The 54,094-nt window shown below is 59.5% G+C and carries 61 protein-coding genes, 1 tRNA gene and 1 pseudogene (2 of these 63 cut by a window edge); 27 read left to right on the top strand and 36 right to left on the bottom strand.

Annotated features, from left to right (window positions below; translation table 11 throughout):
* From PspS34_RS06555 to rpoE, 4 genes are all read right to left on the bottom strand, one after another.
* Positions 1-505, bottom strand: partial view of a DegQ family serine endoprotease gene (locus PspS34_RS06555; protein ID WP_090453675.1) — the 5' portion only. 920 nt of this gene lie to the left of the window's left edge; 505 of the gene's 1,425 nt are visible here — the first part of the coding sequence; the start codon lies at positions 503-505; the stop codon falls past the left edge of the window.
* Positions 506-683: 178 nt separating this feature from the next.
* On the bottom strand, positions 684-1,643 hold the full coding sequence (locus PspS34_RS06550; protein WP_154861746.1) for a MucB/RseB C-terminal domain-containing protein: 960 nt from the start codon (positions 1,641-1,643) through the stop codon (positions 684-686).
* A gap of 8 nt (positions 1,644-1,651) precedes the next feature.
* The gene (locus PspS34_RS06545) at positions 1,652-2,239 is read right to left on the bottom strand and encodes an RseA family anti-sigma factor (RefSeq protein WP_057716023.1); all 588 of its coding nucleotides are present in this window, start codon (positions 2,237-2,239) and stop codon (positions 1,652-1,654) included.
* Between the two features lie 31 nt (positions 2,240-2,270).
* Complete coding sequence (gene rpoE / locus PspS34_RS06540) at positions 2,271-2,852, bottom strand: RNA polymerase sigma factor RpoE (protein WP_003172477.1); 582 nt, start codon at positions 2,850-2,852, stop codon at positions 2,271-2,273.
* Between the two features lie 552 nt (positions 2,853-3,404).
* Between rpoE and nadB the strand changes: the two genes are divergently transcribed.
* On the top strand, positions 3,405-5,021 hold the full coding sequence (nadB, locus tag PspS34_RS06535; protein WP_154861747.1) for an L-aspartate oxidase: 1,617 nt from the start codon (positions 3,405-3,407) through the stop codon (positions 5,019-5,021).
* On the opposite strand, the gene PspS34_RS06530 is transcribed toward nadB, so the two are convergent.
* Both PspS34_RS06530 and PspS34_RS06525 read right to left on the bottom strand, forming a co-directional pair.
* Entirely contained in the window at positions 4,990-5,442 is a 453-nt protein-coding gene (locus PspS34_RS06530; protein ID WP_154861748.1) for a protein YgfX, read from the bottom strand. The two genes, nadB and PspS34_RS06530, sit on opposite strands and share 32 nt — an antisense overlap.
* Positions 5,426-5,680, bottom strand: a complete 255-nt coding sequence (locus PspS34_RS06525; protein ID WP_057716026.1) for a succinate dehydrogenase assembly factor 2 — start codon at positions 5,678-5,680, stop codon at positions 5,426-5,428. The genes PspS34_RS06530 and PspS34_RS06525 overlap by 17 nt, the downstream gene beginning before the upstream one ends.
* A gap of 149 nt (positions 5,681-5,829) precedes the next feature.
* Here PspS34_RS06525 and PspS34_RS06520 point away from each other — a divergent pair, with 149 nt between their 5' ends.
* Together PspS34_RS06520 and PspS34_RS06515 are read left to right on the top strand one after the other, a co-directional pair.
* Entirely contained in the window at positions 5,830-6,771 is a 942-nt protein-coding gene (locus PspS34_RS06520; protein ID WP_057716027.1) for a folate-binding protein YgfZ, read from the top strand.
* Between the two features lie 34 nt (positions 6,772-6,805).
* On the top strand, positions 6,806-7,627 hold the full coding sequence (locus PspS34_RS06515) for an HDOD domain-containing protein (RefSeq protein ID WP_057716028.1): 822 nt from the start codon (positions 6,806-6,808) through the stop codon (positions 7,625-7,627).
* A gap of 115 nt (positions 7,628-7,742) precedes the next feature.
* Here the strand turns inward: PspS34_RS06515 and PspS34_RS06510 are convergent, their stop codons facing one another.
* Entirely contained in the window at positions 7,743-9,131 is a 1,389-nt protein-coding gene (locus PspS34_RS06510; RefSeq protein WP_150814282.1) for a sensor histidine kinase, read from the bottom strand.
* Positions 9,124-9,795, bottom strand: a complete 672-nt coding sequence (locus PspS34_RS06505; protein WP_007979804.1) for a response regulator — start codon at positions 9,793-9,795, stop codon at positions 9,124-9,126. Before PspS34_RS06505 ends, PspS34_RS06510 begins: the two co-directional genes overlap by 8 nt.
* A 237-nt stretch (positions 9,796-10,032) precedes the next feature.
* Here PspS34_RS06505 and PspS34_RS06500 point away from each other — a divergent pair, with 237 nt between their 5' ends.
* From PspS34_RS06500 to PspS34_RS06480, 5 genes are read left to right on the top strand one after another with little or no spacing between them, the layout of a single operon-like run.
* Complete coding sequence (locus PspS34_RS06500) at positions 10,033-11,322, top strand: OprD family porin (RefSeq protein WP_154861749.1); 1,290 nt, start codon at positions 10,033-10,035, stop codon at positions 11,320-11,322.
* A gap of 39 nt (positions 11,323-11,361) precedes the next feature.
* Positions 11,362-12,339 carry a tripartite tricarboxylate transporter substrate binding protein gene (locus PspS34_RS06495; RefSeq protein WP_090453661.1) on the top strand — a complete coding sequence of 326 codons (978 nt, stop codon included), beginning with the start codon at positions 11,362-11,364 and terminating at the stop codon, positions 12,337-12,339.
* A 58-nt stretch (positions 12,340-12,397) separates the two neighbouring features.
* Positions 12,398-12,856: a tripartite tricarboxylate transporter TctB family protein gene (locus tag PspS34_RS06490; RefSeq protein WP_090453659.1), complete on the top strand. Its 459-nt coding sequence runs from the start codon at positions 12,398-12,400 to the stop codon at positions 12,854-12,856.
* 1 nt (position 12,857) lies between these two features.
* On the top strand, positions 12,858-14,372 hold the full coding sequence (locus PspS34_RS06485) for a tripartite tricarboxylate transporter permease (RefSeq protein WP_057716033.1): 1,515 nt from the start codon (positions 12,858-12,860) through the stop codon (positions 14,370-14,372).
* Positions 14,365-15,405, top strand: coding sequence for an AbrB family transcriptional regulator (locus PspS34_RS06480; RefSeq protein WP_154861750.1), 1,041 nt, complete (start codon positions 14,365-14,367; stop codon positions 15,403-15,405). Before PspS34_RS06485 ends, PspS34_RS06480 begins: the two co-directional genes overlap by 8 nt.
* A gap of 151 nt (positions 15,406-15,556) precedes the next feature.
* Here the strand turns inward: PspS34_RS06480 and ung are convergent, their stop codons facing one another.
* Positions 15,557-16,249, bottom strand: a complete 693-nt coding sequence (gene ung / locus PspS34_RS06475) for a uracil-DNA glycosylase (protein WP_008050720.1) — start codon at positions 16,247-16,249, stop codon at positions 15,557-15,559.
* A 132-nt stretch (positions 16,250-16,381) separates the two neighbouring features.
* Between ung and PspS34_RS06470 the strand changes: the two genes are divergently transcribed.
* On the top strand, positions 16,382-17,494 hold the full coding sequence (locus PspS34_RS06470) for an enoyl-CoA hydratase/isomerase family protein (protein ID WP_150814278.1): 1,113 nt from the start codon (positions 16,382-16,384) through the stop codon (positions 17,492-17,494).
* Positions 17,495-17,653: 159 nt separating this feature from the next.
* Here PspS34_RS06470 and PspS34_RS06465 read toward each other — a convergent pair whose 3' ends face one another.
* Both PspS34_RS06465 and PspS34_RS06460 read right to left on the bottom strand, forming a co-directional pair.
* The gene (locus tag PspS34_RS06465; RefSeq protein ID WP_154861753.1) at positions 17,654-18,106 is read right to left on the bottom strand and encodes a hypothetical protein; all 453 of its coding nucleotides are present in this window, start codon (positions 18,104-18,106) and stop codon (positions 17,654-17,656) included.
* A 167-nt stretch (positions 18,107-18,273) separates the two neighbouring features.
* Complete coding sequence (locus PspS34_RS06460; protein ID WP_079246796.1) at positions 18,274-18,528, bottom strand: hypothetical protein; 255 nt, start codon at positions 18,526-18,528, stop codon at positions 18,274-18,276.
* 287 nt (positions 18,529-18,815) lie between these two features.
* Here PspS34_RS06460 and PspS34_RS06455 point away from each other — a divergent pair, with 287 nt between their 5' ends.
* The 8 genes and pseudogenes from PspS34_RS06455 to PspS34_RS06420 all read left to right on the top strand — a co-directional run.
* Positions 18,816-20,309 carry a sensor domain-containing diguanylate cyclase gene (locus tag PspS34_RS06455; protein ID WP_154861754.1) on the top strand — a complete coding sequence of 498 codons (1,494 nt, stop codon included), beginning with the start codon at positions 18,816-18,818 and terminating at the stop codon, positions 20,307-20,309.
* Positions 20,296-20,514, top strand: coding sequence for a cysteine-rich CWC family protein (locus PspS34_RS06450; RefSeq protein ID WP_008050697.1), 219 nt, complete (start codon positions 20,296-20,298; stop codon positions 20,512-20,514). Before PspS34_RS06455 ends, PspS34_RS06450 begins: the two co-directional genes overlap by 14 nt.
* Positions 20,515-20,548: 34 nt before the next feature.
* Positions 20,549-21,241, top strand: coding sequence for a pseudouridine synthase (locus tag PspS34_RS06445; RefSeq protein ID WP_150814275.1), 693 nt, complete (start codon positions 20,549-20,551; stop codon positions 21,239-21,241).
* A 313-nt stretch (positions 21,242-21,554) separates the two neighbouring features.
* Entirely contained in the window at positions 21,555-22,439 is an 885-nt protein-coding gene (locus PspS34_RS06440; protein ID WP_057716040.1) for an alpha/beta hydrolase, read from the top strand.
* A gap of 181 nt (positions 22,440-22,620) precedes the next feature.
* Positions 22,621-22,694: transfer RNA gene (locus tag PspS34_RS06435), tRNA-Gly, on the top strand.
* Positions 22,695-23,015: 321 nt separating this feature from the next.
* Positions 23,016-24,536, top strand: coding sequence for a Fic family protein (locus tag PspS34_RS06430; RefSeq protein WP_154861756.1), 1,521 nt, complete (start codon positions 23,016-23,018; stop codon positions 24,534-24,536).
* 555 nt (positions 24,537-25,091) lie between these two features.
* Positions 25,092-25,361 carry a hypothetical protein gene (locus PspS34_RS06425; RefSeq protein WP_057716042.1) on the top strand — a complete coding sequence of 90 codons (270 nt, stop codon included), beginning with the start codon at positions 25,092-25,094 and terminating at the stop codon, positions 25,359-25,361.
* A gap of 77 nt (positions 25,362-25,438) precedes the next feature.
* A pseudogene (locus PspS34_RS06420) lies at positions 25,439-25,693 on the top strand (type II toxin-antitoxin system HicB family antitoxin); the annotation flags it as partial.
* Between the two features lie 370 nt (positions 25,694-26,063).
* On the opposite strand, the gene tam reads toward PspS34_RS06420, so the two are convergent.
* Together tam and PspS34_RS06410 are read right to left on the bottom strand one after the other, a co-directional pair.
* Positions 26,064-26,834 carry a trans-aconitate 2-methyltransferase gene (gene tam, locus PspS34_RS06415; protein WP_057716043.1) on the bottom strand — a complete coding sequence of 257 codons (771 nt, stop codon included), beginning with the start codon at positions 26,832-26,834 and terminating at the stop codon, positions 26,064-26,066.
* Positions 26,835-27,096: 262 nt separating this feature from the next.
* Positions 27,097-28,182: a type I restriction endonuclease gene (locus tag PspS34_RS06410; protein ID WP_102672066.1), complete on the bottom strand. Its 1,086-nt coding sequence runs from the start codon at positions 28,180-28,182 to the stop codon at positions 27,097-27,099.
* Between the two features lie 212 nt (positions 28,183-28,394).
* Here PspS34_RS06410 and PspS34_RS06405 point away from each other — a divergent pair, with 212 nt between their 5' ends.
* A complete protein-coding gene (locus tag PspS34_RS06405) occupies positions 28,395-28,805 on the top strand; it encodes a low affinity iron permease family protein (RefSeq protein ID WP_090453624.1) in 411 nt (136 codons plus the stop codon).
* A 55-nt stretch (positions 28,806-28,860) separates the two neighbouring features.
* Here PspS34_RS06405 and PspS34_RS06400 read toward each other — a convergent pair whose 3' ends face one another.
* From PspS34_RS06400 to PspS34_RS06385, 4 genes are all read right to left on the bottom strand, one after another.
* Entirely contained in the window at positions 28,861-29,364 is a 504-nt protein-coding gene (locus PspS34_RS06400) for a DUF4142 domain-containing protein (protein ID WP_154861758.1), read from the bottom strand.
* A 72-nt stretch (positions 29,365-29,436) separates the two neighbouring features.
* The gene (locus tag PspS34_RS06395) at positions 29,437-29,595 is read right to left on the bottom strand and encodes a KGG domain-containing protein (protein ID WP_007976786.1); all 159 of its coding nucleotides are present in this window, start codon (positions 29,593-29,595) and stop codon (positions 29,437-29,439) included.
* A 118-nt stretch (positions 29,596-29,713) separates the two neighbouring features.
* A complete protein-coding gene (locus tag PspS34_RS06390) occupies positions 29,714-31,060 on the bottom strand; it encodes a GGDEF domain-containing protein (protein ID WP_154861760.1) in 1,347 nt (448 codons plus the stop codon).
* 79 nt (positions 31,061-31,139) lie between these two features.
* Positions 31,140-31,778 (bottom strand): LysE family translocator, encoded by a 639-nt coding sequence (locus PspS34_RS06385; protein WP_150814266.1) that lies wholly within the window; start codon positions 31,776-31,778, stop codon positions 31,140-31,142.
* Positions 31,779-31,931: 153 nt separating this feature from the next.
* On the opposite strand from PspS34_RS06385, the gene PspS34_RS06380 reads away from it, so the two are divergent.
* Positions 31,932-32,171 carry a ribbon-helix-helix protein, CopG family gene (locus tag PspS34_RS06380; protein ID WP_154861762.1) on the top strand — a complete coding sequence of 80 codons (240 nt, stop codon included), beginning with the start codon at positions 31,932-31,934 and terminating at the stop codon, positions 32,169-32,171.
* On the top strand, positions 32,161-32,445 hold the full coding sequence (locus PspS34_RS06375) for a type II toxin-antitoxin system RelE/ParE family toxin (RefSeq protein ID WP_154861764.1): 285 nt from the start codon (positions 32,161-32,163) through the stop codon (positions 32,443-32,445). Before PspS34_RS06380 ends, PspS34_RS06375 begins: the two co-directional genes overlap by 11 nt.
* Before the next feature lie 19 nt (positions 32,446-32,464).
* Here the strand turns inward: PspS34_RS06375 and PspS34_RS06370 are convergent, their stop codons facing one another.
* Positions 32,465-33,373, bottom strand: coding sequence for a LysR family transcriptional regulator (locus PspS34_RS06370; protein ID WP_154861766.1), 909 nt, complete (start codon positions 33,371-33,373; stop codon positions 32,465-32,467).
* Positions 33,374-33,450: 77 nt separating this feature from the next.
* Here PspS34_RS06370 and PspS34_RS06365 point away from each other — a divergent pair, with 77 nt between their 5' ends.
* Complete coding sequence (locus tag PspS34_RS06365; RefSeq protein WP_150814264.1) at positions 33,451-33,939, top strand: DMT family transporter; 489 nt, start codon at positions 33,451-33,453, stop codon at positions 33,937-33,939.
* 118 nt (positions 33,940-34,057) lie between these two features.
* Here the strand turns inward: PspS34_RS06365 and PspS34_RS06360 are convergent, their stop codons facing one another.
* From PspS34_RS06360 to PspS34_RS06345, 4 genes are all read right to left on the bottom strand, one after another.
* Positions 34,058-35,389: an MFS transporter gene (locus PspS34_RS06360; protein ID WP_154861768.1), complete on the bottom strand. Its 1,332-nt coding sequence runs from the start codon at positions 35,387-35,389 to the stop codon at positions 34,058-34,060.
* A 173-nt stretch (positions 35,390-35,562) separates the two neighbouring features.
* A complete protein-coding gene (locus PspS34_RS06355; protein ID WP_154861772.1) occupies positions 35,563-36,489 on the bottom strand; it encodes a hydroxymethylglutaryl-CoA lyase in 927 nt (308 codons plus the stop codon).
* Positions 36,486-37,679, bottom strand: coding sequence for a CaiB/BaiF CoA-transferase family protein (locus tag PspS34_RS06350; protein ID WP_154861774.1), 1,194 nt, complete (start codon positions 37,677-37,679; stop codon positions 36,486-36,488). Before PspS34_RS06350 ends, PspS34_RS06355 begins: the two co-directional genes overlap by 4 nt.
* Before the next feature lie 225 nt (positions 37,680-37,904).
* The gene (locus PspS34_RS06345; RefSeq protein ID WP_154861776.1) at positions 37,905-38,813 is read right to left on the bottom strand and encodes a LysR family transcriptional regulator; all 909 of its coding nucleotides are present in this window, start codon (positions 38,811-38,813) and stop codon (positions 37,905-37,907) included.
* A gap of 131 nt (positions 38,814-38,944) precedes the next feature.
* On the opposite strand from PspS34_RS06345, the gene PspS34_RS06340 reads away from it, so the two are divergent.
* Complete coding sequence (locus PspS34_RS06340; protein ID WP_154861777.1) at positions 38,945-39,964, top strand: DUF4917 family protein; 1,020 nt, start codon at positions 38,945-38,947, stop codon at positions 39,962-39,964.
* Positions 39,965-40,081: 117 nt separating this feature from the next.
* Here PspS34_RS06340 and PspS34_RS06335 read toward each other — a convergent pair whose 3' ends face one another.
* On the bottom strand, positions 40,082-40,624 hold the full coding sequence (locus PspS34_RS06335) for an XRE family transcriptional regulator (protein WP_057716658.1): 543 nt from the start codon (positions 40,622-40,624) through the stop codon (positions 40,082-40,084).
* Between the two features lie 159 nt (positions 40,625-40,783).
* Here PspS34_RS06335 and PspS34_RS06330 point away from each other — a divergent pair, with 159 nt between their 5' ends.
* Together PspS34_RS06330 and PspS34_RS06325 are read left to right on the top strand one after the other, a co-directional pair.
* On the top strand, positions 40,784-41,566 hold the full coding sequence (locus PspS34_RS06330) for an aldolase (protein WP_154861779.1): 783 nt from the start codon (positions 40,784-40,786) through the stop codon (positions 41,564-41,566).
* A gap of 26 nt (positions 41,567-41,592) precedes the next feature.
* A complete protein-coding gene (locus PspS34_RS06325) occupies positions 41,593-42,480 on the top strand; it encodes a dihydrodipicolinate synthase family protein (protein WP_154861781.1) in 888 nt (295 codons plus the stop codon).
* A 132-nt stretch (positions 42,481-42,612) separates the two neighbouring features.
* Here the strand turns inward: PspS34_RS06325 and PspS34_RS06320 are convergent, their stop codons facing one another.
* From PspS34_RS06320 to PspS34_RS06310, 3 genes are all read right to left on the bottom strand, one after another.
* Entirely contained in the window at positions 42,613-42,957 is a 345-nt protein-coding gene (locus tag PspS34_RS06320; protein ID WP_150814255.1) for a YegP family protein, read from the bottom strand.
* 172 nt (positions 42,958-43,129) lie between these two features.
* Complete coding sequence (locus tag PspS34_RS06315) at positions 43,130-43,435, bottom strand: ribbon-helix-helix domain-containing protein (RefSeq protein WP_150814253.1); 306 nt, start codon at positions 43,433-43,435, stop codon at positions 43,130-43,132.
* Positions 43,436-43,449: 14 nt separating this feature from the next.
* The gene (locus PspS34_RS06310) at positions 43,450-44,031 is read right to left on the bottom strand and encodes a DJ-1/PfpI family protein (protein ID WP_008051822.1); all 582 of its coding nucleotides are present in this window, start codon (positions 44,029-44,031) and stop codon (positions 43,450-43,452) included.
* A 286-nt stretch (positions 44,032-44,317) separates the two neighbouring features.
* Between PspS34_RS06310 and PspS34_RS06305 the strand changes: the two genes are divergently transcribed.
* Positions 44,318-45,295 carry a DMT family transporter gene (locus PspS34_RS06305; protein WP_102672086.1) on the top strand — a complete coding sequence of 326 codons (978 nt, stop codon included), beginning with the start codon at positions 44,318-44,320 and terminating at the stop codon, positions 45,293-45,295.
* Here PspS34_RS06305 and PspS34_RS06300 read toward each other — a convergent pair.
* From PspS34_RS06300 to PspS34_RS06290, 3 genes are all read right to left on the bottom strand, one after another.
* Positions 45,286-46,500 carry an SAM-dependent methyltransferase gene (locus tag PspS34_RS06300; protein WP_154861782.1) on the bottom strand — a complete coding sequence of 405 codons (1,215 nt, stop codon included), beginning with the start codon at positions 46,498-46,500 and terminating at the stop codon, positions 45,286-45,288. The two genes, PspS34_RS06305 and PspS34_RS06300, sit on opposite strands and share 10 nt — an antisense overlap.
* Before the next feature lie 132 nt (positions 46,501-46,632).
* Complete coding sequence (locus PspS34_RS06295; RefSeq protein WP_057716059.1) at positions 46,633-46,995, bottom strand: hypothetical protein; 363 nt, start codon at positions 46,993-46,995, stop codon at positions 46,633-46,635.
* A gap of 2 nt (positions 46,996-46,997) precedes the next feature.
* Positions 46,998-47,276 carry an ogr/Delta-like zinc finger family protein gene (locus PspS34_RS06290; RefSeq protein WP_090453593.1) on the bottom strand — a complete coding sequence of 93 codons (279 nt, stop codon included), beginning with the start codon at positions 47,274-47,276 and terminating at the stop codon, positions 46,998-47,000.
* A 300-nt stretch (positions 47,277-47,576) separates the two neighbouring features.
* Here PspS34_RS06290 and PspS34_RS06285 point away from each other — a divergent pair, with 300 nt between their 5' ends.
* On the top strand, positions 47,577-48,005 hold the full coding sequence (locus PspS34_RS06285; protein ID WP_102672093.1) for a helix-turn-helix domain-containing protein: 429 nt from the start codon (positions 47,577-47,579) through the stop codon (positions 48,003-48,005).
* 16 nt (positions 48,006-48,021) lie between these two features.
* Here PspS34_RS06285 and PspS34_RS06280 read toward each other — a convergent pair whose 3' ends face one another.
* The 6 genes from PspS34_RS06280 to PspS34_RS06255 form a co-directional block, all read right to left on the bottom strand.
* Positions 48,022-48,303, bottom strand: coding sequence for a phage holin family protein (locus PspS34_RS06280; protein ID WP_154861783.1), 282 nt, complete (start codon positions 48,301-48,303; stop codon positions 48,022-48,024).
* Positions 48,300-48,659, bottom strand: coding sequence for a putative holin (locus PspS34_RS06275; protein ID WP_057716063.1), 360 nt, complete (start codon positions 48,657-48,659; stop codon positions 48,300-48,302). Before PspS34_RS06275 ends, PspS34_RS06280 begins: the two co-directional genes overlap by 4 nt.
* A complete protein-coding gene (locus PspS34_RS06270; protein WP_057716064.1) occupies positions 48,646-48,948 on the bottom strand; it encodes a helix-turn-helix domain-containing protein in 303 nt (100 codons plus the stop codon). Before PspS34_RS06270 ends, PspS34_RS06275 begins: the two co-directional genes overlap by 14 nt.
* 131 nt (positions 48,949-49,079) lie before the next feature.
* Positions 49,080-49,697: a TPM domain-containing protein gene (locus PspS34_RS06265; protein WP_057716065.1), complete on the bottom strand. Its 618-nt coding sequence runs from the start codon at positions 49,695-49,697 to the stop codon at positions 49,080-49,082.
* 28 nt (positions 49,698-49,725) lie between these two features.
* Positions 49,726-50,481, bottom strand: a complete 756-nt coding sequence (locus PspS34_RS06260) for a TPM domain-containing protein (RefSeq protein ID WP_154861784.1) — start codon at positions 50,479-50,481, stop codon at positions 49,726-49,728.
* 37 nt (positions 50,482-50,518) lie between these two features.
* A complete protein-coding gene (locus PspS34_RS06255; protein WP_154861785.1) occupies positions 50,519-51,124 on the bottom strand; it encodes a LemA family protein in 606 nt (201 codons plus the stop codon).
* Between the two features lie 263 nt (positions 51,125-51,387).
* Here PspS34_RS06255 and bglX point away from each other — a divergent pair, with 263 nt between their 5' ends.
* Positions 51,388-53,679 (top strand): beta-glucosidase BglX, encoded by a 2,292-nt coding sequence (gene bglX / locus PspS34_RS06250; RefSeq protein ID WP_057716068.1) that lies wholly within the window; start codon positions 51,388-51,390, stop codon positions 53,677-53,679.
* Between the two features lie 143 nt (positions 53,680-53,822).
* Here the strand turns inward: bglX and PspS34_RS06245 are convergent, their stop codons facing one another.
* On the bottom strand, positions 53,823-54,094 hold the end of the coding sequence (locus PspS34_RS06245) for a phosphatidylserine/phosphatidylglycerophosphate/cardiolipin synthase family protein (RefSeq protein WP_159389531.1). 886 nt of this gene lie beyond the right edge of the window; 272 of the gene's 1,158 nt are visible here — the last part of the coding sequence; its start codon lies beyond the right edge, outside the window; it ends in the stop codon at positions 53,823-53,825.

Raw genomic sequence — 54,094 nt, 5'->3', positions numbered from 1 at the left:
CAGCCTTCAGGTCCTGGGATTTACCGAGCTTGAGCACTGGCAGATCCTTGCCTTCGATTTTCAGCAGCGCCACGTCGGAACGTGGATCGGTACCGATCAGCTTGGCTTTCATTTCGCTGCGATCGGCCAGGCGGACGAGGATTTCGTCAGCATCGGCGATCACGTGATTATTGGTCAGGATATAGCCATCGGAAGAGATGATGAAACCCGAACCCAGGGAGGTTGCCTCGCGCTGACGGTCACGAGGTGAGCGCGATTGTGGCGGCATGCCCCGTTCGAAGAACTCGCGCAGCATCGGTGGCAAGCCTTCGAGGTCGGGCATCTGCTGGTTGACTTTGCGATCCGGCAGCTTTTGCGTGGTACTGATGTTCACGACCGCAGGCGAGGCCTGTTCGACCAGTTGCGTAAAATCAGGCAATTCGACCGCTTGGGCGGTGACCGCCTGACCGAGCACCAGCACGGTGGCAATAATGGAAAGGTAGGACTTCAAGCGTGGTATCGACATACGGCTCCCGTTACGACGAGCATGGTTAAGCGATATGGAGCAAGGAACACCGGGAACAATACGCCGGTATTTTTGTTCCGGGAACAACAAACAAGGCCAGAGCCGAGGGGCTCTGACCTATAAAAAATTTACGGGATTTTTGCAAACTGAAATGCTCACGAAACATTTCAAATTCAGCTCACTGCTTGGTTGCAGCGGCGTCGGTGCGCATTGAAAGCGCTATCCGTTCAGCAGTACCGACCGGTATCTCGCCAACGACAGTCACCATCATGTCGCCCTGTGCCGTGGCCAGGCGCCGGGAAACCGCAACGGTCGGCCCCAACTGAGTACGGGTGTCGGTGACTGTTGCGCCATTCAACGGCTCGAGGAATACCGAAAAACGCGTCAGGCCATCGTCATACATCAGGCTATTGACCTGGGTCTTGGTCTGCGGATCCTTGCGAGCGGTGCTGCTGGTCAGCTCGAAGCCGGGCGGCAACCAGTCGGAACGCCAGACCTGGGCAGCCTTGACGGCAGAGGCCTTGTCACTTTCGAGATTGACCGGCTTGCAATCAGTACTGGCCTGCAGGTCTTTTTCGGAAGGGACGTCAGCGGTATCCATTTGCGTGAACTGGAAGCGCTCCAACAACCGCCCCTTGTCGTCCAGTAGCAAGGACTTCAGAGGCAGGCCGGTCTCCTTGTCCAGATGCAGTTCAAAACCGTAGCGGTGCTGATCACGGGGTGTCAGCGATACGATCACCGCCGAACGCCCGGCGACACGCGACTTGCCGATGACGGCCAGGTCATACCAATTCTTGAGCTTTTGAGGATCGAGTGCACGGGCGGCGGAGTTCGGGGAGTCCCCAAGCCCTGCTATCAGTGTGCCGCTGACGCATTGGGTTTGCCCATCAATGCGAACGACTTCCTGAGCGGAACCGTCAAGCTGGATCAAACGCTCGCGGACCTTTCCATCCTGGACGCGGTGCCAGATGTTATGGGTAGAAAAACTACCGTTACGCTCGTAGACGAAAGTACCCTGAAAGCTTTGCTGTTGCTCTGCCTGGCCCAGGCGGGTCAACCAGTCCTGGGCTTCACCGGCTTGGGCTGGAACGATGAACCAGCCGCTGAGCAGAAGCGAAAGTAGAGGTATGGCGCGCATGATCCTCCTTAACGGTTTTCCAGACTTGCGGCACGAGCGTAAGGCAGAGCGCTCTCAGTGCCTTTCAATGCAGCCTGTTGTGCGTGTTGGCGCAAGTAACCTGGCAGACGCTGATCGTGCCAGCCTGGCTGACCTTGCAGTACGCCGTTGGCCATTGGGCCAGTAGCATCCGAACTCTCATTGTAGCCTGCCAAAACGGCTGGGCCTTTTACTTGTGGAGCAGCCAGTCCGGGTTGAGCGGATTGCTGGGCCAGTTCGACACCGGCGATCTCATCCTGGTTGTACAGACGCACACCGGCCAGCACCGCCAGGGTCACCGAGGCAGCGACCGCCAGACGACCCAGGCTGCGCCATGGACCACGGGAAGCTTTTGCCGGTACGGCTTCGTCAGCCAGGGCAGCAGAAACAGCCGCGGCGATGTCCAGGCGTGGAAGCAGCAGATCCTTGTGCATCACTGCCCGAGCGATCTGATAACGAGCCCAGGTTTCACGGGTTTCTACATCGTCACAGGCATTCAATACCCGACGCAATTCCAATTCGTCCGCTTCGTTATCCATCACTGCGGACAGCGATTCCTGCAGGGCTTCACGACTCATGGCGTTCCTCTCTTGGCTGTCGCCGCTGTCTTTAGTTTTCCTGCAACAACGGCTGCAGGGCTTTGTCGATGGCCTCCCGGGCGCGGAAAATCCGGGAGCGCACGGTGCCTACCGGACATTGCATGACACTCGCAATGTCCTCGTAACTCAGACCATCAAACTCACGTAAAGTTAAAGCCGTACGCAAATCTTCCGGCAGTTGCTGAATGGTTCGATGGACGGTGCCTTCGATCTCATCCCGCAGCAAAGCCCGTTCTGGCGACTCGAGATCCTTGAGGCCATGATCGCCATCGTAGAACTCTGCATCCTCGGAACTGACATCGCTATCCGGCGGCCGACGGCCGCGTGAAACCAGATAGTTTTTCGCCGTGTTGATGGCGATGCGGTAAAGCCACGTATAAAACGCGCTGTCTCCGCGAAAATTTCCAAGTGCACGGTATGCCTTGATAAAGGCTTCTTGTGCCACATCCTGGGCTTCATGGGTGTCGTGCACGAAACGCACGATCAACCCGAGAATTTTGTGCTGGTATTTCAGCACTAGCAGATCGAAAGCACGCTTGTCGCCGCGCTGAACGCGTTCGACCAGTTGCTGATCCTCTTCCTGGGTTAGCATGAACACTCCTCGATGAGCTCGGAGGAGGCTTGCAGAAGTAAACCACCAGACTTGCAAACATAGACTCGGGCTTTTCGCAAAAGTTCTCCCCCTCCAGGCAAGTTTCCTGCGGGCTCTGATTTGGCACGCACGAAAAGCGCAGCACGAGTTGACCCGGCTGCGCGGATAATCTTGTCATCGGATTCTTCAGCAAGGCTCGAACTGCAATCCCGCACTGAAGCCGACACTGTCCCTTGTTTCAGGCAACCGTCTATTGATCTTGGGCCTTTGGCAAAAGTTCCAATTATTTATAGCCGTACCAACCCGACATTGTGCAACCGTGAAGGGAAAAAGACTGTTAAATCGGCGATACAGTCATTCTCGCGCCCAACGGGCAGAAAAACATCCGACGAAGCGACCGATGTTTTGCGTCACGGTAGTTTCACAATGCCATGCTAGCTCGGGTATTGTGCCGCTCCCCCCCTCTATATACTAGTGGGCAGTGCGGCTGCATTGACTGGAAAGTCCAGCTGCGCCACCCCCGACCCGGGTCGCTTTGAGCGGAATCCTGAAATGAGCCAACAGTTTCAACACGATGTTCTGGTAATTGGCAGCGGTGCTGCCGGCTTGAGCCTTGCGCTGACCTTGCCCGGTCATTTGCGCATTGCCGTTCTGAGCAAGGGCAACCTCGCCAATGGCTCGACTTTCTGGGCCCAGGGCGGCGTTGCGGCCGTTCTCGATGACACCGATACCGTTGAGTCCCATGTCGATGACACCCTCAATGCCGGCGGCGGCCTGTGTCATGAGGACGCCGTGCGCTTTACCGTCGAGCACAGCCGGGAAGCGATTCAATGGCTGATCGACCAGGGCGTGCCCTTTACCCGCGATGAACAATCGGGTAACGAAGATGGCGGGTTCGAGTTCCACCTCACCCGCGAGGGCGGTCACAGCCATCGGCGCATCATCCACGCCGCCGATGCCACCGGCGCTGCCATTTTCACCACCCTGCTCGACCAGGCCCGGAAACGACCGAACATCGAACTGCTGGAGCAGCGGGTTGCGGTTGACCTGATTACCGAGAAACGCCTGGGACTCGAAGGTGATCGCTGCCTCGGCGCCTATGTGCTCAATCGCGGCACCGGCGAAGTCGATACCTACGGCGCCCGCTTTGTGATCCTCGCCTCCGGTGGTGCGGCCAAGGTTTACCTCTACACCAGTAACCCTGACGGCGCCTGCGGCGATGGCATCGCCATGGCCTGGCGCTCGGGCTGCCGGGTGGCGAACCTGGAATTCAACCAGTTCCACCCTACTTGCCTGTATCACCCGCAAGCCAAGAGTTTCCTGGTCACCGAAGCCCTGCGAGGCGAAGGTGCCCACCTGAAGCTGCCCAACGGCGAGCGCTTCATGCAGCGCTTCGATCCACGGGCCGAGTTGGCCCCACGAGACATCGTCGCCCGGGCCATCGACCATGAAATGAAGCGCCTGGGCGTCGACTGCGTCTATCTGGACATCAGCCACAAACCCGAAGCCTTCATCAAGACGCACTTCCCGACGGTGTACGAACGTTGTCTGGAATTCTCCATCGACATCACCAAACAACCGATCCCGGTGGTCCCGGCGGCGCACTACACCTGCGGCGGCGTGATGGTCGATCAACAGGGTCGCACCGATGTGCCGGGGCTGTATGCCATCGGCGAAACCAGTTTCACCGGCCTGCACGGCGCCAACCGCATGGCCAGCAATTCGCTGCTGGAATGTTTCGTCTATGCCCGCTCGGCGGCCGCGGACATTCTCGAACAGTTGCCCCGGGTTCTGATGCCAACGCCCCTTCCCGCCTGGGATGCGAGCCAGGTCACCGATTCCGATGAAGACGTGATCATTGCGCACAACTGGGATGAACTGCGGCGATTCATGTGGGACTACGTTGGCATCGTGCGTACCAACAAGCGTCTGCAACGGGCGCAACATCGCGTGCAGCTGTTGCTGGATGAAATCGACGAGTTCTACAGCAACTACAAGGTCAGCCGGGACTTGATCGAGCTGCGCAACCTGGCCCAGGTTGCCGAGCTGATGATTCTGTCAGCCATGGAACGCAAGGAAAGCCGTGGCCTGCATTACACCCTCGACTACCCGGACATGTTGCCGGTCGCGCTGGACACTATTCTGGTACCGCCCACCTACGTCGGCTGAATTTGAGCCGCACCCGCAGGCGTCGGTGCACATCCGCCGCCTGCGCATCCCGGGGTACGCAAATGGCCCTGACCCGGCGCTCGCCCCGTAATCGAAAACGCACTACCACCACCAACGGCAGCGCCAGGCTGTCCGGCCTTAGTTGCACGGGCTGCCAGCCCTTGGCACGACTCCACAACTGCCAGCCATCGGCATCGCGCCGCAAGCCGCAAAAGGCCTGCGGGTGCGTCAGCAGGATCTGCCGGGGCAACAGCCAGGCTCCGTGAACCACGCACAGCATGACGCCGAGCAAGCTGGCCCAGACCGGAATCGACAGTAAAAACAACGAACCCAACGCGAACAGCTGGGCCAGAAGATAGGCCGCCAGCAACTGCCGTGAGGCATGCCAGCGGCATTCGAACCTATTACTTGGGCTGGACACGATCCAGAATCATGCGAACCATGCGTTGCAGTTCAGGATCTTCCGATTCGCTGCGTTCCATGAACCAGCCGAACATGTCCTGATCTTCGCATTCGAGCAACCTGACATAGCAGGCGCGATCAACCTCGTTGAGGTGCCGATAAACCTCTTTCACAAACGGCACCAGCAACACATCAAGCTCAAGCATGCCGCGGCGGCTGTGCCAGTAGAGGCGGTTCAGTTCAACATCTTCGACCATGGAGCGCTCCTCAAATAGGCCGCAAGTATACAGGCCCGCGCCCCGTCGAACAGTCGGCTTTGGTCGGCCACCGTCGAGCCTTTGTTAACTACCCATTTCGAAGGCGGCCCCTTATGATGTCCATCAGACTTTTTACCCTGCGATGACCCATGGCCGATTCTGCTTTTTTCTGCACCCTTTCTCATGAAGGTGTTCTCGCGGTCCGCGGCGCGGACGCCAGCAAATTCCTGCAAGGCCAACTGACCTGCAACCTCAACTACCTGAGCGATTCCCGGGCCAGCCTCGGTGCCCGCTGCACGCAAAAAGGCCGGATGCAATCGAGTTTCCGCATCCTGCTCGAGGGTGACGGCGTGGTCCTGGCCATGGCCACCGAATTGCTCGAACCGCAACTGGCGGACCTGAAAAAATACGCGGTATTTTCCAAGTCGAAACTGACCGACGAAAGTGCCGCCTGGGTCCGCTTCGGTATCGACCATGGCGACGCCGCACTGGTCAGCCTCGGCCTGGACCTGCCGGCAGAAACCGACAGCGTCGTGCGCAACGATGGGCTGATCGCCATCCGCGTCTCGCCTGAACGTGCCGAACTGTGGGTTGCCGCCGGTCAAGCCGATGCAGTCAAAGGCAAGCTTTCGGCTGTGCTGAGCGAAGGCGATCTGAATCAATGGCTGCTGGGCCAGGTCCGCGCCGGGATCGGCCAGGTCATGCCCGGCACCCGCGAGTTGTTCATCCCCCAGATGCTCAACCTGCAAGCGGTCGGTGGCGTGAGTTTCAAGAAAGGTTGCTACACCGGGCAGGAAATCGTCGCGCGGATGCAGTACCTGGGCAAACTCAAGCGCCGCCTGTATCGCCTGCAACTGGCTGCCGGCGAACTGCCTGAACCGGGTACCCCGCTGTTTTCCCCGACCCACGGCAGCGCTATCGGCGAAGTGGTGCTGGCGGCCCGCGCCGGACAGAACATTGAACTCCTGGCTGTGTTGCAAGCCGAAGCAGCAGAAAGTGGAGACATCCACCTGGGCGCGCTCGAAGGGCCGTCCTTGCAGCTGCTCGACCTGCCTTATGAACTGGACCGCGACCGCGAAATCCAGCAATAACGGCAGTACTTGGCGCGACACCTAGAGAGACTAAATGAGCAAGCTGGCGGAAAAGGTCCAACAGGATTTGGTTGAGGCCATCAATAACGATGACCTGGTTCTGCCAACGTTACCGGAAGTGGCCCTGCAGATTCGCAAGGCCGCGGAAAACCCGGAAGTCAGCGTCAGTACCCTGAGCAAAGTGATCGGCCGTGATACCGCGCTGTCGGCACGCCTGATCAAAGTGGTCAACAGCCCACTGTTGCGCGCGACCCAGGAAGTGACCGATCTGCATACCGCGATCACCCGCCTGGGCATCAACTACAGCTGTAACCTGGCGATCGGCCTGGTCATGGAGCAGATTTTCCATGCCCGCTCCGACGTGGTGGAACAGAAGATGCGCGATGTCTGGCGTAAAAGCCTGGAAATCGCCGGCGTCAGCTACGCCTTGTGCCGCAGTTGCACCCGACTAAAGCCCGATCAGGCGGCCCTTGGCGGCCTGGTGCACCAGATCGGCGTGCTGCCGATCCTGACCTACGCCGAAGATCACTACGAGCTGCTGTCCGACCCGGTCAGCCTCAACCATGTGATCGACCGGATTCATCCGCTAATCGGCGAAAAACTGCTCAGGGTCTGGGAATTTCCCGACATGCTGGTACAAGTGCCGCGGCTATACCTGAACTTCAAGCGCCAATCTGCGCAGGTCGACTATGTGGATCTGGTACAGGTGGCCAGCCTGTATTGCCTGCAGGACACCGATCACCCGCTCGCCAGTACCGATGCGTTGAACGTACCGGCCTACAAGGCACTTGGAATCGATTTTGACGACAAGGCGATGTGCGCCGACCTGGAAGAAACACGCACGATGTTTTACTGATCAAAGACCGCGTTGCCCCCCTTCGCGAGCAAGCCCGCTCCCACATTGAACCGAGTCGCCGCTGATCAAATGTGGGAGCGGGCTTGCTCGCGAAGGGGCCTGAACAGACGCGGCATCAATCCCCCGCAACAAAACTCACCCGCACCTTCAACCCCGCCCGCTCGCCATCGTGCAGGCTGATCTGGGCCAGATGCGCGCGGCAGATCTCACCGACAATCGCCAACCCCAATCCGGAACCGGCCACTTGCTGATTGCGGCGATAAAAGCGCTCGAATACCCGATCGCGTTCTTCAAGAGGTATGCCGGGGCCATCATCTTCGACTTCCAGCACGGCGGGCGCCGAGACCCGCAGAATCACGTTGCCACCCGGCGGCGTGTGGGCCAGTGCGTTATCCACCAGATTGCTCAGCAGCTCGTTCAATAACGTCGGCTCACCCCGCAGCCAGACCGGTTCATCCGCCTCCAGCGCCAGCGCGATACCACGCTTGTGGGCCAACGGCGCCATGGCCATGCCCAGCTCCCGTGCCAACTGACTCAGGTCGAGTAACTGCGCGCCGCCCTCGGCAATCGCCCGTGCGCCATTTTCGACCCGCGCCAGGGAAAGCAACTGATTGGCCAGATGAGTCAATCGATCAGTGCTCTGGGCGGCATTCTCCAGGGTGCTGCGCCAGACATCGGGCTCAGCCGAGCGCTGGCCCAGCTCCAGGCGCGCCTTGAGTGCCGCCAGCGGAGTGCGCAGTTCGTGGGCGGCATCGGCGATGAATTGCGCCTGCTTCTCGAACTGGCCACGCAAGCGCTCGGTAAAGTGATTGAGTGCGCGCACCAGCGGCCACAATTCGCGCTGCACTTCCACCAAAGGCAAGGGGCGCAGATCGTCCGGCTGGCGCTCTTCCACCGCCGTGCGCAAGCGCTCCAGCGGGCGCAACGCAGCACTCACCGCGAACCACACCAGCATCAACGCACCGATTGCCAGCATGCCCAGGCGCAGCAAAGTATCCGCCGCCAGACTGCGGGCCATGCTGACGCGCGCCTCATCGGTTTCCGCCACGCGAATTTCCGCCATGCCATTCATGTTCGGCTCGCTCACGGGCTTGAGCAGGCTCACCACGCGCACGTTCTGCCCGCGGTACTGGGCGTTGTAGAAACGTGCAAGCGCCGGATAGTCATCGGTGCGCGGCGTTCCCGGCGGTGGCGCGGGCAGGTTTTCGTAACCGGAAATCAGCTTCTGATTGATGTCGTTGACCAGGTAGAAAATTCGCCCGGCACTGTCGTAGGCAAAGGTATCGAGGGCCACGTAGGGCACGTCGGCACTGAGGGTGCCGTCGCGCTGGGAGACGCCCGCAGCGATGGTTCGCGCCGACGCCAGCAGGGTCCGGTCATAGGCCGTATCGGCAGCTTCGCGTCCGTTCCAGTAGGCGCTCAAACCACTGGCCAGCATCAACACCACCAGCAGCAGCGCCAGGTTCCACAGCAACCTCCAGCGCAGGCTGCTGGGCTTATGCATCGCGGCTTTCCAGCAAGTAACCGAGGCCGCGGAAGGTCACGATGGCGACCGGCTGACCGTCGAGTTTCTTGCGCAGGCGGTGCACGTAGATTTCGATGGCATCGGGGCTGGCTTCTTCGTCGAGGCCGAACACTTGCGACGCCAGCTGCTCCTTGCTCATCACCCGACCGGGGCGCGCGATCAGGGCTTCGAGCACGGCCTGTTCGCGGGAGGTCAGGGTCAGCAATTCTTCCCCGAGGGTGAAACGCCGGGTTTCCAGGTCGTAGGCCAGCACACCGCAACGCTGAATGCGCTCACCGCCCAGCACGCTGCGGCGCAACAAGGCTTTGACCCGGGCTTCGAGTTCGGTCAGTTCGAACGGCTTGGCCAGGTAATCGTCGGCGCCGAGGTTGAGGCCGTGGACCCGGTCCTTGACGTCGCTGCGGGCGGTCAGCATCAACACCGGCAGGTTCTTGCCCCGCGCCCGCAAACGCGCCAGCACTTCGAAACCATCCATGCGCGGCAAGCCGACGTCGAGGATCGCCATGGCGTATTCCTCGCTGCCCAGCGCCAGGTCGGCTGCCACGCCATCGTGCAGAACGTCCACGGTCAGCCCGGTGCTCTTGAGCGCCTGGGCGACACTTTCGGCGAGCTGCAAATGGTCTTCGACGAGCAGAACACGCATGGATCTTTACCTCATTCCGGGATGGTCGACGCCATTCTCTGGCGCGAAGTTTACAGCCGCAACCGCCGCTGTGAAGCCCGAAAACCGTGAAAGTCAGCTGAAAGGTTAGCGAAAGGTTAGCCCGTTACAGTCCAGCCACGGACAGTTTCGACTGCCGTCGCTGCAGCCACACAGCGATACGAAAAACGCCTCGAAGCGTTTTCGACAAATAAGAACAATAAACGGAGTAAGTCATCCATGCAGTCCCTGCAGACCCAGGCTATCGCGCCTGCCCGCCTCTCCCGTTTCAGCCACACTGCGCTTGCCAGCGCTGCCGCCCTTGCCGGCTTTTCACCGTTGAGCCAGGCCGCATTCTTCGAAGACAGCTCGGCCACTTTCGAAACCCGCAACATGTACTTCAATCGCGACTTTCGCGACGGCACCAGCGCCCAACAGTCCAAGCGTGACGAGTGGGCCCAGGGGTTCATGCTCAATCTGAAATCAGGCTACACCGACGGCACCGTGGGGTTCGGTGTCGATGCGCTGGGCATGATGGGGGTCAAGCTCGATTCGAGCCCGGACCGTACCGGTACCGGCCTGCTGCCGACCGACGATGGGCGCGCCGTCGACGAATACTCCAAGCTCGGCCTGACCGGCAAAATGAAAATCTCCGCCAGCGAGCTGAAAATCGGCACCCTGATCCCGGAACTGCCGATCCTCAAGCCCAATGACGGGCGCATCCTGCCGCAGACCTTCGAGGGCGGCATGCTGACCTCCAAAGAGCTCAAGAACCTGACTTTCACCGGCGGGCGTCTGGATAAAGCCAAGGACCGTGACAGCACCGACTTCGAGGACATTGCCCTCAACAACAAGAACGGCCGTTTCGCTGGCACCGTGGCCGGCAAGCACTTTGATTTTGGCGGCCTGGACTACAAGCTCACCGACAAGATCACCGGCAGCTACCACTTCGCGCAACTCGATGAAGTCTACAACCAGCATTTCCTCGGTTTGATCGCTTCGCAGCCATTTGGCCCCGGCACCTTTGGCACCGACCTGCGGTTTGCCATCAGCGATGACCAGGGCGAGGCCCGTGGCGGCAAGATCGACAACAAGTCCCTCAACGGCCTGGTGAGTTACGCCTTGAGTGGCCACAAGTTCAGCGCGGGCTACCAGCACATGTCCGGCGACAGCGCATTCCCGTATGTGGATGGCGCCGACCCGTACCTGGTGAACTTCGTGCAGATCAACGACTTTGCCGGCGCCGAAGAACGCTCCTGGCAAGCGCGTTATGACTTCGACTTCGTCACCCTCGGCGTCCCCGGTCTGACCTTCATGAGCCGTTACGTGAGCGGTGACAACATCAAGCTCAAGAACGGTGACGAAGGCAAAGAGTGGGAACGCAACTCCGAGATTAAATATGTTGTACAAAGCGGCGCGCTCAAGGATGTCGCCGTGCGCCTGCGCAATGCCACCTACCGCTCCAACTACTCTGCTCGCGATGCCGATGAAGTGCGTCTGCTGGTGAGCTATAGCGTTGCCCTTTGGTAATTCAGTGCGTCCATAACAACAACTCCCAAGGAGACTTGAATGAACCTGTCAATGCGTAAAATTGCCCTCGCGGCCAGCGTACTGCTGTTTACCGGCCATGCGCTTGCCGAACCCAAACGCCCGGAATGCATCGCCCCGGCCTCGCCCGGCGGTGGTTTCGACCTGACCTGCAAACTGGCGCAAAGCGCGCTGATCAACGAAAAACTGCTGACCAAACCGATGCGCGTGACCTACATGCCCGGCGGTGTCGGCGCGGTGGCTTACAACGCCGTGGTCGCCCAGCGCCCGGCCGATGCCGGCACCCTGGTGGCCTGGTCCAGTGGTTCGCTGCTGAACCTGGCCCAGGGCAAGTTCGGTCGTTTCGATGAAAGCCACGTGCGCTGGCTGGCTGCCGTTGGCACCAGCTATGGCGCCATCGCGGTGAAAAGCGATTCGCCCTACAAGACCCTCGACGATCTGGTCCAGGCACTGAAGAAAGATCCGAGCAAAGTGGTGATCGGCTCCGGCGGCACCGTCGGCAGCCAGGACTGGATGCAAACCGCGCTGATCGCCAAGGCCGCCGGGATCAACCCCCGTGACCTGCGTTACGTTGCCCTCGAAGGTGGCGGCGAGATTGCTACCGCCCTGCTCGGCGGCCACATCCAGGTCGGCAGCACCGACATCTCCGACTCCATGCCGCACATCCAGAGCGGCGACATGCGCCTGCTGGCGGTGTTCTCCGACAAGCGCCTGGACGAGCCGGAAATGAAGGACATTCCGACAGCCCGCGAGCAAGGCTACGACATCGTCTGGCCGGTGGTTCGCGGCTTCTACCTCGGGCCAAAAGTCAGCGATGAAGACTATGCCTGGTGGAAGGATTCCTTCGACAAGCTGCTGGCCTCCCCCGAGTTCGCCAAGCTGCGCGACCAGCGTGAACTGTTCCCGTTCGCCATGACCGGCCCGGAACTGGACACCTACGTGAAGAAGCAGGTTGCGGACTACAAAGTGCTGGCCAAAGAGTTCGGCCTGATCCAGTGATCGCCTCTGTCTAGCGGCCGCGGCTCCGTTTGGCGGAGTCGCGGCACAGGAGTTCCCCATGCTCTTACAACGCATTTTTGCTTCGGTGCTGTTGCTGGCCTGCCTCAGCCTGGTGGCGATGGCCTGGCCCTACCAGGCACCTTTTTCCTACGAACCGATCGGCCCGCGAGCCTTCCCCCTGCTGATGCTGGGACTGATGGGCCTGGCGCTGGTGTACATGGTGTATCGCCCTTCGCCGATCAAGCACACCGATGAAGAGCCACCGCTGGATCGCCAAACCCTGACCAAAATTGGTGTTTGCGTACTGTTGCTGCTGGTCTTCGCCGGGCTGTTCGAACCGCTGGGCTTCATTCTCAGCAGCATGCTGGTTGGCATACCGATGGCTCGCCTGTACGGCGGACGCTGGCTGCCGGGCGCGATAATCATCAGCCTGATGAGCGTCGGTCTGTACCTGCTGTTCGACAAAGTCATGGACGTGCCACTGCCTCTGGGCCTGCTCGACGTTCTGGAGAACTGATATGGATACGCTTGGTTATTTGAGTCACGGCTTCGGCGTCGCACTAACCCCTTACAACCTGGTGACCGCCCTCAGCGGCACGCTGATCGGCACCGTCGTCGGCCTGCTGCCGGGGCTGGGGCCGATCAACGGTGTGGCATTGCTGATCCCGATTGCGTTCGCACTGGGCCTGCCGCCGGAGTCGGCATTGATCCTGCTGGCGGCGGTATATCTGGGTTGCGAATACGGCGGCCGGATCAGTTCGATCCTGCTGAATATTCCCGGCGAAGCCTCCACCGTGATGACGACCCTCGACGGCTACCCGATGGCCCGTCAAGGCCTGGCCGGTGTTGCCCTGTCGCTGTCGGCCTGGAGTTCGTTCATCGGCGCTTTCATTGCCACCTGCGGGATGGTGGTGTTCGCGCCGATACTGGCGAAATGGGCGATTGCCTTCGGCCCGGCGGAATACTTCGTGCTGATGGTGTTTGCGATTGTCTGTCTCGGCGGCATGGCCGGCGACCGCCCGCTCAAGACCTTCATCGCCGCGCTGATCGGGCTGTTTCTGTCGACGGTCGGCATTGATGCCAACAGCGGTGTGTACCGCTTCACCGGCGATAACATCCACCTCACCGACGGCATTCAATTCGTAGTGCTGGTGCTGGGCCTGTTCTCCATCAGTGAAATCCTGTTGCTGCTGGAAAAAACCCACCGTGGCCAGGAAGCCTTCCAGGCGACCGGGCGCATGCTGTTCAACTTCAAGGAAGCCGCTTCGGTGTTCTGGGTGAACATGCGTTGTGGCGTACTCGGTTTCATCATGGGCGTACTGCCCGGCGCAGGTGCAACGCTGGCCAGTGCGGTGGCCTACATGACCGAGAAACGCATTGCCGGCCCAAGCGGCAAATTCGGCCAGGGCGACAAACGCGGTCTTGCGGCCCCGGAAACTGCCATCGGTGCCGAAGCCTGCGGCGCGCTGGTGCCGATGCTGACCCTCGGCGTTCCCGGCTCGGGCACCACGGCGGTGATGATCGGTGCGCTGTCGCTGTACAACATCACGCCCGGCCCCCTGCTGTTCCAACAGCAACCGGACATCGTCTGGGGCCTGATCGCGTCATTGTTTATCGCCAACATCATGCTGGTGATCCTCAATATCCCGATGATCCGCATCTTCACCAAAATCCTCGCCGTGCCGAACTGGGCGCTGGTGCCGATGATCGCGATCATCACCGCTATCGGCGTGTACGCGGTGCATGCCACCACCTTCGACCTGTTCCTGATGATCGGTATCGGCATCTTCGGCTACATCCTGCGCAAGCTCGACTTCCCGCTGTCGCCGGTGCTACTGGGTTTCATCCTTGGCGGCTTGATGGAGCAGAACCTGCGTCGGGCGTTGTCGATCTCCAACGGTTCGCTGGACATCCTCTGGTCGAGCGGCATCACCGTCGGTGTCTGGGGGTTGATCGTGGTCATGCTGCTGGTGCCGATTGTGCGCATCTGGCGTAAACGCTCAGTGGCGCAACGCGTTGTCGCCGATGTCTGATCGGTCCCCCTTCAAACTCTGGTGGGGAACCCCGCTGGTCGGCCTGCTGGGCGGTTATCTCGCCAGCCAGGTCGGCTGGCCTTTGCCGTGGATGGTCGGCTCGTTGCTGGCGATCATCCTCGTGCGCTGCCTGACACCCTGGCAATTGGCCGAAATCCCTGGCGGACGCAAGTGCGGCCAGTGGATCGTCGGTATCGGCATCGGCCTGCACTTCACCCCGGTGGTGATGGAGCAGGTGCTGAGTCATTTCGGTTTGATTTTCTTTGGTGCGTTGGTCACCAGCCTGTCCGCCGTGGTCGGCGTGTGGCTGATGCGCCGTACCGGAGAAGATCGCGCCACGGCGTTCTTTTCCAGCATGCCCGGCGGTTCCGGGGAGATGGTCAACCTCGGCGCCCGCAATGGTGCGGTACTCAGCCGTGTGGCGGCGGGGCAGAGTTTGCGGGTGTTGGTCGTGGTGCTGTGCGTACCGGCAGCCTTCAAGTATTTGTTGGGGGACGGTGCGCCGACTTTCCACGCTGGCAGCATCGATTGGCGCTGGCTGGCGGTGTTGTTTCCCGCTGGCGCGTTGGCGGCCTGGATCTGGGAGCGCCTGCGTCAACCCAACCCCTGGCTGTTCGGGCCGTTGCTGGTCAGTGCGGCCGTCAGCATCGGCTGGGACCTGCACATCGGCTTGCCCGACGGCGGTAGCCAGATTGGCCAATGGTTGATCGGCAGCGGTCTGGGCTGTCACTTCAACCGGCAGTTTTTCCGGCGTGCACCGTCGTTCATGGGGCGCACCCTGATCGGCACGGTGTTGACCATGCTGATCGCCACGGCGGCGGCATTGGGTTTGAGTGCGCTGACCCATCTGGATCTGCGTTCACTGACCTTGGGCATGATGCCCGGCGGGATTGCCGAGATGAGCCTGACAGCGGAAACCCTGCAACTGTCGGTGCCGCTGGTGACGGCGATGCAGGTGATGCGGCTGTTGTTTGTGTTGTTTCTGGCGGAGCCGTTGTTCAAGTACTGGAACCGGGGTCCGGATTCAGTCTGATAGACCTGTGGCGAGGGGGCTTGCCCCCGCTCGGCTGCGAAGCAGTCGTAAACCCTGCACACACCAGTGATCCGGTCTTATTGAAAGCGGGGGCCGCTACGCGCCCCAACGGGGGCAAGCCCCCTCACCACAAAAGCTCAGCCGATCCCCATCAAACCGGCGGCAACCGCCACTCGATCGGCGTCTCGCCATTCTGCTCCAGAAACTTGTTGGTCCGGCTGAAGTGCCCGCAACCGAGAAAGCCGCGATAGGCCGACAGCGGTGACGGATGCACCGAGGTCAACACCAGATGCTTGGTCGCATCGATCAGCTTCTGCTTGCTCTGGGCATGGGCGCCCCACAGCATGAACACCAGGTGCGGTTGCTGCTGGCTGACCACTTCAATGACCCGATCGGTGAAAAACTGCCAGCCCTTGTCCTTGTGCGCATTGGCATTGGCGCGCTCGACGGTCATGGTGGTGTTGAGCATCAGCACGCCCTGATCGGCCCAGCTTTGCAAGTAGCCATGGTTGGGAATGTCGATGTTCAGGTCGCGTTTGAGCTCTTTGTAAATGTTCACCAGCGACGGCGGCGCCGGCACGCCCGGTTGCACCGAGAAGCACAAGCCATGGGCCTGGCCCGGGCCGTGATAAGGGTCCTGCCCGAGGATCACAACCTTGACCTTGTCCAGCGGCGTGGAATTGAGCGCGTTGAAAATCATCGGCCCCGGCGGATAGATCTCCTTACCGGCCGCCCGCTCCTGTTGCAGGAAGTTTCGCAACTCTGCCATGTAGGGCTGGTCGAATTCGGCACGCAGTGCCTCCTTCCAGCCCGGTTCGAGTTTGATACGGTCGTCAGCAGTCATGGTTACATCCGGAAAAAACAATGGGGCGAACCCTAGGAAAGCGCATCACGCTTGTCAATTGATCTGACGCAGATCCGGCACTTTCCCACACAGCGATCATACTTAACCCTCAAATTCCCGATCGAGGTCACGATGAATCTGCACTTCGAAGAACTCACCGGCACCGACGGCGCGCGCATCGGCATCGCCAGCCTGGATGCCGAAAAATCCCTGAACGCCCTGTCCCTGCCGATGATCAACGCCCTGCGCGACCGAATGGGGGCCTGGGCCAAGGACCCGCAGATCGTCTGCGTTCTATTGCGCGGCAACGGTGCCAAGGCCTTTTGCGCCGGCGGCGAAGTGCGCAGCCTGGTGGAAGCCTGTCGCGTCCATCCGGGCGAAGTACCGCCACTGGCCGCGCAGTTCTTTGCGGCGGAATATCGCCTGGACTTCAAACTTCATACCTACCCGAAACCGCTGATCTGCTGGGGCCACGGCTATGTGCTCGGCGGTGGCATGGGACTGTTGCAAGGGGCAGGCATCCGCATCGTCACGCCGAGCAGCCGCTTGGCCATGCCGGAGATCAGCATCGGCCTGTACCCGGACGTTGGCGCCAGTTGGTTTCTGTCGCGCCTGCCCGGCAAGCTCGGGTTGTTCCTGGGCCTGACCGGTGCGCACATGAACGGCCGCGATGCCATCGACCTGGACCTGGCCGATCGCTTCCTGCTCGATGAGCAGCAGCCGAAATTGATCGAAGGCCTGTTGCAATTGAACTGGCAGGAACAGACACCCATGCAGCTCAACAGCCTGCTCAAGGCCTTGCAGCAGGAAGCCGCGGCGCAGATGCCCGAAGCCCAGTGGCTGCCGCGCCGACAGCAGATCGACGAACTGCTGGATGTCAGCGACGTGCGTTGCGCCTGGAAGGCCATCAGCGCCTTGCGCGATCACACCGACCTGTTGCTGAGTCGCGCAGCCAGGACCCTGAGCGAAGGCGCTCCGCTGACCGCTCGTCTGGTGTGGGAGCAGATCATTCGTGCCCGACACCTGTCATTGGCCGAAGTCTTCCAGATGGAATACACCCTTAGCCTCAACTGCTGTCGGCATCCGGAATTCAGCGAAGGCGTACGTGCCCGGTTGATCGACAAGGATCAGAAACCGCATTGGCACTGGCCGGACATCAACAACGTGCCGGACGCGGTGGTAGAGGCACATTTTCACAAGGCGTGGGAAGGTCGGCATCCGCTGGCGGATTTGTCCGAATACTGAAAACTGCACACAACACTGTGGGAGCGGCGGTGCGACGATTCGACTTGCTCGCGAAAGCGTCATCTCAGCAACATTGATGTTGACTGACACTCCGCCTTCGCGAGCAAGTCGAATCGTCGCACCGCCGCTCCCACATTCAGAGTTGTGTTTTGTACAAAGCTATCGGTGGCCGCCCCGCCCGTTGCGATAGCCTCGACCGTTACCGCGATAGTCGTTGTTCCAGTTCCCGCGGTTACGGCCGTCCCAGCCATGGTTCTGATGCGTGCGGTAGTCGCCACGCGACGGCTGATAGTAACGAGGGGCCGACTGGTAATGGCGCGATGGTTGATACATCCGCGGCTGCGAGTAATAGCGCGACGGTTGATAGATCCGTGGCTGTGAGTAATAGCGCGGTGTCGGCTGGTAATACCGCGCTGGCGGCACGTAGTACCGGGGCGGCGGTGTGTAGTAACCGCCACCATTGGAGTAGTAGGAACTCCCCCCGGCGTAATAGGTTGGCGATGGCGAGGTATAGACCTCGGAACTGTAGTAACTGCCTCCTTCATCGTAATAAGGCACGCACCCACCAAGGGACAATCCCAACACAGCTAGCAGAAGAATTCGACAGAGCATGGCGGCCTCCTGGACCGCGGGTAAGCCACACCAGCGACGCTGGCAGGCGACAGACAAATGTTCGGTGACTGTCGAAAGATCAGACACCGAATTCGGAATCTGGTGCGCCATCGAAACAAGTGGAAACATCTGGCCGATGAAAGGTTTTTCATCCATTCGCGCCCTGATTAACGGTGGCCACCTCGATGTCCACCGCCATGATGTCCGTGTCCGCCGCCGTGGCCACGGTAGTAACCATGCCCACCGTAGTAATAGGCGCGATAACCACCGTAATAACGCGGACCGTAGTAACCGTAGTAATAGGGCGAGTAGTAGCCGGGGTAGTAATAAGGTCCCCCGTAGACGTCGGCAGGACCGGCGTAGTAGTAGCAGCCAGACAATCCAAGACCCAGTACTGCACCTAACAATAATCGACGCAACATGGCGGCCTCCGTAAAGACCTGTAACAGCAGTCGGCACGCTCCGACTTACACCTGTTTTGACTGGCAATCCCCTGCCAAGTGCGACGTTGCACCCACCGTCTGATCAGCGGCGGACAGGTTCCAATGCGGTGCACACGAGCACCATCAAAGTGCCGCCTCATTCACGCTGGCGGCGGGCGTAACCCTTCGTGGAATGTGGGAACGACCATTCGCGGCACACATGGAGCAGTTATTTCCCCGCAGTGCCATTAGAATGCAACCATCGGATGACTGCCAATGGAACTGCCATGCCGCTTCGCTCGCCGCTGTACTCTCAACGTTCGTTGGTGCTCACGCTGGTCGCGTTGCTGGGCGCAGGTTTCCTCGCCACCTCCTTCCTCAGTTACTACGCCTCCCGGGCCTCGATCCGCGACAACATCGTCAACACCGAACTGCCGCTGACGTCGGACACGGTCTACTCGGAAATCCAGAAAGACCTCGTCAGGCCGATCCTGATTTCCTCGATGATGGCCCGCGACACCTTCATGCGCGACTGGGTGGTCAATGGTGAAAAGGACTCCGACCAGATGACCCGTTACCTCAACGAGGTCATGACCCACTACGGTGCCTACACCGCGTTCTTCGTCTCCAACACCAGCCTGACCTACTACCACGCCAAGGGTGTGCTCAAGCAGGTCAAGGCCACCGAGCCCCGCGACGCCTGGTACTTTCGCGTGCGGGACATGAAGGATCCGTACGAGATCAACGTCGACCCGGACCTCGCCAACAAGGACAACCTGACCTTCTTCATCAACTACAAGGTCTACGACTACAACAGCCGATTCATCGGCGCGGCCGGGGTTGGCCTGACCGTCGATGCCGTGATCAAGCTGATCGACAAGTACCAGCAGCGCTATCAACGCAGTGTGTATTTCGTCGACAACTTCGGGCGCCTGGTGCTCACCGGCGCCGAAGGGGGGCCGCAGGGCGCGCACATCGGGCAGAAACTCAGTGAACTCGACAGCATGAAAGACCTGGTCAGCCGGCTGCCCAAACCCCACAGCGGCAGCTATGAATACTCCGTGCAGGGCCAGGGGCATTTCCTCAACGTGCGGTTTATCCCGGAGCTGAACTGGTACCTGTTCGTCGACAAACGCGAAGACAGTGCCCTCGGTGAAATCCGCCAGTCGCTGTACCTCAACCTGCTGATCTGCCTGCTGGTCACCTTGATCGTGCTGGCCCTGCTCAACCGGGTGATCAAACGCTATCAGGACAAGATCCAGGCCCAGGCCATCCTCGACAGCCTGACCGAACTGCCCAACCGTCGTGGCTTCGACCTGCTGGCCGCGCAGGCCATGCACGAAGCCCGGCGCGAGCCCAAGCCGCTGACCGCTTTGCTGCTGGACCTGGACCACTTCAAGGCGCTGAACGACACCTACGGCCACCTGGCCGGCGACCAGGTACTGATCGGTTTCGCCCGGGATCTGGAAAGTTGCCTGCGGCACTCCGACATCGTCTGCCGCTGGGGTGGTGAAGAGTTCATCGTGCTGCTCAAGGACACCGACGGTAAGACCGGCCTGATGATTGCCGAGAAAATTCGTCAGCACGTGGAGGAACAGCGCTATGCCTACAACAGTAAGGCCTTGCATGTGACCGTCAGCATCGGCCTCACCACCCAGCAGCCCGATGACACCTTGCACAGCCTGCTGTCACGGGCGGATCATGCGATGTATCGGGCCAAGCAAACTGGCCGTAACCGAACCTGCGTGGAAAAACCTCACTCCAGCTATGAACCAGCCTGACCTCTGCCCAGCCTGCGGTGCACCCAACGACTGCACCCTGGCCGACCCGCGAACCGCCGACCGCGCCTGCTGGTGCTACGGCGTCAGCATCGACCCGGCGGTGCTCCAGGCGCTGCCGGCGGAACTGCGCGACGCCTCGTGCCTGTGCCCGCGCTGCGCCGAGGTCGAGGCGCAGTTGCAAGCAGCGTCCGGGTCGATCAAGTAAGATGCGCGCCCCTGTCCTTACCGATCCTTAAGTCATGCGTGTCGACCGTTTCCTCAGCAACCTGCCGTGCTTCAACCGTAAGCAGGTGCGCCTGTTGCTGGTGGAAAAACGCGTCAGGGTTGACGGAAAAGTCGTCAGCGACCCGCACAGCGAAGTCCGCGAATTCAGCCGCGTCGAAGTCGACAACGAGGTGCTGCAAGTCGGTAAACCCCTACGCCATTTCATGTTGCACAAGCCCGCCGGATGCGTCAGCGCCACCCGGGATCCGCAGCACCCGACCGTGCTCGATTTGATCCATGAACCGGACAAGGGCGAACTGCACATCGCCGGACGCCTGGACTTCAACACCACCGGCCTGATGCTGATCACCAACGACGGCAGCTGGTCACGGCGCCTGACCCAGCCGCAGACCAAACTGCCCAAGGTCTATTACGTCGAAACCGAGCAGGACATCGGCCCCGAGTACGCGATCAAATTCAACGAAGGGCTGTACTTCGCCTTCGAAGACCTCACCACGCAACCCGCCGGGCTAGAGCTGCTCGGGCCAAAACGCGCACGCCTGAGCATCGTCGAGGGCCGCTATCACCAGGTCAAGCGCATGTTCGGCCACTTCGACAACAAGGTGATGCGCCTGCATCGCGAACGCATGGGGTCGCTGGTACTCGACGACACCTTGAAACCGGGCGAATACCGCCCGCTGACCGACGAAGAGATCGGATCGATCTAAGCGCGCGACCGCTCAGCAGAAAGTTGTCGAACAATTTACCAACGGCACTTGCGCAATGATGTGACCCCTGCTTGAATCAGGACGTCGGCCGAAATGTGACCGACGAGTCACCCCATACTTCTAAGAAACTTTTTGCCGGTAGGAACCCAAGGGTTCCGGCCTCATCCGGCAGACTGCCCGCCAATAACAATACCCGTCGACCGGACTGTAATGGATCGACATGGGCCTCTCAAATTCCAGGCGTATGCCTACCTGTCACAAAGCTCGTGCAATCTCATTTGCGCGCATACCCGCTTGCCAGGAGTCTTATGACATGAGGCCAGAAATCGCTGTGCTGGATATACAGGGTCAGTATCGGGTTTACACGGAGTTCTATCGCGCGGACGCCGCAGAGAAGACCATTATCTTGGTCAACGGCTCGATGGCCACGACTGCGTCGTTTGCACAAACCGTGAAAAACCTCCATCCGCAGTTCAACGTCGTCTGCTACGACCAGCCCTACGCGGGCCGGTCAAAAGCCCACAACCTGCATGAAAAAATGCTCACCAAGGAAATCGAAGGACAGATCCTGCTTGAGCTGATCGACCACTTCGCCGCCGAGCACGTACTGTCGTTTTCCTGGGGCGGTGCCGCGACCATGATGGCATTGTCGCAACGGCCACGGCGCATCGAAAAAGCCGTGATCAGCTCGTTCTCCCCGGTGATCAACGCGCACATGCTCGACTACCTCGAGCGCGGCGTCGAACACCTCGGCAACCTGGATCGCGACCGGGTCGGGCACCTGGTGAACGACACCATCGGCAAACACCTGCCGTCGTTGTTCAAGCGCTTCAACTATCGCCACGTCAGCTCTCTGGCCGAACATGAGTACGGGCAGATGCACTTCCACATCAGCGACGTGCTGCACAGCGATCGCCAGTGCTACCTGCACGCGGCGAAGAAAATCGACGTGCCGGTGCTGTTCCTAAACGGCGAATGGGACGAATACACCGCCGCCGACGACGCCCGGTTGTTCGCCGGCCACGTGCAACACAGCACGTTCAGCACCATTCAGGCCACCGGCCACTTTCTCGACATGGAGCACAAAGCCGCCTGCCGAGACAGCCGCAACGCACTGATGGGCTTCCTGAAACCAGCGCAACTCGAAAGCCGACCGCGTTACCACAACGCCCAGGAACACCATGCATTGGCAGGCTGAAGTAGCGTCATCGCGAGCAAGCCCCGCCCTGCTGCGTTAAACGTATTGCGCAGGCGCGAGGCTTGCCCGCGATCGACCGTCATGCGGTCCGGGCTTTTTTGTCACATCTGCGTTAAACCCGCCCCACGTAAAGAAAAACTTCAAATCCGCAGCCGTATCTGGTACAAAGTCACCGCTCTGAGCGGGTGTCGTATAATGGCATTACTCCAGCTTCCCAAGCTGATAACGAGGGTTCGATTCCCTTCACCCGCTCCAATCGAATTTTGATCTCACGTCAGGGTGGTTTTGACGGGGGATGCAGAGACAGAAAAAACCGGCCTTGATGGCCGGTTTTTTTGTGTCCGGGATTTGGCGGGTTTTGCTTCTTCAGTCATTCCGTCATTTTCCCTGATCGATTAGCAAGTGCCCTTGGGCGATAGCGTCTATCCTGAGACCTGTTAGCGTTTTTTTCGAAAAGTACGGATTTGTTATCAAATTCAATCCGACATTAGTGTTTTCATCGTTTCGAAATTAGCGTTTTCGCATAAGATCAAGGTTCTGTTAGCGTTTTTCTTGTCCCAGTAAAGGATTTCGTCAATGCAAGTCGGTTTCAAGACCCTCGCGACCCGTTACGACATCGCACTGGCACAGCCTCTGCGCGTCGAATCCATGATCGGCACTGTACGTGTCAATCGCGAAACTGACGGCAATGTGGAGAACCGATACCCGACAAGCTATCGGCCCGCAGACGATTTCGCAGGACATTTCGAATTCGGCCTCAAGTACGAGGAGATCCACCTCGAGTTCTTCGCCCGCCTGTTTGCAGCCATAGGCCCGCTGCCTGTCGAAGAGTGGTGTCGACGGGAGCCTTTCGGTCAATACGCCCGCCGCACGGGGTTCCTCTACGAATGGCTGACAGGCGAACGCCTGGATGTGCCTGACGTGACCAATGGCGGCTATGTTGATGTACTTTCGCCCCAAGATTATCTGACTCGTCGCGAAGCTCTGCGAACTCGTCGTTGGCGCATCAACAACAACCTGCCGGGGACGGCTGAGTTCTGCCCCTTGGTTCGTCGTACGGTGCCAGTGCAGGAAGCTCTGCAATTCAATCTGCGCGAAGCATTGGGTGAATTGGATCAGGCCTTTGGTGCCGACATCCTGATGCGTACGGCCAGTTGGCTGACGTTCAAGGAATCGCGCGCGAGTTTTCTCATCGAAAAGGAAGCCGGCCAGGCGGATCGCATCCAGCGGTTTGCCCATGTCATTGCCCAGCACTGCGGTCATATCAAAGACCCGTTGAGCAACGACAGCCTGCATTCCCTGCAAGCTGGCATTCTTGGACATGACGCCATCGGACTGGGCTTGCGGCGCTCTCCCGTATTTGTGGGGCAAGCCACGATGCGCGAGGACATCGTGCATTACATTGCCCCCCATTTCGCAGACCTCGCTCAGCTCTTGGCAGGCCTCAACGAGTTTGAGGTCGCAACCCGTGGTGCTGAGTCAGTGGCACGTGCCGCAGTGTTGGCATTTGGCTTCGTGTACATCCATCCCATGCGCGACGGAAATGGCCGGATTCACCGCTTCCTGATCAACGACACCCTGGTTCGGGACAAGGCTGTGCCCGACGGCGTGATATTGCCGGTCTCTGCCACAATCACAAGCTCGATCGACTTCAGGGCCGGCTACGATCGTACGCTCGAAGTATTCTCGCGACCGTTCATGCGACGTTACGCGACGGCCCATCGGTTCGGCGAACTCGTGACCTACGAGGACGGTACTCGCAGCAACTTCATCTTCGATGAATATGAGGACGCCCGCTTTGCCTGGCGCTATCCCGATCTGACCGAACACGTCCTGTACACCGCACGCGTTATCGAGCACACGATTAAAAAGGAAATGGCGGATGAAGCCAGAGTACTGGTGATCTTTCAGCGAGCACAGGAACAGTTGAAAGAGGTATTGGAAATGCCAGACCAGGACGCGAATCGCATCATTCGCTCTATCAAGGAGAATGGCTGGACGGTGTCGGGCAAGCTGAAGAAAGGGTATCCGCAACTTGAAGATGAGCGCGTGGCAGAGCGCGTTGTGGAGGCTGTGCGTTCTGCGTTTGAGGATTGAGAGATGGGAGGTGGATTAAGCAAAAAAAGGCACTTTTAGCCGTTTTTTGTACCCGGAATTTGGTCGAATCATGACCGATCCAGCTCTACGTGGATAAATAAGTCCGTCACCTTTTCCCGGGGATGTAGAGACAGAAAAAACCGGCCCAAGTGGCCGGTTTTTTTGCGCGGGATTTGGTGATGCGCCTGCCAACGCTAATGTTAAGGCCCCGTTTTTAAAGGCCAAACAGAGATCAACGTTAGAAAAAGCAACGTCCTACACGACACTGGGAAATGTCCGTAGACTTGCGCATTGCTGTGCCTTTGTCATGAGACCTATAGTCCGACCGCGTCCAAATGGCGTATCGGGTTTGGCGACTCGATGACAAAGCATAGGAACCTCCGAGCAATCTCGGAGCGTTTCTGAACGCACTTGGCTACCTGTTTATGGTGGCTGTGCGTGGGAGACCTTTGGGTCTACCGGTTTGCCTTGTCCCGGTTCGCCAACCTGCGTACAGCTACCACCTTTTGTTTGGCGACACTGAGTGGTAGTTCACTTCAATTCAAGGAATCACTCATGAATGAATATATGGCTTTAACCAGTAACGCCGACGACCTCCCCTCCCTCTACGTCAACACCACCCAACCCCTGCACTCCCTGCTCAGCACCGCCAGTTACAGAATTCGAGCCGTCACTCAGCTCCTTGAAAACCTCGCAATGCGTGGCGACCTGACCTCCGACACCGTGGTCCTCAGCGACTTCGCATTGCTCTGCTGCGTGCCATTGCGCGATGGATGCGATGTGCTTGATGTAATCGCTCGACGCATGGATGCAGAACCATCCTGACAGTCCACCCGGCGCCTTTCGGGGGCGCCCTTTGGGGGTCATAACCTCACCCGCTGTGTTCACGGAGGACCATGAACATGTTTTACCCGATTGCGATTTTCATGGGCGACGATGAACATGCGTGGGGTGTGGAAGTCCCGGATGTGCCAGGTTGTTTTAGCGCCGGTGAAGATCTGGAAGATGCAATAGCCATGGTTCAACAAGCCATTGAGGGGTATTTCGAGATGCTCGCCGAGAACGGTGCACCCTTCCCCTCAGCCAGCAGCGTTACCCTGCACACATCTAATCCAAAGTACGCTGGCTGTACGTGGGCACTCGTGGAAATCGACGTGATCGAGTAACTGATTGTAGCCCCTGATATGACTCAAAACAGTGGGTTGGTGTTCAGCGCTGAATGTGACCCTGCCACCTGGACGCTCATATCTTTTGCGTATAGATCACCGCAAGCGAGTAAAGAAGCCGTAGAGCTGCGTTGAGCCCAGCAACAGTTCCCTTATTCTCCCGGCTCATCCTTCGCCTGGAGATCAACATGCACAATTCAGAGTTGGGAATCATGATCATTTCATTGATCGGGTTGTTCGGCTTTGCCTCCTTTGCCTTTGAGTACTTGAGTGCCCGGCGCTCAAAAAAGAACAAGCCACAGTGATTTTTCAAAATCGAAAAAAGGGGCAGATGACGCTCATCAACTGTCCCTGTTTTGCTTCAGCGGGTCGCGACGATAAACAGTCGCGGGAATGGCAATAGCACCGAACCATCGGCCAAGGCCGGATACGCCCGTTCGATAGCAGTCTGATATTGCTTCAGATACTGCGCCCGTTCCGCCTCGTCCAACGGATCGAGAAATGGTCGCAAGCCACTGCCCTTGAACCACTCCACCACGCCAGACGCACCGCCCGCGAGCGGATGATGGTAAGTGGTGCGCCACACATCGACGCGGGTGCAACAGGCTTTCAAAATCGAATAGTAGCCACTGGCATCGGCCATTTCGGTCCTCTGCCCGGCGGCACCTGCCAGCTTGCCGACCCATGGGCCATCAGCGGCGACTTCACGCATCAAGCGGTGCGAGTGTTCATTCAGGTTGTCAGGCATCTGGACGGCCAGGCTGCCACCCGGCGCCAGTTTGCTCACCAGCGACGGTAGCAACGTGGCGTGATCAGGCACCCACTGCAATACCGCGTTGGCGAAAATCACATCGAACGGGCCACTGTCATTCCAGGTGTCGATGTCGGCGATGTCGAACTGCACCTGCGGCAAGCGCTTGCGCGCGGCGTCGATCATGTCGCTGGAACTGTCCAGCCCACGCACCGTGGCATCGGCAAAGCGCTCCACCAGCAACTCGGTGGAGTTGCCGGGCCCGCAACCGATATCGATGGCCAAGCGCACGTCCCCGGCGGGGACAGCCGCCAGCAGGTCACGGGCGGGACGGGTGCGCTCATCTTCAAAAGCGACGTACTGTTTGGCGGACCAACTCATTGCGTTCTCCTGTCGGTACGTTGTCGTGATCTGGGCAGACCACCAGTTCGCTACGATACATCGGCCAATAGGCTCTGCTCTATTCCACCTTTGTTGCGAAAACTTCTGTGGGAGCGAGCTTGCTCGCGATGGCGATTGCACAGTCAACATCGTCGTCGACTGACATGGCGCTATCGCGAGCAAGCTCGCTCCCACAGTTTTTCACCTTAACTGATCGGCCTAGGCTCTATTAACCAGTTTTTTTCGTCGCTAGACAGCAATCTTAATCGTAGTACCCGACAGTCTTCTTCAAATGATCCGAGTACTCGTAAATGTCATCAACGGAGTTGATTGCATGCCGGGTTTCATTCTTCTCTTCGTCAAATATGCCGATGTATTTCTGTGATCGGTTGAAGTGCAGTCGGCAGATCGGCTTGCGGTTGTTGTCGTCGAGCAGGATGCCGAAGTAACTCTGTGTGTCACGCTGAACAATCCGCTTGGCATCAACAACCGACCGAACCACGGCCCGGACGATGTGATAGCCCTCCAGTTCTTCCAATGTCGTCAGAACTTTGTCCTCTGACTCATCTCGAACATCGGATTGTTCAGTGTCACCAGTAGCGACTGGTAAAGAGGCCTGCGCAGGCTGGAGGGCGCCACTCATTGCCGACTTGAGCCTGTCATTGATTTGGTCGTTGAGAAACTGCACCACAGCCTTTCTCGTGAGCTCATGGAACTGTTCGCGGACCTTCTGAGTAATCACTCCGTCGTAAACCCGAGAAGCAAACACTTTCACGAAGTCGTCGTCAGGCTTGCTTACCTGAGAAGCAATCACCTTCTTGATTTGGCTGACGTACTTCAGCTCACCTGCGGCGCTGATGATCGACTCCACATCGAATGCAGATTTGGTGAGTTTCACCAACTCTGGGACGGAATACTCGTCGATATCCAGCAGGTCGAGTTCAAGGAATGGCTTCTCGTCCATTTTGTTTGGCGCGTCCAGGTCAGTGAAAAACTTATAGACCTGGCCATTGGTGAGAATGGAGATTCGAGCGCTGGTGACATGAAAATAGCGGAACAGCTGGGAGGCATGATTGATATGCAGCGGCTCACCAATTTTTTTGCACTCGATGAGAATCTGAACCTCACCAGCCTTCATGATTGCGTAATCAATTTTCTCCCCTTTCTTCGTTCCAATATCGCAAACGAATTCAGGTGTCACTTCCGTCGGATCGAAAACATCGTAGCCCAGTACCGTACTGATAAAGGGCATGACAAAAGCATTCTTGGTCGCTTCTTCCGTTTGAATGGCAGCGCTCTGCAAACGAACTTTGGCAGCGAGACTTGCTAATTTTTCGAAGAATTCCATGAGTAGCCTCTTTTCCGGTTTCGATCCGTGTGAACACATGCTGGCAAATTGACTGCCATTGATACTAGACACAAACCGATACAAAGGAAGATTCCCACCCAAAATTAAGATCTTGCCTACCTCCATGCTTCATTGGTTTGCAACCCCAGCCGAATTTTCATTCTCCCGCCACTGTCTGAAAAATCAGGCGCCCCCTCAAAAGGAACACGGTCATGAAATTCGCAAAAATCGCGCAGAAACTAGCCCTTTGGGCCGGTAGCCCCAAGACGTTCATGAGCGCGTTGATCCTGATTTTCCTGTGGGGTTTGAGCGGGCCGATTTTTCATTTCAACGATACGTGGCAACTGGTCATCAATACCTCGACCACCATCATTACGTTCCTGATGGTGTTCCTGATCCAGAACACGCAGAACCGCGACACCGACATCCTGCATTTGAAAGTCGACGAATTGCTGCGGGTGACCAAGGAGGCGCAACAGGCCATGCTCGGGCTTGAGGCGTTGGACCTCAAGCAACTGGAGGCGCTGCGCAGGCACTACCGCGCCATGGGCGAGAACCAGGTGTTCGACCTCGACGGCCTGAACCCAACGCATAATCCCAAGCCGCATCTGGACCAGTGCTGAACAGAAAAACGGCGCGTGACTGAAGCCCCGCGCCGTTTGTGTTCAAACCTTCAGGTCAACGGCTGGCTTGCAACGCCTTGGCCATTTCCAGGTGATTTTGCAATTTAGGCAGGGTTTCTTCGGCGAACGCCTTGATTTGCGGCACGTCGGTGGTCTGCGCCTCTTGTTGCAGCTGTTCGATGGCTTCCTGCGTGGTCTTCACCTGACTGGCGGTATAGGCCTCGTCGTAGGTCGCCCCATCCAGGACTTGTGGCATCAGGGTTTTGGCCTTTTCGACAATCTCTTCCCGGGGGGCGACCGGTATATCCAGTTGTTTGGCGATTTTCGCCAGGTGCTGGTTCGCCTTGGTGCGGTCGTTGATGACGATAATGGTGTAGTCCTTGACCTCTTTGGACTCGGCTTTCTGGTGCGCCAGGCGACTTGCTTCAATATCGGCAATACCTTTTGCCGAGGCCTCGTCGATGAACTCGGCAGTCGACTGGGCAAAGACGCCGCTGGCAAACAGGCCCAGTAACGTGGCAAGACTGGTATTACATAATCGGGTGGCCATCCGGTTCATGGTCGCGCCCTCCTCTTCAAATTCAAACGGGAGCTTTCGCCCCCGCTTCTCAATCAAAACCACCATCATCCATTACTTGGATTTCTGTCCGGGCTTGCGGCCCATGTCGGGTTTCGCAGGCTCTTTGTCGACAGTCGTCGTGGTGGTTTTCCCACCCTTGCGACCGGCTTCAGAGGCCTTCGTTCGATCATTGGCGAAGTTCCCCGAGTTCGAGTTTCTTGAATTTGGCATGATTCTCTTCCTCTTGGTGGTAGTCGCGGCGAGCTGTAGCCCGCATAGAATCTGAATTTGCGCGCCCCAAAAGGTTTAGAAAATTACGTGGATGCCACGACGAACGGTGCGCGGTTTTTCAGACCAGTCGCAGGTGATGCTCGCGTTTGGCGCAGTACATCGCCTCGTCGGCATGCCGGAACAATTGCTTCTCTTCGGTGCCGTGATCGGGGTATCGGGCGACGCCGATGCTGGGCTGGATATTCAGGCTGTGCCCGTCCAGGCGCAGGGGCTGAGCCAGGACCTGGCGGACTTTCTCGACCACAAGGTCGGTATCGTCCGCCGCGTGAATGCTGTGCAGCAACACCACGAATTCATCGCCGCCGATGCGGGCCACGGTGTCGATTTCCCGCACGCAGCCCTTGAGCCTGTTGGCCACCGCTTGCAACAGCATGTCGCCGACCGCGTGCCCATGGGTGTCGTTGACTTGCTTGAAGCGGTCAAGGTCGACGTACAGCAGCGCCATGCGCCCGCCGCCCTCCCGGGCCACTTGCAGTGACGCCTTGAGCCGTTCGCGCAGCAACTCGCGGTTGGGTAACTGGGTCAGTTGGTCGTACTGGGCCATGTGTTGCAGGCGGGCGTGCAATTGCTTGCGCTCGATGGCGGTGGCGACCTGGGCGCAGACGTATTGCAGCAGCTCCTTGTCTTGCTCGGTGTAGCGCTCGCCGCCCGGAATGCTTTTGACGATCAGCGCGCCGATGGTGCCGTTTTGCGAACTCAGCGGCACACCCAGCCAACAGGGTGCGTTCTGTTCGGTCTGCAGCATTTCGAAGCCGGCAAGAGGTGGGCACTGGCCCGGAGTCAACAGGATCGGCTGCCCCGTGCAGATCACCTCGACACACAGGCGCCCGGTCATGGTTCCGGGCTGTTCGGGCTGTGGCTCGTGGTCATCGACGTGATAGGGAAAGTTCAGCTGTGCGCAGTGCTGGTCGTACAGCGCCACGGAAAAACTCAATGCCGGCAGCCATTCGCCGATGATCATGTGGATGCGCTTGAACAACGCCAGCAGATCCTCTGCCGCATGGGCCGCTTCGGAAATCGCGTACAACGCTGCCTGCCGGGACTCGGCCTGCTTACGCTCGGTAATGTCACGAGCAACGGCGATGCGCAGTTGATCGTCCTCGGACCAACGTGCCGACCAGAGGATGTGCACCACACTGCCATCCTTGCGCAGGTAGCGGTTTTCGAAGTTGAGCTTGGGCTCACCGCCCATGATTTCCCGGGCGGCGTCGAGGGTGCGCTGGCGATCGCCCGGGTGCACCATGTCGATCATCGCCTCGCCGATCATCTCATCGGCGCTGTAGCCAAAAATGCGTTCGCATGCCGCGCTGACAAAGACGAAGCGGCCCTGCTTGTCCACCGCACAGACGGCGTCCAGCAACAGATCGATATAACTCGCCAGCGGCGCGGAATTCCGGTTTTCCATGGTTCAGCGTGGGTGCCCCGATAATGCAGCGCTCTTCAATCATCCCTGCCCCGTCAGCCTTGCATCCCTGTGATTACATTCAAGCCTTTTCCGGCATCAGCCCCGGCAACGCATGGACCAGCGCATTGATGGCGAAACCGATGAACATTACCCCGCACAACCGGGTGATTGCCAGTTCATGACGCTGGTACAAGGTGCGCACTCGCCGTGCACCGACGATGCCGATGAGAATAGCGTAGGCGAGCAACCCGCCGACGAAACTCAGGGCGATCAGTATCGGCAGCATTGACCAGTTGAGCAGTTCCGCGCGACTCGACAGCAATGCCGTGAACGTCGCCACCGCCACCGGATAGGCCTTGGGATTGGTCAGGCCAAACAGGATGCCGTGCCAGAACGGCTGCCGCGCCGGGCCCTGCGGCGCATCACCGCTGCTACGCCGGGCGCGCACCGCACGCCAGCCGAGCCAGAACAGGTACAGGCCGCTGAGCACACCGAGCACGTCAAACGCCGTACTGCCGATCTCCCGCGCACCGACAATCGCGATCAGCGCCGTGCTGCACCAGACCACATCACCGAGCAAATGCCCGCACAGAAACCCCGCCCCGGCCCGTCGCCCATGGGCCGCGCCAATACCGAATACCGCCAGCACACCCGGTCCCGGGGTGATGCCGTAGATAAAACCCGAGGCAAGCACGGCCATTAGCAACGATGGGGTCATGGGGAGTCCTTTTGAACGGCTTGGTGAATGGTGGCCAGTCTATATCAGGTCATTGCCTGTCGACTGAAACATCTCGACAGACGAACGGGCTGGCCCCGCTTCACTGATGACGGTGTAGTATGTTGTATTACAAACCACTACATCGAGACCACCATGTCAGTTATGTCCCTGCGCATACCAGACGAAATCGCCGATACTCTCGCGAGTCTTTCCAAAGCAACGGGCCGCAGCAAATCATTTCTGGCCGTGGATGCGCTGCGTGAGTACCTGGCCCGTGAAGCGTGGCAAATCGAGGAAATTCAGAAAGCCTTGAAAGAAGCCGATGACGGTGACTTCGCGACACAAGAAGACGTGAACGCAATTGCAGACAAGTGGACGGCGAATGCGCGTTGAGTGGTTGCGTACGGCGTTAAAGAATCTGGATGACGAAGCCGCGTACATTGCCATCGAGAATCCAAAAGCTGCAGCAGATTTTGTCCAGGCAATTCTCGCCAGTGTCGATCACCTTGCCCGATTTCCAGCGACGGGCCGTGAAGGACGCCTACCCGGTACCCGGGAATGGGTCATTCCTGATCGCCCCTATTTGATTCCCTACCGGGTTCGCCAAGGTCGGCTTCAGGTACTACGGATTTTTCATACGCGTCGCCTGCCACCTTCCAATTGGTAAAGGCCATTTGGAAAAGCCTCTAGCGTTCGATCCCCTCCCCAATCCTGCGATTCAACCAGTTCAACGCCTGATCCCCACCCCGCCGTTTATGCCACGCCAACACAAAGGTGAACGACGGAATGTGAAACGGCGGTGGCACGACAACCAATGAAGACTGATCGATATCGCGCAAGCCGCGCGACGCGACGGTGAGGATCAGGTCGGTGCCGCTGATGAGCTCCGGGGCCACGCTCCAGTGTGGCAGGCTGACAGCCACACGACGACGTTCGCGCAATGCAGTCAATGCACGTTCGATTTCCGGGGTGCCGCTGCCGCGCATTTCCAGCAGGACGTGAGGCCGAGCCAGGTAAGTGGGCAGGTCGAGGCCACCATCGGCGGGCAGGCTGTTGCGGTCCACCAGGCAGGCATAGTGCTCTTCGAACAGGGGCGTGCTGCGCAACTCATGGGGCATTTCCGGGAATACACCGGCGGCGACATCAATGTCACCGTTGAGCACCCCTTCGAGCATGCTTTCGCGGCTTCCATGGCTGATTTGCAGGTCGATGCCCGGCGCTTCGCGGCGCAACGTTCGGATCAGTCCCGGCAAGACAATGGCGGCGCCGTAGTCGGACATCGCCAGACGGAAGGTGCGCTGGGTGGTCGCGGGATCGAAGGCGTTCGGCGCCAGCAGCGCTTGCACCTGGGCCAGGGCTGCGGCCAGCGGTACCACGAGTTCCAGCGCTCGCGGAGTCGGCACAAGACCGGCACCGGCGCGCACCAGCAGCGGATCGCCGAGCAGGTCACGCAAGCGCGCCAGCGCATGGCTGACCGCTGGCTGGCTCAAGTGCAGACGCTCGGCCGCCCGGGTCACGTGTTGCTCGCTGAGCAAGGCGTCGAGGATCACCAGCAAGTTGAGGTCGATACGGCGAAGATTATTCATCTGCTGCATGTTCTGGATAACAAAACGGAATTTAAATCTGCGCGACGAATACCCTAGAGTCCAGCAAAACCTGTTGGAGATCGATCATGAGTACGTTGCATTGGGCCGGTCTGATTGGACTGGCGATGATCGCCGGGGCGGTGGTGCCGTTTCAGAGCGCGATCAACGTCAATCTCGGGCGCGGGTTGGGCCATCCGCTGTGGGCGACACTCGCCTCGTTGCTGGTGAGCGTCGTGGTGCTGTTGCCGATCATCGTTGCGATGCGCTTGCCGTTGCCATCACTGGCATTCATCAGCAAGGCGCCGCTCTGGATGTGGGCCGGTGGTGCTTTTGGGGTGATATTCATTTCCCTGGCATTGGTGCTGCTGCCCAAGCTGGGTGCCGCGGGGTTCATGGCATTGGCGCTGGCGGGGCAAGTGGTGGGGTCGTTGTTGCTGGATCACTTCGGCTGGTTCGGGTTGGTGGAGCGGCAGATCAACCTGCCCAAGCTGGTGGGAGTGATGTTGTTGATGGCCGGGGTGGTGTTGATCCAGTTTTTTGATGCGCCGGCCAAAGGGTTGGTGACGGCGGGTTGATGGGATAACCGACGATGCGAGGGTGTTCTCCTGGCCGCCTTCGCGAGCAAGCCCGCTCCCACAGGGAGGTACGCGGTTCCTGTGGGAGCGGGCTTGCTCGCGAAAGCGGTCTATGGCATCAGGCCTTGTCGAGTGTGCGCAACTTCTGCGGCAACCCCCACAACAACAGCGCCACGGCGATCAGCGCACACACACCAATGACATACAGCGCCGGCGTGGTGCTGCCGGTCAGGTCCTTGATTCGGCCGACCATCACCGGGCTGACGATGCCGCCGAACTGGCCCAGGGTGTTGATCACCGCAATCCCGCCGGCCGCGCCCGCGCCGGCACCGGCCAGCAGTTTCGGCGGCAGGGTCCAGAAGCTCGGGATGGAGGCGATGATCCCGGCACCGAGCAGGCCCAACGCGACAATCAGGAAGGTCGTGTGACTGGCGAAGATCCCCGCACAGAAGAACCCGACCGCACCGACCGCCACCAGACCGGCGACAAACTTGCGCCGCTCGCCAGTAGCATCGGACAGCCGTCCGATCACCACCATGCTGATGGCGCCGCAGATGTACGGGATGGCCGTCAGCAAGCCGATCATCACCGGACTCTCGGTACCTGCGCTGCGGATCAGTTGCGGCGCCCAGAAATTCAAGCCGTAGGACGCCACCTGAATCAGGAAATAGATCAGCCCCAAAGTCAGGAAGCCCGGAATCCGCAGCGCGGCGAGCAGCGAACCACCGCTCTTGTGCGGCTCATGCTGAGCGATACGGCTGGCCAGCAAAGTCTTCTCCGAAGGCGTCAGCCAATGGGCGTCTTCGATGCGGTCCTTGAGCAGGGTCAGCACCAGCAAACCGAGGCCGATACACGGCACGCCACCGAGCAGGAACAGCCAGTGCCAGCCACGCATTTGCAGCACACCGTCAAGGTGTTGCAGCACAAGGCCGGAGAACGGCGCACCCACCAGGCCGGCGAACGCCGACGCCAGGAACAGCATCGAGGTGATGCGCCCGCGATAGTGCTGCGGGAACCACAGGGTCAGGTAATACAGCACGCCCGGAGCGAAACCCGCCTCCATCGCGCCGATCACGAAGCGCAGCACGTAGAACTGCCATTCGCTGTTGACGAACACCATGGCCGCCGTGGCCAGGCCCCAGGACATCATGATCCGGGCGATCCAGCGCCGGGCGCCGACCTTGTACAGCATCATGTTGCTGGGCACTTCGAAAATCACATAACCGACCACGAACAACCCGGCACCCAGGCCGTAAGCGGTATCGCTCAGGCTCAGGTCGGCCTGCAGCTGAAACTTGGCGAAGCTGATGTTGATTCGGTCGAAAAAGGCGAACAGGTAGCAGACCATGATCAGCGGCATCAGGCGCCAGGCGACTTTGCTGACCAGGGCTTTTTCTTCGTCGTGGCTAACGGCCGGGCTCGCGCCGGCCTCCAGTGCATTAAGGCTCATTGCGTTTCTCCAGGCGGACTTCCCGTGGGTGTCCGATTGTTTTTGTTGTCTGGTTGAGGTGTTTTTTTTGTGGGAGCGGGCTTGCTCGCGAAAGCGGTCTGACATTCAGCAAAGATGTCGACTGACACTCCGTCTTCGCGAGCAAGCCCGCTCCCACAGGGTTTCGTGTTTGGTCAGGAGGGTATCGGGTGCAAATCACAATTGCGCCCGGCCTTGGCCAGTTGACCGGGCACTTCATGGCCGAGCAGCGCCGGCAGTCCCCGGGACAGTTTCAACAGCAGCGGCAGATCGATGCCGGTATGAATGCCGACTTCATCGCACAGGTTCACCAGATCCTCGGTGCAGATGTTTCCCGATGCCCCCGGTGCGAACGGGCAGCCGCCGAGGCCACCGAGGGCTGCGTCGAAGCGCCGGGCACCAGCCTCGTAAGCGGCCAGCACATTGCACAGGCCAAGACCGCGAGTGTTGTGAAAATGCAGGGTCAGGTCTGATGGGGAGACCCTTTGCAGCACCCGGCGCACCAGCCGGTCGACCTGACGCGGGTTGGCCATGCCCGTGGTATCGGCCAGGGTGATGCCCTGGATGCCGAGTTCCTGATAGGCGTCGACGATTTGCAGTACCCGGTCCTCATCGATCTTGCCTTCAAACGGGCAGCCGAAGGTGGTGGCGATGCTGGCGTTGAGTCGCACCGGGCTGTCGCCGACGAACTGCACAATCTCGCCGAACGCCGCCAATGAATCCTCACAACGCATGCGCATGTTCGCCAGGTTGTGGGTCTGGCTCGCGGACATCACCAGGTTCAGCTCATCGACACTGCACGCCAATGCCCGTTGCGCGCCTTTGAGGTTGGGGATCAGCGCGACATAGATCACCCCCGGTTGCCGGCTAATGCCCTTGAACACCAGTTCACCATCGCGCAGCGCAGGAATGGCCTTGGGCGACACGAACGAACCGGCTTCGATGCGGCTGAACCCGGCCAGCGACAGTTGATCGATCAGAGCGATCTTGTCGTGGGTTTCAACCCAGGTCGGCTCGATTTGCAAACCGTCGCGCGGGGACACTTCCTGCACGATCAGGTGGTCGGAATAATCGCTGATCATTGCACCACTCCTTCGACTTTCAGGCGTTCGATGTCTGTTGCAGTCAGGCCCAACTGCGCGAGGATGCCGTCGGTGTGCTGGCCCAGCCCGGGGCCGGACCAGTTCACGCCGCCGGGCGTCTCGGAGAGTTTTGGCACGATGCCTGGCATCTTCACCGTGGCGCCACCGGGCAACTCGGCATTGAGCAGCATGTCCCGCGCCTGATAGTGCGGATCGGCGACGATGTCGGCCACCGAGTAGATGCGTCCGGCCGGGACTTCGGCGGCCTCCAGCGCGGCCAGCACCTCATCGATGGGCAAACTGCTGGTCCAGTGGGTGATGGCGGCGTCGAGCAGGTTGCTCTTGGCTGCACGCCCGTCGTTGTGGGCGAACTCCGGCGCTTCGGCCAGATCGGCGCGGCCGATGGTTTGCATCAGGCGCTTGTAGATCGGATCGCTGTTGCCGGCGATCACCACGTAGGCGCCGTCGGCCGTCAGGTAGGTGTTGGACGGCGCGATGCCCGGCAAGGCACCACCGCTGCGTTCGCGCACATGACCAAGCATGTCGTATTCCGGCACCAGGCTTTCCATGACGTTAAACACGCTTTCGGCCAGGGACACATCAACGATTTGCCCGCCGCCCTGCCCGGTCTTGACCCTTAGCAGCGACATCAGCGCACCGATCACCGCATGCAGCGAAGCCAGGGAATCGCCAAGGCTCACGCCGACCCGCGCCGGCGGCGAACCGGGTGTGCCGGTGGTGTAGCGGATCCCGCCCATGGCTTCGCCTATGGCACCGAAACCCGGACGATCGCGATACGGGCCGGTCTGGCCGTATCCGGAAATCCGCACCAGCGTCAGATTGGGGTTGAGCGCATGCAACACGTCCCAACCGAGGCCGAGTTTTTCCAGGGCGCCGGGGCGCAGGTTCTCGATCAGCACATCGGCGCTGGTCGCCAGTTGCTTGACCAGTTCGATGCCTTCAGGGGATTTGAGGTTCAGCGCCAGGGACTTCTTGTTGCGTGATTGCAGGTACCACCACAACGAGGTGCCTTCGTGCAGCTTGCGCCATTTGCGCAGGGGATCGCCCTGGCCCATGGCTTCGATCTTGATCACCTCGGCGCCGAACTCGGCCAGCATGCGCGCCGCAAACGGCGCGGCGATCAGCGTGCCGATCTCGATCACTTTGATCGCACTCAAAGGGGCAGTCATCGCGGGGTACCTCTTGTTCTTGGAATATGTGCCAAGGCTAGAGGACAGGTCGCTCGGGAATCCAACCTTCAGTTGGCAATGGGCGTTCGCGAAATGCGAACGCTCTGGAAAATTATCGTGGCCTCAGGTCCGCCTTCGCGAGCAAGCCCGCTCCCACAGGGGAACGCATTCCAATGTGGGAGCGGGCTTGCTCGCGAAGAGGCCGGCCTAGTCAGCGAAGAGTTATCAGGCTGGCCCGCGCAGATGCTCAAACAACATCCGGCTCACCGGCGACAACAAAGCTTCATCGCGCACCACCAGAATCAACGCCCGGTCCGACCATTCGTCCGTCAGCGGCACCGCGTGCAAACCCAGTGCCCGGCCAAACAATTCATAAGCCTTGTGCGGCAAAATGCCGATGCCCATATTGGCCTGGATCATCCGACACATCGCATCAAACCCCGGCACATGAATACGAACCCGCAGTACCTTGCCGGCCTGGCGCGCCGCCGTGTGGGTACGCATGTTGATCGAACTGGCGGCATGCAACCCAACGTAATCACTGTCCAGCGTATCGGCGAACGCCACGCTGGACCGACTCGCCAATGGATGGTGCGACGGCATCAACACCACCAGTTTGTCCTGGCGATACAGCACGCTGTGCAGGCCCTTGATGTCACTGTCGATGGAACAGATCCCGAGGTCGGCCACGCCGTCGAGCACACCCTGAATCACCCCGGCGCTGGGGCGTTCTTCGAGGTCGGTCTTGACCTGTGGGTGACGCTCGGAAAAATCCCGCAGGTCCTCGGGCAAAAACTGAATGATCGCCGACAGGTTGGCGAGCATCCGCACGTAGCCGCGCACACCGTGGCTGTGCTCGCCCAGTTCAAGTCCCATTTTCTCGACGTTGAACAACATCTGCCGGGCATGGTGCAGCAGGGTTTCACCGGCTGGCGTCAGGGACATGCCCTTGGCCTGGCGCACGAACAGGCTGATGCCCAACGCCTCCTCCAGCTCCATCAAACGCTTGCTCGCCGCCGAGACGGCAATCGCTTCGCGCGCCGCTGCACGGGTCAGCGTGCCCTCTTCGTGCACGGCGACGAACAGTTGCAGAGTGATCAGGTCGAGACGGCGGATCAGGCTTTTTTGCAGCATCGGGTACTCGGCGAAGTCGGCTCAGGCGAAGTCGCAGCATAGCGTTCTTCGCCCACGTCGTGCCGTGGTCCAGGCACCGGTCGTGATAAAGTCGCCGCCCACAGACCTTTTGCCGTGAGACGAAGACCGCAATGACCGATTTCCAGGATGTCGATGCTCAACTTGAAGACTGGAACGCCTTGCGCAGCACCACTTCGTTCAGTGGCTTGCTGGTGGGCAACGGTGCCAGTCGCGCGGTGTGGGACGATTTCGGCTACGAGTCGCTGTTCGAAAACGCCCGCACCGTTGAAGAAAAACCCCTGAGCCTGTCCGAGTTGAGCGTGTTCGATGCGATGCAGACCCGCAGTTTCGAGCAGGTACTGAGCGCCTTGAAAACCACCAGCCGGGTCAACAAGGCCCTGGCTGTCAGCTCCGCCGCCCCGCGCAATCGCTACTACGCGATCAAGGAAGCGCTGATCAACACTGTGCACGCAGTGCATATCCCGTGGCGGCTGGTAGTGCCTTCGACGCTGGCGACGATCAATCAGGAGCTGGCCAGCTACCGCACGGTGTTCACCACCAATTACGACCTGCTCAACTACTGGGCAGTGCAACACCAACCTGAGGCGATCAGCGATCTGTTCCAGGGCGCCGAGCCCGGTTTCGACCTGAGCGACACGGCCACCGATAAAACCCGTTTGCTGTACCTGCACGGCGGTCTGCATCTGGTGCGCAACCAGGACGGTACGGCGCGCAAGCTGATGTCGACAGAGGGCACGTTGCTGGGCAATTTCGCCATCAACAACACGATCAAGACCCTCGACGACGTGCCGCTGTTCGTCAATGAAGGCTCGAGTGCGGACAAGCTCAAGACCATTCGCAGTTCGGATTACCTGTCGTTCTGCTACGAGCAATTACTCGGTCACGGCCAGGCGCTGTGCATCTTCGGCCATGCGCTGGGGGAGCAGGACAGCCACATCATCAATGCCTTGCGCCTGGCGAAACCGCAGGTGGTGGCGATCTCGATTTACCCGCGCAGCAAGGCGTTCATCCAGCACCAGAAGCGGCATTACGCGAAGGTGTTTGAGGGGACGGGTGTGGAGTTGAGGTTTTTTGATTCGAAGAGCCACGCGTTGGGTGGCACGAAGTTATCGGTTCCAGTCGAAGTTTAGTACTGGCCGACCTGGCGCTTTCGCGAGCAAGCCCGCTCCCACAGGTGACAGGGTTTCTACAGGAGAAATGCAGTCAAATGTGGGAGCGGGCTTGCTCGCGAAGCTTTTGCAGTCAACTCATTCTTCAGTGCTGTGCACCACCACCAGCAACTGCGCCTGCACCTCGCCCACCGAACGAATCCGGTGCGGCTTTTGCGCATTGAAGTGCAACGCATCGCCACGATCGAGCAGCACGCGCTCGTTCATGAAGTCCACCTCCACCCGCCCTTCGTGGACGAATAAAAACTCCTCGCCCAAATGCTCCTTGAAGGTCTTGTCGGTGAACTCGGCCGGCGGGTAGATGATGAACGGCAGCAGGCTGCGTTCGCTGACCTGATGGGCCAGCACCGCGTAACCCGAATTGTTGTCACTGACGCCCAAGGGTTGTCGTTCGTGGCTGCGCACCAGGCTGTAGCTGTCGAGGCTGACGTTGTCTTCAGAGAACAGTTCCTCGACCTTCACATTCAGCGCCCTGGCCAGTTTCAGGGCCGCAGCAATCGACGGCGTGTTCAACCCACGCTCGACTTTCGACAGGTAACTCTTGGTCATGCCGGATTGTTCGGCCAGGGTTTCCAACGTCACGCCAAGTTTTTTTCTGAGTAATTTCAAACGGATAGACATGTAGAGCGATTTATCCATCAAGGAGGCAACGATTTGTCCTTGCCAATGACACAATGTGTCATATAGCCTCTTTAGTGTCATTTGCACTCACCGACGACTTTGCGAGGAACCGGTGAACGGCAAACCCGACGTCCATTGAATCACCCAAAGGACACCGATATGGCCAAGACATTAGCACTGCCCAAAGAGCAACTGGTCAAGCACGCGCTGAACCAAATGCAAAATACCCTGGCGGATAATACGTGGACCGCCCGGCAAAAGCTGGCCCTGACCTGCCGCATCCTGTTCGAGCATGGTCACGATTCCGGCCTTGCCGGACAAATCACCGCCCGTGGTCCGCAACCCGGCACTTACTACACTCAACAACTGGGCCTGGGTTTCGACGAAATCACTGCGAGCAACCTGCTGCTGGTCAACGAGGACCTGGAGGTGCTCGAAGGCCACGGCATGCCCAACCCGGCCAATCGTTTTCACAGTTGGGTGTACCGCGCCCGAGCGGATGTGAACTGCATCATTCACACCCATCCGACCCACGTTGCAGCCTTGTCGATGCTGGAAGTGCCGTTGCAGATTTCCCACATGGACCTCTGCCCGCTCTATGACGACTGCGCGTTTCTCGAAGGCTGGCCGGGCGTGCCGGTGGGCAACGAGGAAGGCGAGCTGATTGCCGGGGCACTGGGCGACAAACGGGCGATCCTGCTTTCGCACCATGGCCAATTGTCCACCGGCGATACCATCGAGGAAGCCTGTGTCATCGCGCAACTGATCGAACGCGCCGCAAAACTGCAACTGCTGGCGATGAGCGCCGGGACCATCAAGCCGATCATTCCCGAACTGGGCCGTGAAGCCCACGACTGGATTGCCCGGCCCAAGCGGCATGCCGCCGCTTTCAACTACTACGCCCGGCAGATCCTGCGCCAACACGCCGATTGCCTGAACTGAACCCATCGATCGAACGGAGAGACACCATGTCCACCGCAAACATTCACGGCATCATCGGCTACACCATCACCCCTTTCACCCCCCACGGCGAGGGCGTTGACCTGGATGCCCTCGGGCGCTCCATCGACCGACTGATCGAGGGTGGCGTACACGCCATCGCACCGCTGGGCAGCACCGGTGAAGGTGCCTACTTGAGCGATGCAGAGTGGGATCAGGTCAGCGAGTTCAGCATCAGGCACGTGGCCAGGCGCGTGCCGACCGTCGTCAGCGTGTCCGACCTGACCACCGCTAAAGCGGTGCGTCGCGCGCGTTTCGCCGAAGCTCAAGGCGCCGATGTGGTGATGGTGCTGCCCACGTCCTACTGGAAACTCAGCGAAGCGGAAATCCTCGCCCATTACCGCGCCATCGGCGACAGCATCGGCGTGCCGATCATGCTCTACAACAACCCGGCCACCAGCGGCACCGACATGTCGGTGGACCTGATCCTGCGCATCGTCAACGCCGTGGAAAACGTGACCATGGTCAAGGAGAGCACCGGCGACATCCAGCGCATGCATCAACTGCAACGTCTCGGCGAAGGCCAGGTGCCGTTCTACAACGGCTGCAATCCGTTGGCCCTGGAGGCCTTCGCCGCCGGCGCAAAAGGCTGGTGCACCGCTGCGCCGAACCTGATCCCGCAGCTCAACCTGAATTTGTACGAAGCAGTGCTGGCCAACGATTTGCGCAAGGCTCGCGAGCTGTTCTATCGCCAGTTGCCGCTGCTGGATTTCATCCTCAAGGGTGGCTTGCCGGCGACGATCAAGGCGGGTTTGCGGGCGACGGGCCTGGAAGTGGGGGATCCGCGGCTGCCGGTGTTCCCGTTGAGTGAGGCGAGTTGTGATCAGCTGGAAGATCTGTTGAAGGCCCTGCGCTGATCTCCAGCTGTACATAAAACCAAAATGTGGGAGCGGGCTTGCTCGCGAAGACGGTGGAACATTCAATAGACAAGTTGAATGTGACGGCCTCTTCGCGAGCAAGCCCGCTCCCACAGGGGATGAGTGTTGATCTCAAAGCACCGGCAACGTCTTGTCCTTGACCACCTTGGACGAACCGTTGGCCTTCACGCTGGCGATGCCTTTCTCCATGGCGGCATCGGAGGAATAGGCCTCGCTGCTGCCGATGATCTCGTGGTTGCCCGCCTTAAGGTTGAAATACGGGTGGCCATCCTTGGTGATTTTCTTCTCGTAACGCTCATCCAGCGGGCTGTTGGCCTGGACCGAGGCAATGCCTTTGTCGGCGGCGGCGTGGGTGGTGTACAGCTCGCTGGTCAGAATGGTCTCGGCGTTGGCCGCCTTGAGGACAAACCTGAACTGACCATTGCTGCTTTTGCTCACTTCATACCATCCGGACATGCTCTTTCTCCTTGGCGATTGAAAGGTTGCGCGCTTCACAGTAAAGACCAGCCTCGGGTTTCTGTCGCCTGCTCTGGCCCCTTCGCGAGCAAGCCCGCTCCCACAGTAGATTTGTGTAAACCAAACCATTGTGGGAGCGGGCTTGCTCGCGAAGCGGTCGACGCAATGTCGGCTATTTCACCGCAGCCCGCACCACCGACAACTCCGGCACCTGAGTCCGACGCTGACTCAGATACCGCGTACAACTCACCCGCAGGAACGAAGCGAAATTGACCACTTCGCCGCGGTAGTCCATCACCTCTTCATACAGCTTGGCGATCAACTGATTGGTGGTCATGCCGTCGACCTCGGCGATTTCGCTGAGGATGTCCCAGAACTGATTCTCCAGCCGCAAGGTGGTGACCACCCCGCAGATGCGCAGCGAGCGGGAGCGCGATTCGTAGAGTATCGGGTCGGCTTTGACGTACAGCTCGCACATGGGCATGCCCCTCTTTACAGCGTGATTTTAGTACCCAGCAACCCCAGGAAACCGGCCAGCCAGTTCGGATGCGCAGGCCAGGCCGGAGCCGTGGCCAGATTGCCCTGGACATGGCCGTCCGTCACCGGAATATCGATATACGTACCGCCCGCCAGTCGCACTTCCGGAGCGCAGGCCGGATAAGCGCTGCATTCGCGACCTTCGAGAACACCCGCTGCCGCCAGCAACTGCGCGCCATGGCACACGGCAGCGATCGGCTTGCCAGCCTTGTCGAACGCACGCACCAGTTCCAGGACTTTTTCGTTCAGGCGCAGGTACTCCGGCGCACGGCCGCCCGGAATCAGCACCGCGTCATAATCGGCGGCGTTGACCTTGGCGAAATCGAAGTTCAGAGCAAACAGGTGACCGGGTTTTTCACTGTAGGTCTGGTCGCCTTCAAAGTCATGGATCGCCGTGCGCACGGTCTGGCCGGCAGCCTTGTCCGGGCAAACGGCGTGCACCGTGTGGCCGACCATCAGCAACGCCTGGAACGGCACCATCACTTCATAGTCTTCGACGTAATCACCGACCAGCATCAGAATTTTTTTCGCAGCCATGGGGAGGACTCCTCTGGAAGTGGGTGTGCAGGAGTATTCAAGGTAGTCCTTATCCGTGGGGGTGGGTAATAACCTGCTACTACGGCGTTATCGTTCTTCGCGAGCAAGTCGGATCGCCGCACCGCCGCTCCCACATTGGAATGCGTTTCCCCTGTGGGAGCGGGCTTGCTCGCGAAGAGGCCCGCAAACTGTACGGATAAGTCTGTGCCTAGCTGTAACAGCGGAAAACCCAAGGTTTATGGCTATATGGAGCCTTACCCCATCACACCATATTCTGGTTGCCATCATGTCTTCGCGCGAAAACACCGGCATGGCCCTGGGCCTGCTCGGCGTTGTGATCTTCAGCCTCACCCTGCCCTTCACGCGGATCGTCGTGCAGGAACTCCACCCGCTGCTCAATGGCCTGGGCCGGGCACTGTTTGCAGCGGTTCCAGCGGCGTTGCTGTTGCTGTGGCACCGGGAAAAATGGCCGACCTGGAAGCAGGTCAAAGGCCTGACGCTGGTGATGGCCGGGGTGATCCTCGGTTTCCCGGTATTGTCGGCCTGGGCCATGCAAACCTTGCCGGCGTCCCACGGTGCGCTGGTCAACGGTTTGCAGCCGCTGTGCGTGGCGCTGTACGCCGCGTGGTTGTCCCATGAGCGGCCTTCGAAAGCCTTCTGGGCCTGCGCCGCATTGGGCAGTGCGCTGGTGCTCGGTTATGCACTGATCAGCGGTGCCGGCAGCATTCAGGCCGGTGACTTGCTGATGCTCGGCGCCATTGCAGTGGGCGGATTGGGTTACGCCGAGGGAGGCCGGCTGGCCAGGGAGATGGGCGGCTGGCAGGTGATCTGCTGGGCGCTGGTGCTGTCGACGCCGCTGCTGATCGGCCCGGTGGTGTATCTGGCACTGCAACATCAGGGCGAGATTTCCGCCAAGACCTGGTGGGCCTTCGGATATGTCTCGCTGTTTTCGCAGTTCATCGGTTTCTTTGCCTGGTACGCCGGACTGGCCATGGGTGGCATTGCCCGGGTCAGCCAGATCCAGTTGCTGCAGATCTTCTTCACCATCGCCTTCTCGGCGCTGTTCTTCGGTGAACATGTGGAGCCGATTACCTGGCTGTTTGCCGGCGGGGTGATCGTGACGGTGATGCTCGGGCGCAAGACAGCGATCAAACCCAATCCTGTGGGAGCGAGCTTGCTCGCGATGGGGACATCACATTCAACATCTCTATCGACTGTAAATCCGCCATCGCGAGCAAGCTCGCTCCCACAGGATCAGAGGTAACCGTCGGAGCGCAGCAGGGTTTCCAGGCAATGCTCGCTGATGTGATAGAAATCCTTCAGCTCCTGAATCTTCGCCAGCAACTGGGCCGGGTCCACCGGCTCTGCGCGTTTGACCGCCAGGATCATCTTATTCTTGTTGGTGTGGTCCAGTGAGATGAACTCGAACACCTTGGTCTCGTAACCGCAGGCCTCAAGGAACAACGCGCGCAAACTGTCGGTGACCATCTCCGCCTGCTGGCCCAGGTGCAAGCCGTATTGCAGCATCGGCTTGAGCAGCGCCGGGCTCTGGATTTGCAGGCGGATCTGTTTGTGGCAGCACGGCGAGCACATGATGATCGCCGCGCCGGAACGGATGCCGGTGTGGATCGCATAGTCGGTGGCGATATCGCAGGCATGCAGGGCGATCATCACGTCCAGCTCGCTCGGCGCCACGCTGCGCACGTCACCGCACTTGAACACCAGGCCGGGGTGTTCAAGCCTGGCGGCGGCGGTGTTGCACAGGGTGACCATGTCTTCACGCAGTTCGACGCCGGTCACCTCGCCTTCGGCCTTCAAGGTGTTGCGCAGGTAATCGTGGATGGCGAAGGTCAGGTAACCCTTGCCCGATCCGAAGTCCGCCACACGCACCGGCTTGTCCAGCGCCAGGGGGGACGACGTCAGCGCATGGCTGAACACTTCGATGAACTTGTTGATCTGCTTCCACTTGCGCGACATCGCCGGGATCAGCTCGTGCTTGCTGTTGGTCACACCGAGGTCGGCGAGAAACGGCCGACTCAGGTCAAGAAAACGGTTTTTCTCACGGTTGTGCTCGGCCGAAGGCACTTCGCGCAATTGCTGAGGTTGGCTCTTGAACAGCGATGACTTGCCTTTTTTGCTGTATTCGAGCTGGGCTTCGTCGGTCAACGACAACAAATGCGCATTTTTGAACGACGCCGGTAGCAGCCCGGCAATGCTCGCCACGCCTTCGACCAGCGGCAGGTTCTTGATGATATCGCGGGTCTTGTAGCGGTAGACAAAAGACAGGCAAGGCTGCGCCTTGACCGTCACCGGCTTGATGATGATCCGCTGCAGGTCCGTTTCATCACCCACGTACTTGGCCAGCACCAGTTTGATGAATGCGTTGTGCTCGAGGCTCGATTGCAGCAGGTCGATGAACTGGGCGTGATGATCCGGCGCGAGGCTGGCGGGAGTGGCGGTGACAGACATGGAAAAACGGCCTCGGCAATACGAATCTGGGGATGCCGGGTATTTTAGGGGGGACGAGGGTTTTGGGCACGGGGTAATTTTGCGCCAGGTCCCGTTCCCGCCGATCGGGACCTGAATTCAACCGTCGCTACCTCATGGCTCCACCAGTCGAAGTTTGCGATTGGTCGGCGAGTTGATGACGAACTTGACGATCAACCCTACCGGCACCGCCCACGTCAGACCGTTGACCGGATCAGTGACCACGGCGACAGTTTCGGAACTTGCAGCCAGATCCAGACGTCGGCGATCGTTGCTGGATTTGAGTAATCCATATGCATGGCTGACCAGCCGCTCCGCCTGGTGCATCGGCATATCCAGACTCTGCAAATGCCTCACCGCACGGCAGAACAGCACTTGATCATCAATCACACCCTCGCCTTCATGACGGGTCAGAAACGCCTGCGCTATGGCCAATAGCTCCTCATTCAAATGGGCCTGTTCATCAACCTCCTTCATGCTCAAGACTCCTGTTGCGCTTGCGCCGCCGGAGCACTCTCGGCGACAGGCCGTGCGGCGCGGCGCAAGTCAGGTCCGGCGCACGGCAGGTGCACGGCCGGATTGGGCATGCCACTGGGGGAAAGCTCATGGGTCATTTCGAACTCGGCCCGTACCGACCAGCCGCAGGCCTCCGACGTACATTGCAGGTATGCCACCCGCAGGAAGATATGCCGCCCTTCGCTGGTACGTATGCGCATCCGGCTCAAGCAGTGCGGGCACACCATCTTGTAAGTACTCATACATGCTTCCCTTGGGCCATCCGGTGGTAATCGAATTGATCAAACGCAATACTGTTTGAAACACAATTGGTGAAAGACAGGTGCTGCAAATAACGTCCGCCAGACAAAAGGAAGTGCAACGGGTGGACACGTAATAGATACGAGCCAAGCTCGTAGGAAATCACCCTGATACCATTAGGAAGTTTCGACATCGTATTCTTCTGATTCATAGTTGACGATTGATTACTTACAAGAAAAAAAGTACTCATTACGCATACGTTAAGCACTCAAAAAGCATATGTCAAAAGGAAGAGGCTCAAATTGCGTAGCAAAAAATCACAAGCTGTTTTGGCCCGCCTGAAGCAAATCACGGGTACAAAAACTGACGCATCCCTGTCTTCTGCGCTACAGATCAGCCCCCAGACACTCAGCAGCTGGAAAGGCCGCGACAGCACGCCATACTCATTATGCGTAGATATTGCACAGACTCGCGGCATCTCCCTTGACTGGTTGCTGCTGGGCGAGGGCCCCATGCTGCGGCAGCCCCATGTCAACGCTCCTGCAAATGTTGCGGAAACTGCAACAACGCAGGAAAGCACCATCCTTTCGCTGTGGCGATTGCTTGATGAGGATGACCGCTGTGCAATACAAAACGCATTGGAGGAAAAGCGACGCCTGCGGGATCTGGAAACACAACTTTCGGAAATGGCCACTATCCTGGCCTCACTTGGACACTCAAACAAAACCTGATTTGAAGTCCGACGTTTCAATGCTTGAAGGCATGCCACAAAACAATAATGTTGCCACTACTGCGAACAATCATTACGCATGAAAAAACACTCACCGCTGCATGCCATGGGCTAACCGGCAGGAATGTCAGCAATACATCGATGCCGGCAAGGCAGAACACTGCGCCAAGCAAGCTGATCAATATCCTGTCGCACCAGTGGTAACGTTGTTCGTCGCGCTGGTAACACGCCAGCCTGAACGCACTGACCAGGTGAGCCACGCCCGTCCCCCACACCAGAGCCGCCATCTCAAAGGTCATTGCCCTCGCCCTCTGAGATGACGAAGGATGTCACCGAGGCCGGCGCCATCGATCCACTGCATGAGCTTGATGCTGATGGGAATGACCAGCAACGCGCACAGAAAGGCCGTCACACCGGCTGTCAGAAAAGGCGCCAGTGGCTGGGCGACCGGGACAAACAGGTAACCGACACCCGCCGACAACAGCCAGGAACCGATGCGTTGCCAGGCCTTGAAGTTGCCGCGAGTGGTCGTGACCAACCACGCGCCAAGCGTCGCGCCGAACAGGGCTTCTCCATCGATAGCCGGCAACGTCGCAATACCCAACCCCACCATGAGCCCGCTGATACTGTTATAGGTCGAATCAGTCAGGCTCATGGGTATCTCGCGACTGCAATGGCTCAACAGTGATGGCTCCCGACTTCAGCGCCTTGAACACGGCAGCGTTGCGAGATCTGACGGCGAACTTGCGGCGGATATTGGAAAAGTGGAAGTTGATGGTGGATTCCGAGCAACTCTGAATCCTGGCGATCTCCCAGGACGTCTTGCCTTTAAGGCACCACTCCAGGGCTTGTGTCTCTTTCGTTGTCAGTTGCACCAGCGGAGTAAGCATTGCGCTACCGGGTGCATCCTCCACCAAGGTCTCCAGCGTTTGTTGCGTTTTCATAAGAACTCCCTCTACACAGAACGCCCATCGCAGGGCGTGCACCATGAGAGAGATGTTGAAGACAAGCTCCCCGCCGGACAACGTTCGGGAACTGTGTCGCGGCGCATTACAAAAGCAGATGAAGCCCTGGCTTAACCCAGCACCACCAGACGATTCGGCAGCTCGTTGCGCACATGGGTCACCGGCACATGTACCTTGAGCAACTCGCCACAGGCCTCGACGCAACTGACAAAGCCCTGCAGCGTCTGCCCCTGTTTCACCTGCTGGGTGAACGTCGCGACGATCGCATCCCAGTTCTTGTTGTCCAGGCGACTGGAAATCCCTTCATCCACCAGGATCTCCACGTAACGCTCGGCCTCGGAAACGAAAATCAGCATGCCGGTGCTGCCCTCGGTGTGGTGCAGGTTCTGCTCCAGGAACTGCCGGCGCGCCAGGTTCGAGGCGCGCCAGTGGCGCACCGAGCGCGGGATCAGATGGGTGGTTACTTTCGGCAGGCGGAACACCAGGCAAAGCACGATGAAGATGGCCCATTGCACCATCAGCAGGCTGTGCATGGTCAGCCAGCCGGTGAGGTAATGCACGATGCCTGGCACCAGTAGCGCCAGCAGGCTGGCCCACAGCAAGGGGATGTACGCATAGTCGTCGGCGCGGGCTGCGAGTACTGTCACCAGTTCTGCGTCTGTCTCGCGCTCGACCCGGGCAATGGCCTCGGCCACCTTGCGTTGTTCGTGTTCAGTCAGTAATGCCATGTCGTGAAGTGCCTGCTAATTTTTATTATCACCAGCCGCCGGACGAACCGCCCCCGCCGAAACTGCCCCCGCCGCCGCTGAAGCCTCCCCCTCCACCGCCGCCGCCAAACCCGCCACCGCCAAAGCCGCCCCCGGATCCACCGGAGCCGCCCCGGCCAGCGGGAAGAATACCGAGCATCTGGCACACAAAAACAGTCAGGATGAATAACATCACAAAAAACACGAACAATCCGGGATGCCGCGCGATGAAATCGTCCCCCGGATCGCCTCTGGATTCATACGCCGTGGAGGGTTCGTCCAGGGGGTTGCCGCCCAGCACCACCAGCATCGCCGCCACGCCGTCACTGATGCCTTTACTGAAATTGCCGGTCTTGAATGGCGGGGTGATGACCTGGTTGATGATCACCGAACTCTGGGCATCGGTCAGGCGATCCTCCAGGCCGTATCCGACTTCGATACGCAGCCGGCGCTCGTCCCGGGCGATGATCAGCAAGGCGCCGTTGTTCTTGTCCTTCTGCCCGATGCCCCAGTGGCGGCCGAGTTGGTAACCGAAGTCGGCGATGTCGGTACCTTGCAAGTCCGGCAACGTCACTACCACAAGCTGCTCGCCGGTGGCTTGCTCATGGGCCTGAAGCTGTTGGCTGAGCTGCTGGCGCACCGATGGCTCGATCATCTGCGCAGTGTCGACCACCCGCCCCGTCAGCGCCGGAAAGCTCAGCTCGGCGCGGGCAACGATCGCCACCACCCACAACAACAGCAACAGGCCTATTTTCAGGACGCGCATTGGCAACCTCTTGCGTGGTGACGCCGATTAGCGCAGTTCAGAATTTGACCTCGGGGGTCTTTTCCGAACCCGGTGTGGCTTCGAAGGTCTCGCGCACCGGCAGGTCGCTGTACATCACGGTGTGCCACAGGCGACCGGGGAACGTGCGGATCTCGGTGTTGTATTTCTGCACCGCGAGGATGAAATCGCGCCGGGCCACGCTGATGCGGTTCTCGGTGCCTTCAAGCTGCGATTGCAGGGCGAGGAAGTTCTGGTTGGCCTTGAGGTCCGGATAACGTTCGGAGACCACCATCAAGCGACTCAAGGCGCCGCTGAGCTGGTCCTGGGCCTGTTGGTACTGCTTGAGCTTTTCCGGGTTGTCGAGGGTCGAGGCATCCACCTGGATCGACGTGGCCTTGGCCCGGGCTTCGATGACGGCGGTCAGGGTTTCCTTCTCGTGGGCCGCATAGCCCTTGACGGTTTCCACCAGGTTGGGAATGAGGTCGGCGCGCCGCTGATACTGGTTCTGCACCTGGCCCCAGGCGGCCTTGGCCTGTTCATCGAGCGTCGGGATGTTGTTGATGCCGCAGGCGGTCAGCAACGTAGCCAGCATCAGCAACGTGACGACCTGCAAACGCGAGCGAAAGGTTGGACTTACATTCATCAGGATGATGCTCCCTTGTGCATTTCATGAAAAAACCGACCGCGAAACCTTCTGGGCCGGCTCTTGGGGCATAATCGCCCGCGCCTCTGGATTGCAACGGGCCGATGGGCTAAAAAGAGGCCCTGCGCGAAAACGCATCCGCCATCTGGCTGTGTTTTTTTGGCTCTGGTCTTTTGAGCCGGTACCCGAACAACAATAGACGCTCCCTAAATTTTGGCTGGCCGGCGTGTACATCGCCGTTTGGGCCCTTGAGAAAACTATTCATGAAGAAGCTGTGTTTGCTGGGCCTGTTCGTCAGCCTGGCCAGTCATAACGTATTGGCCGCCACGACGCCCGCACCCCTTGAGAACAAGGAAGCCTTCGTCAGCAACCTGATGAAGCAAATGACCCTCGATGAAAAAATCGGCCAGCTGCGCCTGATCAGCATCGGCCCGGAAATGCCGCGCGAAATGATCCGCAAGGAAATCGCGGCAGGCAACATCGGCGGTACGTTCAACTCGATCACCCGCCCGGAAAACCGGCCGATGCAGGACGCGGCCATGCGCAGCCGCCTGAAGATCCCGATGTTCTTCGCCTACGACGTGATCCACGGTCACCGCACCATTTTCCCGATCCCGCTGGCCCTGGCCTCGAGCTGGGACATGGACGCCATCGGCCTGTCCGGGCGCATTGCCGCCAAGGAAGCCGCGGCCGACAGCCTCGACATCACCTTCGCACCGATGGTCGACATCTCCCGCGACCCACGCTGGGGCCGTACTTCCGAAGGCTTCGGTGAAGACACTTACCTGGTGTCGCGCATTGCCGGCGTGATGGTCAAGGCGTTCCAGGGTACTGGCGCGAATGCAGCCGACAGCATCATGGCCAGCGTCAAGCACTTTGCCTTGTACGGCGCGGTCGAGGGTGGCCGCGACTACAACGTGGTCGATATGAGCCCGGTCAAGATGTACCAGGACTACCTGCCACCGTACCGCGCCGCCATCGATGCCGGCGCCGGCGGGGTCATGGTCGCGCTGAACTCGATCAACGGCGTGCCGGCCACCGCCAACACCTGGCTGATGAACGACCTGCTGCGCAAGGAGTGGGGCTTCAAGGGCCTGGCCGTCAGCGACCACGGGGCGATTTTCGAGCTGATCAAGCACGGTGTTGCCGCCGACGGTCGCGAAGCGGCGAAGCTGGCAATCAAGGCTGGCATCCACATGAGCATGAACGACACCCTGTACGGCAAAGAGCTGCCAGGGCTGCTGAAGTCCGGCGAGATCCAGCAGAGCGACATCGACAACGCCGTGCGTGCGGTACTGGGCGCCAAGTACGACATGGGCCTGTTCAAGGACCCGTACCTGCGCATCGGCAAGGCCGAGGATGATCCGGTCGACACCTACGCCGACAGCCGCCTGCACCGCGCCGAGGCCCGTGATGTGGCACGCCGCAGCCAGGTGCTGCTGAAAAACCGGAATGACACCCTGCCACTGAAGAAGACCGCGAAAATCGCCCTGGTCGGTCCGCTGGCCAAGGCGCCCATCGACATGATGGGCAGCTGGGCAGCCGCCGGTCGCCCTGCTCAATCGGTGACCCTGTTCGATGGCATGACCAACGCCCTGGGAGACAAATCGACACTGATCTACGCCCGTGGCGCCAACATCACCAGCGACCCGAAAATCCTCGGTTACCTGAACTTCCTCAACTTCGATGCCCCGGAAGTGGTGGACGACCCGCGCCCGGCGAACGTGCTGATCGACGAAGCGGTGAAAGCGGCCAAGGATGCTGATGTGGTGGTTGCCGCCGTCGGTGAATCCCGTGGCATGTCCCACGAATCGTCGAGCCGCACCGACCTGAACATCCCGGAAAACCAGCGCGAGCTGATCCGGGCCCTGAAAGCCACCGGCAAACCGCTGGTACTGGTGTTGATGAATGGCCGTCCACTGACGATCCTCGAAGAGAAGGAACAGGCCGACGCGATCCTGGAAACCTGGTTCAGCGGCACCGAGGGCGGCAACGCCATCGCCGACGTGCTGTTCGGCGACTACAACCCGTCGGGCAAACTGCCGATCAGCATCCCGCGTTCGGTAGGCCAGATTCCGACCTACTACAACCACCTGACCATTGGCCGGCCGTTCACTCCGGGCAAACCGGGCAACTACACCTCGCAGTACTTCGATGACACCACCGGTCCCCTGTACCCGTTCGGCTATGGCCTGAGCTACACCGAGTTCAGCCTGAGCGACATGGCGCTGTCGTCGACCACGCTGAACAAGACCGGCAAGCTCGACGCCAGTGTCACGGTGAAAAACACCGGCAAGCGCGACGGCGAAACCGTGGTGCAGCTGTACATCCAGGACGAGACCGGCTCGATGATCCGCCCGATCAAGGAACTGAAGAACTTCCAGAAAGTGATGATCAAGGCCGGCGAACAGAAAGTCGTGCACTTCACCATCACTGAGGACGACCTGAAGTTCTACAACACCCAGCTCAAGTACGCGGCGGAACCGGGCAAGTTCAACGTGCAGATCGGCCTGGATTCAGAGGACGTGACGCAGCAGAGTTTTGAGTTGCTGTAATCCCTGAAGCAACACAAAACCACTGTGGGAGCGGGCTTGCTCGCGAAGACGGAGTGTCAGACAACGATGATGTCGACTGACAGACCGCTTTCGCGAGCAAGCCCGCTCCCACATTGGATCTCAGTGTTTTCAGAAATCGGGCACTAGCCCCGCCGATTCAGCAGGTTCACCACCACCCGATCCACCCATCCCCACACCCGTTGCTTGACCCGCCGCCACAGTGGCCGGCGCTTCCATTCCTCCAGGCTGACTTGCTCACTCAACCCAAAGTCCCGTTCGAAACTCGCCGCCACCGACCGGGTCAGTCCGGGGTCCAGGGCTTCCAGGTTGGCTTCCAGGTTGAAGCGCAGATTCCAGTGATCGAAGTTGCACGAACCGATGCTCACCCAGTCGTCGACCAGGACCATTTTCAGGT

The sequence above is a fragment of the Pseudomonas sp. S34 genome (genome assembly GCF_009866745.1).
Lineage (GTDB): Bacteria > Pseudomonadota > Gammaproteobacteria > Pseudomonadales > Pseudomonadaceae > Aquipseudomonas > Aquipseudomonas jessenii.
The sequence above is the reverse complement of the archived record's forward strand: the minus strand, read 5'-3'. Positions and strand labels throughout refer to the sequence as shown.

Excerpts from the sequence above, each read along its gene's own strand:
- PspS34_RS06260 (WP_154861784.1), bottom strand. The coding sequence starts at position 50,481 with ATGCGCGTCCTGAAAATAGGCCTGTTGCTGTTGTTGTGGGTGGTGGCG.
- PspS34_RS06425 (WP_057716042.1), top strand. The coding sequence starts at position 25,092 with ATGAATGAATATATGGCTTTAACCAGTAACGCCGACGACCTCCCCTCC.
- PspS34_RS06395 (WP_007976786.1), bottom strand. The coding sequence starts at position 29,595 with ATGCCAAATTCAAGAAACTCGAACTCGGGGAACTTCGCCAATGATCGA.
- PspS34_RS06375 (WP_154861764.1), top strand. The coding sequence starts at position 32,161 with ATGCGCGTTGAGTGGTTGCGTACGGCGTTAAAGAATCTGGATGACGAA.
- PspS34_RS06505 (WP_007979804.1), bottom strand. The coding sequence starts at position 9,795 with ATGCGTGTTCTGCTCGTCGAAGACCATTTGCAGCTCGCCGAAAGTGTC.
- PspS34_RS06390 (WP_154861760.1), bottom strand. The coding sequence starts at position 31,060 with ATGGAAAACCGGAATTCCGCGCCGCTGGCGAGTTATATCGATCTGTTG.
- PspS34_RS06480 (WP_154861750.1), top strand. The coding sequence starts at position 14,365 with ATGTCTGATCGGTCCCCCTTCAAACTCTGGTGGGGAACCCCGCTGGTC.
- PspS34_RS06410 (WP_102672066.1), bottom strand. The coding sequence starts at position 28,182 with ATGGAATTCTTCGAAAAATTAGCAAGTCTCGCTGCCAAAGTTCGTTTG.
- PspS34_RS06345 (WP_154861776.1), bottom strand. The coding sequence starts at position 38,813 with ATGCTGCAAAAAAGCCTGATCCGCCGTCTCGACCTGATCACTCTGCAA.
- nadB (WP_154861747.1), top strand. The coding sequence starts at position 3,405 with ATGAGCCAACAGTTTCAACACGATGTTCTGGTAATTGGCAGCGGTGCT.
- PspS34_RS06335 (WP_057716658.1), bottom strand. The coding sequence starts at position 40,624 with ATGTCTATCCGTTTGAAATTACTCAGAAAAAAACTTGGCGTGACGTTG.
- PspS34_RS06405 (WP_090453624.1), top strand. The coding sequence starts at position 28,395 with ATGAAATTCGCAAAAATCGCGCAGAAACTAGCCCTTTGGGCCGGTAGC.
- PspS34_RS06440 (WP_057716040.1), top strand. The coding sequence starts at position 21,555 with ATGAGGCCAGAAATCGCTGTGCTGGATATACAGGGTCAGTATCGGGTT.
- PspS34_RS06360 (WP_154861768.1), bottom strand. The coding sequence starts at position 35,389 with ATGAGCCTTAATGCACTGGAGGCCGGCGCGAGCCCGGCCGTTAGCCAC.
- PspS34_RS06365 (WP_150814264.1), top strand. The coding sequence starts at position 33,451 with ATGAGTACGTTGCATTGGGCCGGTCTGATTGGACTGGCGATGATCGCC.
- PspS34_RS06525 (WP_057716026.1), bottom strand. The coding sequence starts at position 5,680 with ATGGTCGAAGATGTTGAACTGAACCGCCTCTACTGGCACAGCCGCCGC.
- PspS34_RS06310 (WP_008051822.1), bottom strand. The coding sequence starts at position 44,031 with ATGGCTGCGAAAAAAATTCTGATGCTGGTCGGTGATTACGTCGAAGAC.
- PspS34_RS06545 (WP_057716023.1), bottom strand. The coding sequence starts at position 2,239 with ATGAGTCGTGAAGCCCTGCAGGAATCGCTGTCCGCAGTGATGGATAAC.
- PspS34_RS06550 (WP_154861746.1), bottom strand. The coding sequence starts at position 1,643 with ATGCGCGCCATACCTCTACTTTCGCTTCTGCTCAGCGGCTGGTTCATC.
- PspS34_RS06520 (WP_057716027.1), top strand. The coding sequence starts at position 5,830 with ATGGCCGATTCTGCTTTTTTCTGCACCCTTTCTCATGAAGGTGTTCTC.
- PspS34_RS06270 (WP_057716064.1), bottom strand. The coding sequence starts at position 48,948 with ATGAAAACGCAACAAACGCTGGAGACCTTGGTGGAGGATGCACCCGGT.
- bglX (WP_057716068.1), top strand. The coding sequence starts at position 51,388 with ATGAAGAAGCTGTGTTTGCTGGGCCTGTTCGTCAGCCTGGCCAGTCAT.
- PspS34_RS06325 (WP_154861781.1), top strand. The coding sequence starts at position 41,593 with ATGTCCACCGCAAACATTCACGGCATCATCGGCTACACCATCACCCCT.
- PspS34_RS06255 (WP_154861785.1), bottom strand. The coding sequence starts at position 51,124 with ATGAATGTAAGTCCAACCTTTCGCTCGCGTTTGCAGGTCGTCACGTTG.
- PspS34_RS06305 (WP_102672086.1), top strand. The coding sequence starts at position 44,318 with ATGTCTTCGCGCGAAAACACCGGCATGGCCCTGGGCCTGCTCGGCGTT.
- PspS34_RS06445 (WP_150814275.1), top strand. The coding sequence starts at position 20,549 with ATGCGTGTCGACCGTTTCCTCAGCAACCTGCCGTGCTTCAACCGTAAG.
- PspS34_RS06465 (WP_154861753.1), bottom strand. The coding sequence starts at position 18,106 with ATGCTCTGTCGAATTCTTCTGCTAGCTGTGTTGGGATTGTCCCTTGGT.
- PspS34_RS06295 (WP_057716059.1), bottom strand. The coding sequence starts at position 46,995 with ATGAAGGAGGTTGATGAACAGGCCCATTTGAATGAGGAGCTATTGGCC.
- PspS34_RS06380 (WP_154861762.1), top strand. The coding sequence starts at position 31,932 with ATGTCAGTTATGTCCCTGCGCATACCAGACGAAATCGCCGATACTCTC.
- PspS34_RS06490 (WP_090453659.1), top strand. The coding sequence starts at position 12,398 with ATGCTCTTACAACGCATTTTTGCTTCGGTGCTGTTGCTGGCCTGCCTC.
- PspS34_RS06485 (WP_057716033.1), top strand. The coding sequence starts at position 12,858 with ATGGATACGCTTGGTTATTTGAGTCACGGCTTCGGCGTCGCACTAACC.
- PspS34_RS06495 (WP_090453661.1), top strand. The coding sequence starts at position 11,362 with ATGAACCTGTCAATGCGTAAAATTGCCCTCGCGGCCAGCGTACTGCTG.
- PspS34_RS06515 (WP_057716028.1), top strand. The coding sequence starts at position 6,806 with ATGAGCAAGCTGGCGGAAAAGGTCCAACAGGATTTGGTTGAGGCCATC.
- PspS34_RS06340 (WP_154861777.1), top strand. The coding sequence starts at position 38,945 with ATGACCGATTTCCAGGATGTCGATGCTCAACTTGAAGACTGGAACGCC.
- PspS34_RS06430 (WP_154861756.1), top strand. The coding sequence starts at position 23,016 with ATGCAAGTCGGTTTCAAGACCCTCGCGACCCGTTACGACATCGCACTG.
- PspS34_RS06350 (WP_154861774.1), bottom strand. The coding sequence starts at position 37,679 with ATGACTGCCCCTTTGAGTGCGATCAAAGTGATCGAGATCGGCACGCTG.
- PspS34_RS06315 (WP_150814253.1), bottom strand. The coding sequence starts at position 43,435 with ATGTGCGAGCTGTACGTCAAAGCCGACCCGATACTCTACGAATCGCGC.
- PspS34_RS06470 (WP_150814278.1), top strand. The coding sequence starts at position 16,382 with ATGAATCTGCACTTCGAAGAACTCACCGGCACCGACGGCGCGCGCATC.
- PspS34_RS06275 (WP_057716063.1), bottom strand. The coding sequence starts at position 48,659 with ATGAGCCTGACTGATTCGACCTATAACAGTATCAGCGGGCTCATGGTG.
- PspS34_RS06320 (WP_150814255.1), bottom strand. The coding sequence starts at position 42,957 with ATGTCCGGATGGTATGAAGTGAGCAAAAGCAGCAATGGTCAGTTCAGG.
- PspS34_RS06510 (WP_150814282.1), bottom strand. The coding sequence starts at position 9,131 with ATGCATAAGCCCAGCAGCCTGCGCTGGAGGTTGCTGTGGAACCTGGCG.
- PspS34_RS06385 (WP_150814266.1), bottom strand. The coding sequence starts at position 31,778 with ATGACCCCATCGTTGCTAATGGCCGTGCTTGCCTCGGGTTTTATCTAC.
- PspS34_RS06500 (WP_154861749.1), top strand. The coding sequence starts at position 10,033 with ATGCAGTCCCTGCAGACCCAGGCTATCGCGCCTGCCCGCCTCTCCCGT.
- PspS34_RS06355 (WP_154861772.1), bottom strand. The coding sequence starts at position 36,489 with ATGATCAGCGATTATTCCGACCACCTGATCGTGCAGGAAGTGTCCCCG.
- ung (WP_008050720.1), bottom strand. The coding sequence starts at position 16,249 with ATGACTGCTGACGACCGTATCAAACTCGAACCGGGCTGGAAGGAGGCA.
- PspS34_RS06460 (WP_079246796.1), bottom strand. The coding sequence starts at position 18,528 with ATGTTGCGTCGATTATTGTTAGGTGCAGTACTGGGTCTTGGATTGTCT.
- PspS34_RS06370 (WP_154861766.1), bottom strand. The coding sequence starts at position 33,373 with ATGCAGCAGATGAATAATCTTCGCCGTATCGACCTCAACTTGCTGGTG.
- PspS34_RS06265 (WP_057716065.1), bottom strand. The coding sequence starts at position 49,697 with ATGGCATTACTGACTGAACACGAACAACGCAAGGTGGCCGAGGCCATT.
- PspS34_RS06400 (WP_154861758.1), bottom strand. The coding sequence starts at position 29,364 with ATGAACCGGATGGCCACCCGATTATGTAATACCAGTCTTGCCACGTTA.
- PspS34_RS06290 (WP_090453593.1), bottom strand. The coding sequence starts at position 47,276 with ATGAGTACTTACAAGATGGTGTGCCCGCACTGCTTGAGCCGGATGCGC.
- PspS34_RS06450 (WP_008050697.1), top strand. The coding sequence starts at position 20,296 with ATGAACCAGCCTGACCTCTGCCCAGCCTGCGGTGCACCCAACGACTGC.
- PspS34_RS06330 (WP_154861779.1), top strand. The coding sequence starts at position 40,784 with ATGGCCAAGACATTAGCACTGCCCAAAGAGCAACTGGTCAAGCACGCG.
- tam (WP_057716043.1), bottom strand. The coding sequence starts at position 26,834 with ATGAGTTGGTCCGCCAAACAGTACGTCGCTTTTGAAGATGAGCGCACC.
- PspS34_RS06300 (WP_154861782.1), bottom strand. The coding sequence starts at position 46,500 with ATGTCTGTCACCGCCACTCCCGCCAGCCTCGCGCCGGATCATCACGCC.
- rpoE (WP_003172477.1), bottom strand. The coding sequence starts at position 2,852 with ATGCTAACCCAGGAAGAGGATCAGCAACTGGTCGAACGCGTTCAGCGC.
- PspS34_RS06455 (WP_154861754.1), top strand. The coding sequence starts at position 18,816 with ATGCCGCTTCGCTCGCCGCTGTACTCTCAACGTTCGTTGGTGCTCACG.
- PspS34_RS06280 (WP_154861783.1), bottom strand. The coding sequence starts at position 48,303 with ATGACCTTTGAGATGGCGGCTCTGGTGTGGGGGACGGGCGTGGCTCAC.